This is a genomic window from Aromatoleum toluvorans, from assembly GCF_012910905.1.
GTDB classification, from domain to species: Bacteria; Pseudomonadota; Gammaproteobacteria; order Burkholderiales; family Rhodocyclaceae; genus Aromatoleum; species Aromatoleum toluvorans.
In genome coordinates, this window is the sequence record NZ_WTVN01000013.1 from 1 (window position 1) to 55576 (window position 55576).

At 68.6% G+C, this 55576-nt stretch carries 56 protein-coding genes; 12 read left to right on the forward strand and 44 right to left on the reverse strand.

Translation table 11 applies throughout. The annotated features are described in order from the left end of the window. Positions 1-153: 153 nt before the first annotated feature. The 5 genes from GPA22_RS10090 to GPA22_RS10110 all read right to left on the reverse strand — a co-directional run bounded on the left by GPA22_RS10090 (position 154) and on the right by GPA22_RS10110 (position 5121). Entirely contained in the window at positions 154-1029 is an 876-nt protein-coding gene (locus tag GPA22_RS10090) for a phosphoribulokinase (protein WP_169255946.1), read from the reverse strand. 25 nt (positions 1030-1054) lie between these two features. Further along, the gene (locus GPA22_RS10095; RefSeq protein ID WP_169255947.1) at positions 1055-2128 is read right to left on the reverse strand and encodes a class 1 fructose-bisphosphatase; all 1074 of its coding nucleotides are present in this window, start codon (positions 2126-2128) and stop codon (positions 1055-1057) included. A gap of 17 nt (positions 2129-2145) precedes the next feature. After that, positions 2146-3132: a CbbX protein gene (gene cbbX, locus GPA22_RS10100; RefSeq protein WP_246264240.1), complete on the reverse strand. Its 987-nt coding sequence runs from the start codon at positions 3130-3132 to the stop codon at positions 2146-2148. Between the two features lie 62 nt (positions 3133-3194). Next, positions 3195-3620, reverse strand: a complete 426-nt coding sequence (locus GPA22_RS10105) for a ribulose bisphosphate carboxylase small subunit (RefSeq protein WP_169255948.1) — start codon at positions 3618-3620, stop codon at positions 3195-3197. Between the two features lie 34 nt (positions 3621-3654). Further along, positions 3655-5121, reverse strand: coding sequence for a form I ribulose bisphosphate carboxylase large subunit (locus tag GPA22_RS10110; RefSeq protein ID WP_169255949.1), 1467 nt, complete (start codon positions 5119-5121; stop codon positions 3655-3657). Between the two features lie 109 nt (positions 5122-5230). On the opposite strand from GPA22_RS10110, the gene GPA22_RS10115 reads away from it, so the two are divergent. Beyond that, positions 5231-6151 (forward strand): LysR family transcriptional regulator, encoded by a 921-nt coding sequence (locus GPA22_RS10115; protein ID WP_169255950.1) that lies wholly within the window; start codon positions 5231-5233, stop codon positions 6149-6151. 64 nt (positions 6152-6215) lie between these two features. Here the strand turns inward: GPA22_RS10115 and folE are convergent, their stop codons facing one another. From folE to GPA22_RS10160, 9 genes are all read right to left on the reverse strand, one after another. Next, positions 6216-6953 (reverse strand): GTP cyclohydrolase I FolE, encoded by a 738-nt coding sequence (folE, locus tag GPA22_RS10120; protein WP_169255951.1) that lies wholly within the window; start codon positions 6951-6953, stop codon positions 6216-6218. A gap of 16 nt (positions 6954-6969) precedes the next feature. After that, on the reverse strand, positions 6970-8214 hold the full coding sequence (locus GPA22_RS10125) for an alanine racemase (protein ID WP_169255952.1): 1245 nt from the start codon (positions 8212-8214) through the stop codon (positions 6970-6972). 36 nt (positions 8215-8250) lie between these two features. After that, a complete protein-coding gene (locus GPA22_RS10130; protein WP_169255953.1) occupies positions 8251-8958 on the reverse strand; it encodes an HAD family hydrolase in 708 nt (235 codons plus the stop codon). Then, the gene (pabB, locus tag GPA22_RS10135) at positions 8955-10325 is read right to left on the reverse strand and encodes an aminodeoxychorismate synthase component I (RefSeq protein ID WP_169255954.1); all 1371 of its coding nucleotides are present in this window, start codon (positions 10323-10325) and stop codon (positions 8955-8957) included. Before pabB ends, GPA22_RS10130 begins: the two co-directional genes overlap by 4 nt. A 138-nt stretch (positions 10326-10463) precedes the next feature. Then, positions 10464-10994, reverse strand: coding sequence for a formaldehyde-activating enzyme (fae, locus tag GPA22_RS10140; protein ID WP_169255955.1), 531 nt, complete (start codon positions 10992-10994; stop codon positions 10464-10466). A 106-nt stretch (positions 10995-11100) separates the two neighbouring features. Then, complete coding sequence (locus GPA22_RS10145; protein WP_169255956.1) at positions 11101-11940, reverse strand: formylmethanofuran dehydrogenase subunit C; 840 nt, start codon at positions 11938-11940, stop codon at positions 11101-11103. After that, positions 11937-12875 (reverse strand): formylmethanofuran--tetrahydromethanopterin N-formyltransferase, encoded by a 939-nt coding sequence (fhcD, locus tag GPA22_RS10150; RefSeq protein ID WP_169255957.1) that lies wholly within the window; start codon positions 12873-12875, stop codon positions 11937-11939. The genes GPA22_RS10145 and fhcD overlap by 4 nt, the downstream gene beginning before the upstream one ends. Beyond that, a complete protein-coding gene (locus tag GPA22_RS10155; RefSeq protein WP_169255958.1) occupies positions 12872-14548 on the reverse strand; it encodes a formylmethanofuran dehydrogenase subunit A in 1677 nt (558 codons plus the stop codon). Before GPA22_RS10155 ends, fhcD begins: the two co-directional genes overlap by 4 nt. Next, positions 14545-15831, reverse strand: a complete 1287-nt coding sequence (locus GPA22_RS10160; protein ID WP_169255959.1) for a molybdopterin-binding domain-containing protein — start codon at positions 15829-15831, stop codon at positions 14545-14547. The genes GPA22_RS10155 and GPA22_RS10160 overlap by 4 nt, the downstream gene beginning before the upstream one ends. Positions 15832-16280: 449 nt before the next feature. On the opposite strand from GPA22_RS10160, the gene GPA22_RS10165 reads away from it, so the two are divergent. Together GPA22_RS10165 and GPA22_RS10170 are read left to right on the forward strand one after the other, a co-directional pair. Then, entirely contained in the window at positions 16281-16802 is a 522-nt protein-coding gene (locus GPA22_RS10165; RefSeq protein WP_169255960.1) for an SRPBCC family protein, read from the forward strand. A gap of 227 nt (positions 16803-17029) precedes the next feature. Beyond that, positions 17030-17326, forward strand: coding sequence for a hypothetical protein (locus tag GPA22_RS10170; protein WP_169255961.1), 297 nt, complete (start codon positions 17030-17032; stop codon positions 17324-17326). A 69-nt stretch (positions 17327-17395) separates the two neighbouring features. On the opposite strand, the gene GPA22_RS10175 is transcribed toward GPA22_RS10170, so the two are convergent. The 9 genes from GPA22_RS10175 to GPA22_RS10215 all read right to left on the reverse strand — a co-directional run bounded on the left by GPA22_RS10175 (position 17396) and on the right by GPA22_RS10215 (position 25624). Next, a complete protein-coding gene (locus GPA22_RS10175) occupies positions 17396-18340 on the reverse strand; it encodes an MBL fold metallo-hydrolase (RefSeq protein ID WP_169255962.1) in 945 nt (314 codons plus the stop codon). Further along, positions 18341-19156: a quinoprotein dehydrogenase-associated SoxYZ-like carrier gene (locus GPA22_RS10180; RefSeq protein ID WP_169255963.1), complete on the reverse strand. Its 816-nt coding sequence runs from the start codon at positions 19154-19156 to the stop codon at positions 18341-18343. 5 nt (positions 19157-19161) lie between these two features. After that, positions 19162-20115 carry a quinoprotein relay system zinc metallohydrolase 2 gene (locus tag GPA22_RS10185; RefSeq protein ID WP_343036004.1) on the reverse strand — a complete coding sequence of 318 codons (954 nt, stop codon included), beginning with the start codon at positions 20113-20115 and terminating at the stop codon, positions 19162-19164. Then, positions 20100-20450 carry a hypothetical protein gene (locus GPA22_RS10190; protein ID WP_169255964.1) on the reverse strand — a complete coding sequence of 117 codons (351 nt, stop codon included), beginning with the start codon at positions 20448-20450 and terminating at the stop codon, positions 20100-20102. The genes GPA22_RS10185 and GPA22_RS10190 overlap by 16 nt, the downstream gene beginning before the upstream one ends. A gap of 2 nt (positions 20451-20452) precedes the next feature. Next, complete coding sequence (locus GPA22_RS10195; RefSeq protein ID WP_246264242.1) at positions 20453-21160, reverse strand: hypothetical protein; 708 nt, start codon at positions 21158-21160, stop codon at positions 20453-20455. Positions 21161-21224: 64 nt separating this feature from the next. Beyond that, entirely contained in the window at positions 21225-22103 is an 879-nt protein-coding gene (locus GPA22_RS10200; protein ID WP_211169049.1) for a quinoprotein dehydrogenase-associated putative ABC transporter substrate-binding protein, read from the reverse strand. A gap of 4 nt (positions 22104-22107) precedes the next feature. Further along, positions 22108-22503 carry a c-type cytochrome gene (locus tag GPA22_RS10205; protein ID WP_246264244.1) on the reverse strand — a complete coding sequence of 132 codons (396 nt, stop codon included), beginning with the start codon at positions 22501-22503 and terminating at the stop codon, positions 22108-22110. Between the two features lie 153 nt (positions 22504-22656). Next, entirely contained in the window at positions 22657-24459 is a 1803-nt protein-coding gene (locus tag GPA22_RS10210; RefSeq protein ID WP_169255965.1) for a methanol/ethanol family PQQ-dependent dehydrogenase, read from the reverse strand. A gap of 457 nt (positions 24460-24916) precedes the next feature. Next, a complete protein-coding gene (locus GPA22_RS10215; protein ID WP_169255966.1) occupies positions 24917-25624 on the reverse strand; it encodes a HisA/HisF-related TIM barrel protein in 708 nt (235 codons plus the stop codon). Between the two features lie 19 nt (positions 25625-25643). Here GPA22_RS10215 and GPA22_RS10220 point away from each other — a divergent pair, with 19 nt between their 5' ends. The 3 genes from GPA22_RS10220 to GPA22_RS10230 are packed head-to-tail and all read left to right on the forward strand — an operon-like array spanning position 25644 to position 28310. Further along, the gene (locus tag GPA22_RS10220) at positions 25644-26648 is read left to right on the forward strand and encodes an ATP-grasp domain-containing protein (protein WP_343036006.1); all 1005 of its coding nucleotides are present in this window, start codon (positions 25644-25646) and stop codon (positions 26646-26648) included. Beyond that, a complete protein-coding gene (locus GPA22_RS10225; protein ID WP_169255968.1) occupies positions 26635-27717 on the forward strand; it encodes a hydantoinase/oxoprolinase family protein in 1083 nt (360 codons plus the stop codon). Before GPA22_RS10220 ends, GPA22_RS10225 begins: the two co-directional genes overlap by 14 nt. After that, positions 27708-28310 (forward strand): amino acid kinase family protein, encoded by a 603-nt coding sequence (locus GPA22_RS10230; protein WP_169255969.1) that lies wholly within the window; start codon positions 27708-27710, stop codon positions 28308-28310. The genes GPA22_RS10225 and GPA22_RS10230 overlap by 10 nt, the downstream gene beginning before the upstream one ends. A 46-nt stretch (positions 28311-28356) precedes the next feature. Here the strand turns inward: GPA22_RS10230 and GPA22_RS10235 are convergent, their stop codons facing one another. Beyond that, entirely contained in the window at positions 28357-29283 is a 927-nt protein-coding gene (locus GPA22_RS10235; protein ID WP_169255970.1) for a DMT family transporter, read from the reverse strand. A gap of 120 nt (positions 29284-29403) precedes the next feature. On the opposite strand from GPA22_RS10235, the gene GPA22_RS10240 reads away from it, so the two are divergent. From GPA22_RS10240 to GPA22_RS10255, 4 genes are all read left to right on the forward strand, one after another. Beyond that, complete coding sequence (locus tag GPA22_RS10240) at positions 29404-30192, forward strand: AraC family transcriptional regulator (RefSeq protein WP_169255971.1); 789 nt, start codon at positions 29404-29406, stop codon at positions 30190-30192. Positions 30193-30319: 127 nt separating this feature from the next. Continuing rightward, a complete protein-coding gene (locus tag GPA22_RS10245; protein ID WP_169255972.1) occupies positions 30320-31123 on the forward strand; it encodes an amino acid ABC transporter substrate-binding protein in 804 nt (267 codons plus the stop codon). Positions 31124-31204: 81 nt separating this feature from the next. Further along, the gene (locus tag GPA22_RS10250) at positions 31205-31858 is read left to right on the forward strand and encodes an amino acid ABC transporter permease (RefSeq protein ID WP_169255973.1); all 654 of its coding nucleotides are present in this window, start codon (positions 31205-31207) and stop codon (positions 31856-31858) included. 4 nt (positions 31859-31862) lie between these two features. Continuing rightward, a complete protein-coding gene (locus GPA22_RS10255) occupies positions 31863-32615 on the forward strand; it encodes an amino acid ABC transporter ATP-binding protein (RefSeq protein WP_169255974.1) in 753 nt (250 codons plus the stop codon). Positions 32616-32629: 14 nt separating this feature from the next. Here the strand turns inward: GPA22_RS10255 and GPA22_RS10260 are convergent, their stop codons facing one another. Genes GPA22_RS10260 through GPA22_RS10280 form a run of 5 tightly spaced genes read right to left on the reverse strand, consistent with a single transcriptional unit; the run spans position 32630 to position 37954 of the window. Beyond that, positions 32630-33376: a (5-formylfuran-3-yl)methyl phosphate synthase gene (locus GPA22_RS10260; RefSeq protein WP_211169050.1), complete on the reverse strand. Its 747-nt coding sequence runs from the start codon at positions 33374-33376 to the stop codon at positions 32630-32632. Next, complete coding sequence (locus GPA22_RS10265) at positions 33373-33942, reverse strand: DUF447 domain-containing protein (RefSeq protein ID WP_169255975.1); 570 nt, start codon at positions 33940-33942, stop codon at positions 33373-33375. The genes GPA22_RS10260 and GPA22_RS10265 overlap by 4 nt, the downstream gene beginning before the upstream one ends. Continuing rightward, the gene (locus GPA22_RS10270) at positions 33939-35375 is read right to left on the reverse strand and encodes a DUF6513 domain-containing protein (RefSeq protein WP_169255976.1); all 1437 of its coding nucleotides are present in this window, start codon (positions 35373-35375) and stop codon (positions 33939-33941) included. Before GPA22_RS10270 ends, GPA22_RS10265 begins: the two co-directional genes overlap by 4 nt. Before the next feature lie 31 nt (positions 35376-35406). After that, positions 35407-35994, reverse strand: coding sequence for a flavoprotein (locus tag GPA22_RS10275; RefSeq protein WP_343036007.1), 588 nt, complete (start codon positions 35992-35994; stop codon positions 35407-35409). A 28-nt stretch (positions 35995-36022) separates the two neighbouring features. Continuing rightward, positions 36023-37954 carry a sigma-54-dependent Fis family transcriptional regulator gene (locus GPA22_RS10280; RefSeq protein WP_343036008.1) on the reverse strand — a complete coding sequence of 644 codons (1932 nt, stop codon included), beginning with the start codon at positions 37952-37954 and terminating at the stop codon, positions 36023-36025. 435 nt (positions 37955-38389) lie between these two features. Here GPA22_RS10280 and GPA22_RS10285 point away from each other — a divergent pair, with 435 nt between their 5' ends. Then, entirely contained in the window at positions 38390-38896 is a 507-nt protein-coding gene (locus tag GPA22_RS10285; protein ID WP_211169051.1) for a dihydroneopterin aldolase, read from the forward strand. 90 nt (positions 38897-38986) lie between these two features. On the opposite strand, the gene fae (GPA22_RS10290) is transcribed toward GPA22_RS10285, so the two are convergent. The 15 genes from fae (GPA22_RS10290) to GPA22_RS10360 form a co-directional block, all read right to left on the reverse strand. Beyond that, a complete protein-coding gene (gene fae / locus GPA22_RS10290; protein ID WP_169255979.1) occupies positions 38987-39499 on the reverse strand; it encodes a formaldehyde-activating enzyme in 513 nt (170 codons plus the stop codon). Between the two features lie 98 nt (positions 39500-39597). Next, positions 39598-40515 (reverse strand): triphosphoribosyl-dephospho-CoA synthase, encoded by a 918-nt coding sequence (locus tag GPA22_RS10295; protein WP_169255980.1) that lies wholly within the window; start codon positions 40513-40515, stop codon positions 39598-39600. A gap of 5 nt (positions 40516-40520) precedes the next feature. Continuing rightward, positions 40521-41504 (reverse strand): ATP-grasp domain-containing protein, encoded by a 984-nt coding sequence (locus GPA22_RS10300; protein WP_169255981.1) that lies wholly within the window; start codon positions 41502-41504, stop codon positions 40521-40523. Further along, positions 41501-42517: a methenyltetrahydromethanopterin cyclohydrolase gene (gene mch, locus GPA22_RS10305; RefSeq protein ID WP_169255982.1), complete on the reverse strand. Its 1017-nt coding sequence runs from the start codon at positions 42515-42517 to the stop codon at positions 41501-41503. Before mch ends, GPA22_RS10300 begins: the two co-directional genes overlap by 4 nt. Further along, entirely contained in the window at positions 42468-43646 is a 1179-nt protein-coding gene (locus GPA22_RS10310) for an ATP-grasp domain-containing protein (protein ID WP_169255983.1), read from the reverse strand. The genes mch and GPA22_RS10310 overlap by 50 nt, the downstream gene beginning before the upstream one ends. Positions 43647-43660: 14 nt before the next feature. Then, on the reverse strand, positions 43661-44572 hold the full coding sequence (locus GPA22_RS10315) for an NAD(P)-dependent methylenetetrahydromethanopterin dehydrogenase (protein WP_169255984.1): 912 nt from the start codon (positions 44570-44572) through the stop codon (positions 43661-43663). Between the two features lie 55 nt (positions 44573-44627). Then, positions 44628-45671: a beta-ribofuranosylaminobenzene 5'-phosphate synthase family protein gene (locus GPA22_RS10320; RefSeq protein WP_169255985.1), complete on the reverse strand. Its 1044-nt coding sequence runs from the start codon at positions 45669-45671 to the stop codon at positions 44628-44630. Positions 45672-45834: 163 nt separating this feature from the next. Further along, positions 45835-46857: a threonine-phosphate decarboxylase CobD gene (gene cobD, locus GPA22_RS10325; RefSeq protein WP_169255986.1), complete on the reverse strand. Its 1023-nt coding sequence runs from the start codon at positions 46855-46857 to the stop codon at positions 45835-45837. A 17-nt stretch (positions 46858-46874) separates the two neighbouring features. Further along, positions 46875-47165 carry a hypothetical protein gene (locus GPA22_RS10330; protein WP_169255987.1) on the reverse strand — a complete coding sequence of 97 codons (291 nt, stop codon included), beginning with the start codon at positions 47163-47165 and terminating at the stop codon, positions 46875-46877. Positions 47166-47356: 191 nt separating this feature from the next. After that, on the reverse strand, positions 47357-47749 hold the full coding sequence (locus GPA22_RS10335; protein ID WP_169255988.1) for a dihydroneopterin aldolase: 393 nt from the start codon (positions 47747-47749) through the stop codon (positions 47357-47359). A 168-nt stretch (positions 47750-47917) separates the two neighbouring features. Then, positions 47918-48997, reverse strand: a complete 1080-nt coding sequence (locus tag GPA22_RS10340) for a rhodanese-like domain-containing protein (RefSeq protein WP_169255989.1) — start codon at positions 48995-48997, stop codon at positions 47918-47920. 188 nt (positions 48998-49185) lie between these two features. Next, positions 49186-49980, reverse strand: coding sequence for a MetQ/NlpA family ABC transporter substrate-binding protein (locus GPA22_RS10345; protein WP_169255990.1), 795 nt, complete (start codon positions 49978-49980; stop codon positions 49186-49188). A gap of 37 nt (positions 49981-50017) precedes the next feature. After that, positions 50018-50677, reverse strand: coding sequence for a methionine ABC transporter permease (locus tag GPA22_RS10350; protein WP_343036012.1), 660 nt, complete (start codon positions 50675-50677; stop codon positions 50018-50020). Beyond that, positions 50677-51702, reverse strand: a complete 1026-nt coding sequence (locus GPA22_RS10355) for an ATP-binding cassette domain-containing protein (RefSeq protein WP_169255992.1) — start codon at positions 51700-51702, stop codon at positions 50677-50679. Before GPA22_RS10355 ends, GPA22_RS10350 begins: the two co-directional genes overlap by 1 nt. 368 nt (positions 51703-52070) lie before the next feature. Further along, positions 52071-52649: a P-loop NTPase family protein gene (locus GPA22_RS10360; protein ID WP_169255993.1), complete on the reverse strand. Its 579-nt coding sequence runs from the start codon at positions 52647-52649 to the stop codon at positions 52071-52073. 262 nt (positions 52650-52911) lie between these two features. Between GPA22_RS10360 and GPA22_RS10365 the strand changes: the two genes are divergently transcribed. Next, positions 52912-55518: an AAA family ATPase gene (locus GPA22_RS10365; protein ID WP_169255994.1), complete on the forward strand. Its 2607-nt coding sequence runs from the start codon at positions 52912-52914 to the stop codon at positions 55516-55518. Positions 55519-55576 lie beyond the last annotated feature (58 nt).

Here is a 55576-nt window from a genome sequence, read left to right on the forward strand (position 1 = left end):
GGATGGGGGTCGGACGGGTTCACAGAGCCGCCGATCAGCGCCCACGGAAACCCATCCCCCTCCCAACCTCCCCCTTGAAGGGGGAGGAGCATCCGTGCCCCAGCCGAGGAAATCGCCTCCGCAAGCTGCTGGATTCCTCTAATGTTCCCGCCCTCACAGCACCTTCCTCCTGCGCTCCACCAGCCTCCAGATGAACGGCGTGAAAATCAGCTGCATCGCGAGCTCCATCTTTCCGCCCGGCACGACGATGGTGTTCGCGCGGCTCATGAAGCTGCCGTGGATCATGTTCAGCAGGTACGCGAAATCGATCCCCTTCGGATCGGCGAAGCGAATCACCACCATGCTCTCGTCGGCCGTCGGCACCGCGCGCGCGATGAACGGGTTCGACGTATCCACCATCGGCACACGCTGGAAATTCACATGCGTGCGCGCGAACTGCGGGCAGATGTAATGCACATAGTCATGCATCCGGCGCAGGATCGTGTCCGTGACCGCCTCGGTCGAATAACCGCGCGTGCTCTTGTCGCGATGCAGCTTCTGGATCCACTCCAGGTTGATCACCGGCACCACGCCGATCAGCAGATCCGGAAAACGTGCGACATCCACCTTGTCGGTGACCACCGCGCCGTGCAGCCCCTCGTAGAACAGCAGGTCGCTGCCCGCCGGAATCTCCTCCCACGCGGTGAAGGTGCCCGCGGGCTGGCTGTAGGGCTCGGCCTCCTCGGCGCTGTGCAGATACTTCCGCCGCATGCCGCGGCCGGATTCGGCATAGCTGCGGAACAGCTGCTCCAGCTCGGCGAACAGGTTCGCCTCCTCGCCGAAGTGGCTGAAATGGTTGTTCGGCACGCCCTCGAGCTCGGCGAGGCGCTTGCGCATCTCCAGGCGGTCGAAAGCGTGGAAACTGTCGCCCTCGACCACGGCGGCGGTGACCTTCTCGCGGCGGAAGATCTCCTCGAAGGTGCGCTGCACGGTGCTGGTTCCGGCCCCTGACGAGCCGGTGATGGCGACGATTGGGTGGCGTTCGGACATGATGTCCCCCTTGGCGTTTGAGAAATCAGTTCTGCCGGAACAGGCTGCGCGCGTGGAACAGCGGCAGGTCGCTGTCGGGCTGCGGCGCGGGTTCGCGGTGGTAGCGCTCGATGCGCTCGACCTCCTCGCGCGAGCCGAACACGAAGCCGATGCGCTGGTGCAGGCTCGTCGGCTCGACATCGAGCACCGGCCGCTCGCCGGTCGAGGCGCGCCCGCCGGCCTGTTCGACGATCATGCCAATCGGGTTGCACTCATAGAGCAGGCGCAGCCGGCCGGGCTTGGCCGGATCCTTGCGGTCGCGGGGGTACAGGAACACGCCGCCGCGCATCAGGATGCGATGCGTCTCGGCCACCAGCGACGCCACCCAGCGCATGTTGAAATCGGATTCGCGCGGGCCGCTGCGGCCGGCGAGGCATTCGTCGACGTAGCGGCGCACCGGCGGCTCCCAGAAGCGCGAGTTGGCCGCGTTGATCGCGAACTCGCGCGTCGTCGTCGGGATGCCGATCTCCGGGTGCGTGAGGAAGAATTCGCCGAGGATCGGGTCGAAGGTGAAGCCCGCGACGCCATCGCCGACGGTCAGCACCAGCATCGTCGACGGCCCGTAGATCGCGTAGCCGGCCGCCACCTGGCGCGTGCCCGGCTGCAGGAAATCCTCGGGTTGCGCGTCCTCGCCCGGCGTCGGCGCACGCAGCACCGAGAAGATCGAACCGACCGCGACGTTCACGTCGATGTTCGACGAACCGTCGAGCGGATCGAAGACCAACAGGTACTTGCCCCGCGAGCCGTCGGCCGGCAGCGGGATCGGCGCTTCGTTCTCCTCCGACACCATGCCGGCGAGGTCGTCGCCCCAGTGCGTCGCGCGCAGGAAGATGCGGTCGGCGAGCACGTCGAGCTTCTTCTGCGTCTCGCCCTGCACGTTCTCGCTGTCGAGCGATCCGAGCACGCCCGCGAGCGCGCCCTGCGCGACGGCGCGCGAGATCGCCTTGCAGGCCTGCGCGACCTGCAGGATCAGCGCGTTGAACTCGCCGGTCGCACCCGGGTGCAGGCGGCGCTGGGCGATCAGGTATTCGGTCAGTGTCGTGCGTTCGATGTCGAACATGGCGGCGTTCCCCTGGGTCAGAATTGGGTGCGTTCGGCGGTGCATTCGGCGATGCGTTCGGCGGGCCGGAAATGCCGGCTGCTGCGCACGTCGGCGTCGGTCAGCGTCGTCAGCGCCGCGGCATCGACGGTCGCGCCCGCCTCGAAGAGGCGCAGCGCCTGGCGCAGCCGCATGCGGTCGAGCGCGTTGCGCACGCTCCGGGCGTTGGCGAAGTGCGGCTGGCGGCGGCGCAGCACGATGTATTCGTCGAAGGCGCGGCGTGCGGCGTCGTCGAAGCGGTAGTTCCACTGCGCGAGCATCTTTCCGGCGATGTCGCCGAGCTCGCCGTCGGAGTAGTCGGGGAAGTCGATGTGGTGCGCGATGCGCGATTTCAGGCCGGGGTTCGATTCGAAGAAGCGCTCCATGCGGTCACCGTAGCCGGCGAGCACCACGACGAGGTCGTCGCGCTGGTTCTCCATGACCTGCAGCAGGATCTCGATCGCCTCCTGGCCGTAGTCCTTTTCGTTCTCGGGGCGGTACAGGTAGTAGGCCTCGTCGATGAAGAGCACCCCGCCCATCGCGCGCTTCAGCACTTCCTTGGTCTTGGGCGCGGTGTGGCCGATGTACTGGCCGACGAGGTCGTCGCGCGTCACCGCGACGACGTGCCCGCGGCGCACGTAGCCGAGCCGCTGCAGGATCTGCGCGATGCGCAGCGCGACGGTGGTCTTGCCGGTGCCGGGGTTGCCGGTGAAGCTCATGTGCAGCGACGGCGCCTCGGTCGCGAGGCCGATCTTGCGGCGCGCGCGGTCGACCAGCAGCAGCGCGGCGATCTCGCGCACGCGGCGCTTCACCGGCACGAGGCCGACCAGCTCGCGGTCGAGCTCGTCGAGCACCTCGCCGACGCCCGCCTCGCGGTACTCGGCCGCAAGGTCGACGGTGCCGGACGGGGCGTCCGTCTCGGCGCGGAGCGCGGTGTCGGGCGATGCGGAAGGCAGGCCCGCGGCCTGCCGATCGGCGGCGTTCATCGTGGTGTCTCCTCGTGGGCGGGGGTGCGGCGCGCCGTCGATGCGGCGCGTTCCTGCAGGCGTCAGGCGGTGTAGCGTTCTCCTTCGGGCGCGCGCACGACGGCGTAGCTTTCGAGCGTGTAGCGCACGACGCGCCCCTCGCCTTCCTGGCGCACGAGGCGGAAGCCGGGCTCGTGCGCCGGGCGATTGACGAGGAACGACATGCGCATCGTTTCCCAGCCGTGCATGGAGTCGAACGCGTTGATGCGGATGTAGCGGTCGGGCCAGGTCGCGCGGCATTCGGCGAGCTCGCTCATGACGCCGGCGGGATCGACGAGGTCGAACATCGGATGGCCCCACATCGACCAGTAGGTGTTGCGCGGGTGCGGGTCGTCGGTGTATTCGATGCTGACCGCCCAGCCCTGCACGAGGCAGTACTCGACCTGCGCGGCGATCTGCGCGTCGGTCAGGTCGGGCAGGAAGGAAAAGGCGCCTTGGGTGATTCTCATGTCATCTCTCCTGGATCTGGGGTCGGGGGCGGAATCAGGCGGCGGTCGGCGTCGCGACGAAGTCGGACGTGTCGGTCGAGGTGTAGTTGAAGGTGACCTCGCCCCAGGTATCGAGCGCGGCACGCAGCGGCGTGCAGTGGCGCGCGGCGTCCTTGAGGATCTCGGGGCCCTCGTTGGCGATGTCGCGCCCCTCGTTGCGCGCGAGCACCATCGCTTCGAGCGCGACGCGGTTCGCGGTGGCGCCCGCCTGGATGCCCATCGGATGGCCGATCGTGCCGCCGCCGAACTGCAGCACGACGTCGTCGCCGAACAGCGAGATCAGCTGGTGCATCTGGCCGGCGTGGATGCCGCCCGAGGCGACCGGCATCACGCGGCGGATGCTCGCCCAGTCCTGCTCGAAGAAGATCCCGCGCGCGAGGTCGACCTCGTTCTTCATCTCGCGGCACACGTTGTAGTAGCCCTGCACCGTCATCGGGTCGCCTTCGAGCTTGCCGACCGCGGTGCCCGCGTGCAGGTGATCGACGCCGGCCAGCCGCAGCCACTTCGCGATCACGCGGAAGGAGATGCCGTGGTTCTTCTGGCGCGTGTAGGTGCCGTGGCCCGCGCGGTGCATGTGCAGGATCATGTCGTTCGCGCGTGCCCAGTTGCTCATCGACTGGATCGCGGTCCAGCCGATGATCAGGTCGACCATGATGATCGTCGAGCCGAGCTCCTTCGCGAACTCGGCGCGCTCGTACATCGCCTCCATCGTGCCGGCGGTGACGTTGAGGTAGTGGCCCTTGATCTCGCCGGTGCCGGCGGCGGCGCGCTGGACACCTTCCATCACGTACAGGAAGCGGTCGCGCCAATGCATGAAGGGCTGCGAGTTGATGTTCTCGTCGTCCTTGGTGAAGTCGAGGCCGCCGAGCAGCGCCTCATACACTACGCGGCCATAGTTCTTGCCCGAGAGGCCCAGCTTGGGCTTGGTCGTCGCGCCGAGCAGCGGCCGGCCGAAGCAGTTGAGCCGCTCGCGCTCGACCACGATGCCGGTCGGCGGGCCGCGGAAGGTCTTCACGTACGCGACCGGCAGGCGCATGTCTTCGAGGCGCGCGGCCTTGATCGGCTTGAAGCTGAAGACGTTGCCGATGATCGACGCGGTGAGGTTGGCGATCGAGCCTTCCTCGAAGAGATCCAGCTCGTAGGCGACGTAGCAGAAGTACTGGCCGGGCTGCCCAGGCACCGGGTCGACGCGGTAGGCCTTGGCGCGGTAGCGGTCGCAGGCGGTCAGGCGGTCGGTCCACACGACGGTCCAGGTGGCGGTCGACGATTCGCCGGCCACCGCCGCGGCGGCCTCGATCGGATCGACGCCTTCCTGCGGCGTGATGCGGAACAGCGCCAGCACGTCGGTCTCCTTCGGCTGGTAGTCGCCGTCCCAGTAGCCCATCTGTGCGTACTTCAGCACGCCCGCCCGATAACGCTTCTTCGGATCGATGATGGCTTCGGCGGTTTCCGGTGCACCCATGTCGTCGTCTCCTTGTCGTGTCTGTTTCCGTTGCCGGTGTATGGACAATACGGATTACGACGAATAAGCTCCAATCGAATAATCAGTGAGTTTGAGATAAGGATTGCTGATGCGACTCGTTCAACGCCTGAGCATGCGCCAGCTGCGCGCGCTGGTCGCCGTCGCCGACTCCGGCAGCTTCACCGCCGCCGCGCACCTGCTGCACGTGACGCAGCCGGCGGTGTCGATGCAGCTGAAGGAACTCGAGGAGATCACCGGCGAGGTGCTCGTCGACGGCCGGCGCCAGATCCACCTGACCGCCGCCGGCGAGATCCTCGTGCGCCAGGCGCGCGTCGCGCTCGAAGCCATCGAACTGGCCGAGCTGCAGCTGAAGGCGCAGCGCGACATGCCGGCGGGCACGATCGAGGTCGCGGCGATCACCACCTCCGAGTATTTCGTGCCCTACCTCTTGGCCGAATTCGGCCGGCGCTACCCCGACGTCGGCTTCCGCCTGACGGTCGCGAACCGCGAGGTCGTGCACCGGCTGCTGCGCGACCAGCGCGCCGACCTCGCGATCACCGGCGAGCCGCCGAGCGGCCTGCCGCTGCGCCGCATTCCGTTCGCGCCGCATCCGCTGTCCTTCGTCGCGGCGCCCGATCACCCGCTCGCCGGCCGCGAACGCATCCCGCCCAGCGCACTCGCCGGCGAGCGGCTGCTGCTGCGTGAACAGGGCTCGGGTACGCGCGCGAACCTCGAACGTTTCCTGCGCGCGGCGCACGTCAAGGCGGTGCGCGCCGACGAGCTGGGCAGCAACGAGACGCTCAAGCAGGCGGCGATGGCGGGCATGGGGATCGCGTTCCTGTCGCACCAGTGCTTCGCGATGGAACTCGCCGCCGGCCGCATCGTGCGGCTCCCGGTGCTCGGCACGCCGGTGATGCGCGAGTGGAACGTGCTCGTGCCCGAAGGCCGCGCGCCGACGCCGGCAATGGTGGCGCTGCTCGACTATTTCCAGGCGGAAGGCGCCGAGCGGCTGCGCGCACTGGCGGCCTGAGCCTTCGTCGGCGCGGCGCAGCAGCGCGCGGCGCTCCGGCCGCCCGCCGCGTGCGCCGCCCGGATCAGCCATGGGTGGGCGCCTGCGCCCCGCCACCGCCGACGAGCGCGAAGAACTCGCGGCGCGTCGTCGCATCGTCGCGGAAGGCGCCGAGCATCCGGCTGGTGACCATCGCCACCCCCGGCTTGTGCACACCGCGCGTCGTCATGCACTGGTGCGCCGCCTCGATGACGACCGCGACCCCTTTCGGCTGCAGCACCGCCTGCAGCGTGTCGGCGATCTGCACCGTCATCTTCTCCTGGATCTGCAGCCGCTTCGCATAGGCATCGACGAGGCGCGCGAGCTTGGAGATGCCGACGACGCGGTGGCGCGGGAGGTAGGCGACGTGCGCGCGGCCGATGATCGGCACCATGTGATGCTCGCAATAGCTCTCGAAACGGATGTCGCGCAGCACGATCATCTCGTCGTAGCCCTCGACCTCCTCGAAAGTGCGGGCGAGCAGTTCCGCCGGGTCGGTGCGGTAGCCGGCGAAGAACTCCTCGTACGCGCGCACGACGCGCGCCGGCGTGTCGCGCAGCCCTTCACGCGCAGGATCGTCGCCGGCCCAGCGCAGCAGCGTGCGCACGGCGGCTTCCGCCTCCTTGCGGGTCGGCCGGTCGGCGGCGTCGCGCGACCTGGCGGAGCCGGTCGACGCCTCCGCCTTCACGGCCTTCGAAGTCTTCCGTGCGCGCGGTTTCGCCCGCTCAGCGCCGGTGGATCGGTTCTGCGCCCAGGCGCCGTCGCGGTCGTGCTCATCAAGCATGTTCGGTCTCCTGCAGCTACGTGTTGGGGAGCGGTTCGGGTAGCCCTGCTGCCCGGTCGATGACAAGCTCGGCGGCCGGCGGCCGGCCGAGAAAGGCTTGCGGGCTCGCGCTCGCGCCGTAGGCGCCGGACTGGAACACCGCGACGAGGTCGCCCGGTCCGGCCACGGGCAGCTCGATGTCTTCCGCCCAGGTGTCGTGCGGGGCGCACAGCGGGCCGACGAGCGTCACGCGCTCGGTCGCGTGCCGCCCTGCCCCGACCACGGTGATCGGGAAATGCAGGTGACGGCGCCCTTCCAGCGCGCCGGTCGCGTGCCAGTGGTGGTGTGCACCGCCGTCGACGATCAGGAAGGTGCGGCCGCGCGAGGTCTTGCGTTCGACCACGCGCGTCAGGTACAGCCCGGCCTCGCCGACCAGATAGCGGCCGAGTTCGAGCGTGAGGCGGGCAGCGGGAAGCCGGCGCGCCGCCTCCTTCGACAAGGCGCGCAGCGCATCGCCGACGACCGCCAGATCGAGTGCCGTCTCGCCGGGGAAGCACGGAATGCCGAGCCCGCCGCCGAGGTTCAGCACGCGCACGGGCGCTGGCGCGAAGGGCGCGAGCTCGCACGCCAGTTTCAAGGTCGCGCGCTGCGCTTCGGCGATCGCGAGCGCGTCGAGGCAGCGCGAGCCGGCATAGACGTGAAAACCTTCGAAGGCGAGCGGCAGGCGGCCGAGTTCGCCGAGCACCGCCGGCGCGTCCTCGCTGTCGACACCGAATTTGCGCGGCCCGCCGCCCATCTGTGCGTCGGCAGCGAGACTGAACGGCGGATTCACGCGCAGCGCGACGCGCGGGCGGCGGCCGTTCGCGAGCGCCGCGAGGCGCCGCGCTTCGGCGAGCGATTCGACGACGACGAGTGCTTCCGCGGCGACCGCTGCGGCGAGGTCCTCGTCGCGCTTGCCGGGACCGGCGACGCTGAGCGTCTCGCCGGCGACGCCCGCCGCACGCGCGAGCGCGATCTCCGCCGCGGACGTCACGTCGCAGCCATCGACGAGCGGCGCTATGCGCGCGACGACCGCCGGCAGCGGGTTCGCCTTCACGGCGTACAGCAGCGCAAGCCCGGCAGGCAGCTCGGCGCGCAGTTCGCCGATCCTGCGCTCGATGAGCGGCGCCGAGTACAGGTACAGCGGCGTGCCGTGGCGCCGTGCGAAGTCCTGGAGTGCCGCCGCGCCCTGCCCGTCGGGGAGCTGCCAGCGGCGCAGCAGCGTCGTGAGGAGATCGGTCATCGTCCCGCCCCGTCGCGCTCGGCCGGGTCCTGCCCGTTAGCGCTCATCGGCCAGCACCTCGACGATGCGCCAGCCGCGCTTTTCAGCCTCGGCGCGCAAGCGCGGATCCGGGCGAACCACGACGGCTTCGGCGACGCGTTCGAGCAGCGGCAGGTCGCTCGCCGAATCCGAATAGAACACCGAGTGCGCAAGCCCCGCCCAGGCGAGCCCGTTCTCGGCGAGCCACCGTTCGACACGCGCGACTTTCGCGGCGCCGTGGCACAGCTCGCCCTCGACCCCGCCGGTGTAACGGCCGTCCCGGACCTCGGCGCGGCTCGACAGCAGCTGGTCCAGCCCGAACTCGCGCGCGAACGGCGTTGCGACGAAATCGTTGGTCGCGGTCACCAGGGCGCACAGGTCGCCCCGCTCCCGATGCGCTGCGACGAGCGCGCGCGCCGCCTGCGGAATCGTTGCCGCAATCTGCGCATGAAACGCGGCGCCCAGCGCGTCGCGCTCGGTCGCCGCAAAGCGCGCCAGCGGCGCCATCGCAATCGCGTGCAGCCGCGCCACCGGCAGCTCGCCGCGCACGTAGCGATGGCAGGCGTCGAGGTAGCGCTCGGTAACGTCGGCCTCGAGCACGCCACGGTCGACGAGAAAACGCAGGAAGGCCATCCCGCTGTCGTAGGGGATGAGCGTCAGGTCGAGGTCGAACAGCGCAACGCGGCGCGGGGCCGCTGCACGCGCCGGTGCGGCCATCGGTGTCATGCCCCGCCCGCCGCGCTGCGCGGTATCGTGTCCGCGCGCGCACGCAGCGCCGCCGGTGCGTACCGCTCGGCCTGCGCCGCGATGTCCGCGGGCGCGCATGCCTCGTGCGGCGGCACCGCGTCGTCGGCGACGAGCCCGGTCAGGAAACGCGCCTTCAACGCACATTCCTCGAATTCGTCGGCCGCGGTGCTGTCGATGACGATCCCCGCGCCGACCCCCATCCGGCCGCGCTGCAGCTTGCCGTGCGCGGCGTCGAGCGTCAGCGTGCGGATCGCGACCGACAGGCAGAAGTCGCCGCACGCCGCCCCCGGCCGCCCCGATCCCGGCGCGTCGATCCAGCCGATGCTGCCGGTGTAGAGGCCGCGCGGGGTGCTCTCGAGCTCGCCGATCAGCTGCATCGTGCGGTGCTTCGGCGCGCCGGTGATCGAGCCGCAGGGAAAGAGCGCGCGCAGGATGGCCGGAAAGCCGACTTCATCGGGCAGGTCCGCCTCCACCGTCGAGGTCATCTGGAACACCGTCGAATACGGCTCGATCGAGAACAGCGCCGGCACGCGGACGCTGCCGACCTTCGCGATGCGGCCGAGGTCGTTGCGCAGCAGGTCGACGATCATCAGGTTCTCGGCGCGGTTCTTGACGTCCCCTGCGAGCATGCGCGCGAGCTCGCTGTCGCCCTCGACGTCCGGTGCGCGCCGCGACGTGCCCTTCATCGGCCGCGTGACGAGGCGCCCGTCGTGATGGCGCAGGAAGAGCTCCGGCGAGCACGACAGCACGTGGCTCGGCCCCGGCCCCGGCCCCGGCGGCAGCGCGATGAACGCGCCGTAGGCCACCGGCTGCCGCTCGCGCAGGCGCCGGTACAGCGACACCGGCGAACCGAACACGTCGAAATCGAGCCGGTAGGTGTAATTGACCTGGTAGGTTTCGCCCTCGCCGATCGCGTGGTGGATGCGCGCGATCGCGTCGTCGAAGGCCTTGTGGTCGACGCTCGCGCGCGGCGCGAGGATAGCCGCGGGGGCGCGATGCGTGCCGTCGTACGGGTAACCGGCGCGCTCGTCGGCGTCCTGGGCGAGCAGCCAGGCTTCGACCTCGTCGGCCGACAGGTGCGCGAGCCGCGCGAAGATCAGCACGCGCAGCGCCCCGCCGTCCGCGGCGGCGCGCGCGTCGATCCCGTGCAGGCGCGCGCCCCATTCGTAGTCGGCGAGCACGACCGCATGGCCGCCCGCGCGCAGATCGCGCTCGACACCGCTCCAGACGGCATCGAGCGTCGCGGGGTCGTCGCAGCGGTGCTCGCGCACGAAGCCGGTGTAGAGCCGGCTCGTCGGATACGCGGCGGTGGCGTTGCAGTCGTCGAGCAAGGCAAAGCAGGCCATGGGGGTCCTCCTGCGCGGGTTGTGTCGAAGACGACTTTGCCAGCGAGGGCGACATTCGGCGTTATCAGGGCCGACGCTCTCGTGCCTCGCTGCGCTCGAAGCCGACCGGCCGGATCGGCGGGCGGCCGGCGCCGGGCGTCAGCTCCAGTCGTCCATGTCGTGGCGGATCGTGTGGCGATTGGCGATCAGCTCGTCGACCGTCGGCTCGTTCGCCAGCGCGCGGCGGATCGCGAGCTTCGTCGCCTCGTAGTTCGTGCGGTACATGTCCTTCTTGTCGAGCTCGGCGTGCGTCGCGCAGCGCGGGTCGATCCACACCAGGCTGATGATGCACAGGCGGTTGGCCTCGGTCTTCGGGATCACGCCTTCGATCAGGCAGTCGACCACGGCATCGGCGGTCGCCGACTGCACGACGCCGCCGAACAGCTCGATGTTGGCGCTGTCCTTCAAGGTGACTTTCGGCACGAGCATCGTCGCCGGCCGCACCAGCTGGTTGCACGCGCGGATCGCGAACATCGCGGTGTGGCCCTTGCTCTGCGCCATCAGGTTCGCGAAGGCCTGGCCGACCGGGCCGTCGGTGCGGCCGATCAGGATCTCCGGCATCGCGTCGGTGTATTGGCCGTCGGCCGCCAGTACGGTCGCCTCGCCGGCGTGAAAGGTGTAGTCGCTCATGAGTGCTCCAGGGATGGGATGAGGTTGGGTATGAGATCGGGGTTGGGGGGGCGGCCGGCCGCCGTGGCGACCGGCTCGGTATGCGGGAGACCTCACCGCGGCCGGCTCAGGCCGGCAGCAGCCATTCCCCCTTGCCGTCGGCGGCGAGATCGCCGACGAAGCGCCGCGGGCGAGCGGCCGCGAGCGCGGCGAACGGGCCGCCGTGCACCGCCAGGCTCCGCGCGAGCAGCGTCCAGATCACCTGCACGTCGTGGCCCGTCGGCACGAAGGTCGGGGGCGGCTCGGGCTGCGGACCGGCGAAGATCAGCGTGCCGCGGCGCATGCCGTAGCCGCAATGCGCGCCCACCGCGCCCGCAACGGCGATCGTGCCGGCAACCAGCCGCGACGCGAGAAAGTCGCCCGCGTCGCCGAACACGACCGCGGTGCCGCGCCGCATGCGGTCGCCAAAGCGCGCGCCGGCCTTGCCGCGCACGATGAAGAGGCCGCCGCGCATGCCGTCCATGTCGCCGGGCAACGCGCTGGCCGCGTAGTCGCCGACGTCGCCGCCGACCTCCAGCCGCCCGCCCGCCATCTCGCACGCGGCGAGCAGGCCGGCGCTGCCGGTCACGACGATCTCGCCGGCGCGCATCCCGGAGCCGACGTAGTCCCCGACATCGCCTTCGACACGGATGCGCCCGCCGTCGAGCCCGCGGCCGAGCCCGTCGCAGCGCGACAGGTCGCCTTCGAAGACCAGCTCGGGGCCATCGGCAGCCATCGCTTCGACATCGAAGAATTCGCCGATCGGCACCTGCTCGTTGCCGTGCCACAGGGCTCTGCGTGCGACCCCCGATGGCGTCTCGCCGCCCAGTGCCTGCGGCACGAAGCCCGCCAGATCCAGCCGCAGCGCGGGCTGCGCGCGGAGCCGCAGGCGGAAGGCGTTCGCGTCACGATCGTTCGCCGGACTCATGCCCCCTCCTTGCCCAGCAGCGCGTGCAGGCGGTACAAGTAGGGTCCGAGCTTGCCGCCATAGTTGCCGGCGGAGATGCGCCGCACACCGGCGGCCGCACCGCGTGCGACGACCGCTTCCATGCCGACGCGCATCGCCGCGGCGACGTCGCCGTCGGTGAGCCCGTCGATGACGATTTCCATCACGCAGCCGACCTCCGCGCTCAGTTCGGTCCGCTTCGCGAGCGGCGTCAGCGCCGGGCAGAACGCGTCGTTGCTCGATGCCGGCAGCGACGCGTACTTGCTGCCGATTTTCGAGCCCGAGCGCACCACCCCGCCGGGGAAAGGCAGGATCACGTTCGGCAACGCGCGCATCGCCACGACCGCCGCTTCCGCGGCGCCGAGCGCGGCCTCGGTGTCGTGCGCGAGGATCAGCAGGTTGCCGCCGCCGACGGCCTTGACCACCGGCGTCGTCTCTTCGGCGACGAACTCGCCGTCCATCACCGGCACGCGCCAGTAGCGCCGGCCGTCGATGACTTTCGAGATCTGCCAGCCGTCGCCGAAGAAGCGCAGGTTCTTGCCGAGCGCGGTCCGGTCCGCGTCCGGCGGGCCATCCAGTCCGGTATAGACCGCGGTCGTCGGGCAGGTCAGCACGCACTGGCCGACCCGCCGCTCGATCTGCTTCGCGAGATCCTTCCCGGACATCGAAAAGATCAGCACCGCCACGCCCGGCCGCCCGTCCGGCGTCTCGCCCGGCTCCAGCACCCGCTCGATGCCCGCTTCGCAGCCGCAGGCGATCACCGAGGTCGCGAAACCGGTCAGCGCGACCGCGGCGTGGTTCGCCCAGGTCGCGTTGTGCGCCGTGATGACGAGGCGCGTGGCCTTCATCGGGAAGGCCTCGGCGAAGGTGTCGTCGATCACGACGCCGTTGATCTCCAGCATCGCCGCGGCGCTCATTTGCGCCCCCCGCGCCCGTGCAGCGGGCACGCCAGCAGGCGCCCGCCGTTCGCGCACGCGCACAGCTCGTCGCGGCCGATGGCGGCGTGGCGCCAGGCGGTCGCCAGATGCTCGTCGGCGTACTTCGCGAGCATGCGCTCGATCGCCGGATCGAACTCCGGCTCGAGGAAATGCGTGCCGCCGACCGGCGTCGCGACGAGCCGGCCCCGTTGCACGACGAGCTCGCCGTCCTTGAACACGTATTCCGGCGTCGTGAACATCGCCTCGCGATCGGGGTCCTCGCGATACACCGCGATGTCGGCCGCGGCGCCCTCGCCGAGCTGGCCGCGGTCGGCAAGGCCGAGCAGCCGCGCGGGGGCGGCGCGCGTCATGATCGCGATCTCGTTCAGGCTGAGCTCGCGGCCGATCCCGCGCAGCAGCGCGTTAACGGCGACCTCGGGATGCAGCTTCGCGAGCTGCTCGTCACGGAAGGACTTGTCCATCAGCAGGCGGATCAGGTGCGGATAACTCGTGAAGGGGCCGCCGTTCGGGTGGTCGGTCGTCAGCACGACGCGCCACGGGTCGTCGACCAGCAGGAAGAGCTCGAGACCGATCGCCCACTGCAGCGCATTGACGAAGCTCTCCTCGCGATAGCGGAAAGGCACGATGCCGCAGCCGGCGTCGCACTCGATGTCGGCGCCGATCCACTTGCGCGGGCTGCCGAGATCCGCGTTCGCGTGCTGGCGCATCGTGTCGCCGGACGCGGTGACGGTCTGCCCGAAAGTGATCTGGCCGACGTCGATGCTCACGTTCGGGTTCGCATTGACCGCCTCGGCCAGTTCGCGCGCCGCCGACGAGAACTTGCGCGCGCCCTCGGTGCCGTACGCGTGGAACTGTACGTGCGTCAGGTGCCCGCGCAGCCCTTCGAGCGCGGCGATCGTCGCGAGCGTCGAGCCGATGTTGCCCGGCACGCCGAGGTTGCTCGCGTGGATGTGCAGCGGATGCGGGATGCCGAGCTCGGTGAGCGCGCGCGCGAGCGTTTGCACGACCTGGCGCGGCGTGATGCGCCAGTGCGTGTGGTCCTCGTCGACGTCGAGCTTGCGCTGGTTGAACTTGAACGCCGAGATGCCGCCGGGATTGACGACCTTGACGCCCATCGCGCGCGTCGCGTGGATCGTCCAGCCGACGTAATCGCGGATGCGCTCGAAATCCTGGCCCTCGGCGAGCATGCGCAGCATCAGCTCGTCGTTGCCGAGCATCACGTAGGCGCCGTGGTCGAGGATCGGCGTGTCGCCCATCTCCATGTGCGCGTGGCGCGCGTTCGACGGCGCCATCGCCGGCTCGAAGGCCGCCGTGTAGCCCATCTCGGCGTAGCGGTAGCCGGTCGCGAGCGTGCCCGGCGTGCAGCAGCCGGCGGACGCGAGCTCGAGCGGGTTATCCGGCGCGCGGTTGGCGCGGTGGTCCTCGGGCAGCAGCATGCGCGCGAGGTTCACCTTGCCGCCGCCAATATGCGTGTGCATGTCGATGCCGCCGGCCATCACGACCATGCCGGAGACGTCGAACTCGCGGTCGACCTTCTCGGCCGGATGCAGCGCGACGATGCGGCCGTCGCGCACGCCGATGTCGCGGACCTCGCCGTCGATGCCGTTGGCCGGATCGATGATGCGGCCGCCTTTGAGACGCAGCGTGCTCATCGCGCTCCTCCTTCGGCACGCGCCGCAGCGATGTTTGCGGCGATGTCCGCCGCGACCTCCGCGACGCCCGGCAGCGTGTCCGCGTAGATCGGCACGAGCGGCAGCACGACGCCGCCATCGGCGCGGAAGAGATGCCCGGCGGAGCCGATGCCCGGCGTCGACACCGGGATGAACACCGAATTCGCCCGAGCCGCGGCCTCTTCGAGCCCCGGGTGACCGAGCACGACGAGCGGCAGCCCGGTGTCGGGCGGCGCGAGCTCGGGCGAGAACGCGGACACCCACAACAGGGCATCCACGGCGCGCTGCGCGAGGAGCCGCGCGGTCGCGTAGCGCTGCGGCTCATGCACGAGCCCGCGCATGTGCACGCCGGTGCGCAGCGGCAATCCCGACAGCCAGGTCATCACCTGGTTAGCCGTGTAGCCGCCATCCCCGCCGCCAAGGCAGAACGCCGCCGCGCGCGTCGTGCGGTTGAGCGTATTGACGATGCGCTGGATCGCTTCGGCGACGAGCGCGCCCTGGGCCGGCAGGCTGGACGATTCCCACACGACTACCGTGTAGCGCGCCGCCTGCATGCGCACGATGAGCGCGTCGAGCGCGGGATCGCTCGCGGCCGTGCGGCGCCCGGCCAGCCGCGCAGCGATGAGCGCGACGGTGTCGAAGACGTCGCCGGCGAAGCCGATCTCCTCCGTCGTGCAGGCCTCCAGCCCGGGCACGGACGCTGCCATGCACGCGCCGACGAAGACGACATGCCGCGCGGGCGCATCCGCGGCCGGCGCCGTGCGGCGGAAGAACTCCGGATAGTGGTCGGTCGCGTTCGTGCCGAGGCAGACGACGAGGTCGGCGCGGTTACGGATCTCGGCCAGCGTCGTGTAGAAGACGCCGCGGTCCTGCAGCGCGCGGGTCGACACCATCAGCGCGTCGCCATTGGCGTGATCGAGGATCGCGCCGCAGCCGTTCGCGAGGCGGTACAGCGCGCGCATGCCGGCGACGTCGGTCGCGAGCCCCGCGAAGAGCGGCTGGGCGCTCGCACCGAGGATCGCGGCCGCCGCCGCGACGGCGCTGCGATGATCGACGGCGCGTCCGTCGACCCGGGCCGTCGCCGACGCCGGCGCGGCGCCGAAGTGGGACAACGCGGCGGCCGCGCGCCCGCAGTCGCTGCCGATCAGCGTCGGCCGTGGTGCCGCCGCGAGCGAAAAGCCGTCGCAGCACAGCGGGCAGAACGGGCAGGTCCAGGGCCGGCCCGTCGCCGCGGCGGGAGGTGGAGAGGCAGGATTGGCAGTCATGGCCACTCCAAGGCAAGCGACATGCCACCTCGCCGCGCCCCTGCCACGCAAGCCCTTCGCCGCCGAACGGGCACCCTACGGCGCTGCCCGGCTCAACAGTGTGTCAGCGCCGCCCGCCGCGGCACGGGACACACTGTCACGAAGCCCCCCGCAGTTCAGGGCACGGGGCGGGCCGTTGGCGCACAACTCCCGCTTCGGCCGTGCGGATCCCGGCATCTGGCACGAATCCTGAAAGAAGCGGAAACCGGCCCGAACCGCCCCGTTTGCCATGTCCATCCGCCACTTTCCGCCTGCCTCGAACGCCGCACCGCCACGGGCCGTGGCGTGCCCAACCCTATCTCCCCCTCGGCGACCGGACCGCAGCCGCGGAACGGCTACGCCGACCCCTGCCCGCCCCCCCCTTTTTTCGGGCAGGGGATCGTTTATTCCCCCCACTGGAGCCGACCACGATGCGCAAGACCCTGATCGCCGCGACCCTGCTGTGCGCCGCCACTGCCGCCTGGGCGCACGGCCCGATGCGCCAGAAAGTCACCGAAACGGTCACGATCGCCGCGCCACCGGAGGCGGTCTGGAACCGCGTCAAGGATTTCGCCGCGCTGCAGAGCTGGCACCCGGCCATCGAGTCGTCGCAGGCGACCGCGGGCAACGACGTCGGCTCGGTGCGCACGCTCAATCTCAAGGGCGGCGGCAGGATCGTCGAGGAATTGACGCGCTACTCCGTGGAGGAGCACCGCCTGGCGTACAAGATGACCGACCCCGGCCCGGTTCCGGTCACGAACTACACGTCGATACTCAGCGTGCTGCCGGGCGACGGCGGCACCACCCTCGTCGAATGGAAAGCCGGCTTCTATCGCGGCGAGCCGAACAACAATCCGCCGCCGGAACGCAACGACGAGGCGGCGATCGCGGCGGTGACCGGCATCTACAAGACCGGGCTGGACAACCTGAAGAAACTCGCGGAAGGAAAATGATGAGGCATCGGGGCTGCATCATGCGGCGCACCAAATATGACGCAGCCCCGGAGCCGCATCTGCCGGACCAGCCGCTCAGCGGCTTAGCAGGTCGTATTTCAACATCAGCAATTTGAATTTGCTGCAGCGCCGCATTTCCCGTATAAGGAAGCTCGAAGCGGGGATAACAAGTGTGCCCACGGCATACCGTAACCCTACCCAGTTTCTTTTTACGGGAAGGACCCACGATGAAGCCGCTGTTCGCATACGCCCTCGCAGGCACCGTCATGCTTTGCGCCGCCTTCGGCGCGCAGGCCGCCGGCGAAGACCCCGCCCCCTACGGCAACTACCTGACCTCCAGCGAGGTTCCGCAATCCCGCCCCGGCTCGTTCGACGTGTACATCGATCCGCCGACCGGCTTCGCGTTCGTCCACACGCCTTCCGGCTGGACCTTCACCCGCAAGGTACCGGACGACTCGCTGGTGCTCGCGGAACTGCGGGCAAGGTACAACGCCGAATTGCTGGCGAGCGCCGCGCAGCAATAAGACAAAGGGCCGCAATCGCGGCCCTTGCGTTTCCGGCGTCCGGTTTTCCTGCGCCGCCTTTCAGCTCACTTACCGGCCGGGCGTTCCTGCGGCATCGAAATCCTCTCGCTCGACCGCGAGATAGCGGTAATGCACGTTCTGCCGGTGAAGCTCGGGGTAGCCCACCCACGCCGCGTACGCCGGGAGCCGCGCTTCGGCCACCGCCTCGGGCAGACTCGCCCCGCTTGCGTACAGGCGCCGCACCTCGGCCTCGAGTTCGAGCAGATACGCGCGCAGTTGCGCAACCGCGTCGAGCGTGACCACCGGCCCGTGCCCGGGCACGACGCGCTGCACCGGCAGCCGTGCGATCCGGCCGAGCGCAGCGATCCAGCCGTCGAAATCCGCATCCCGCAACATCGGCACACGGCCGGCGAGCACGACGCCGCCCGCGTAAAGCGTGCCGCTCGCCCGGTCGAACACCCCCACGCTGCCGGGCGTGCTCGCCCAGCCGAAATCGAGCACCTCGACCCGGCGTCCGCCGAGATCGAGCTGCCAGTCCCCCGCTCCACTGCTTTCAAGCACCGGCACGCGCGTTTGGGCCATCGCCTCCGCACCGTACAGGCCGATCGCGCGATCGAGACAGATCTGGCAGCGCTGCGCGACAAGCCTGGCGCAGTCGGGATGGGCGACGACGCGGAGCCCCGCGTCCTGCAAGGCCGCGGCGCCGAACAGGAACTCCGGCAGCGCGTGCGACACCAGCGCGAGCCGCGGCGGCTGGCCGGTCGCGCGCCGCAGTGCGGCGAGGACTTCGCGCCCCTGGCGGTACGACGCCCCGGTGTCGATGACCAGCGCGGCGGCATCACCGACGAGCAGGCCGACGTTGCCGGTTTCCGCGGGTGCGCCCTGCGCGGCCAGCGCCTCGGCCGACAGCAGGTAGGCGCCGGGCGCGACCGGCTCGAACTCCGCTGCGCAGCGGGCCGCCGTCGGCACCAGCAGCGCCGCAGCCAGGAGCCATCGGCCGATGGCCGCGCGCATTCAGCCTCCGTCGGCGCGGGCGGCGACCGGGACCCTGGTCTGGAACGTCCGGTCCTCGGTATCGACGACCACGGCCTCCAGCTCGCCCTCGCCGTCGCCGCGGAACAGGAAGCGGAAGCTGGGGTTCTCGCTGATCGAGAAATCGACCTCCGCGACGAGCACCGGCTGGCCGCGGTAACGCACCGTCACCTGGCGCACGAAATGCGGCTTCGGGTACAGCCGCGTGAGCTGGTCCATCGCGAGCCCGGAGGTGTTCGGGTGGCTGATCATCAGCTGCGCCCGCCGCAAGGCGCCGCCCATATCCTCCACCTTCAGCCGCATGCGGCCGAGGTTCGCCGCCGCCGCGGCCGGATCCTTGCCGGCCGGCGCGGAACAACCGCCGGACGCCTTCACGAAGCGCGTCGCCATGTGGAGCGAGCCGTCGTCGAGCTCGGCGATCGCGCGCACGAAACCGTACTGCTCGATGCGCAGGCGCGTCTCGACATCCGCCCGCCCGCTCGCGGGGCCGAAGTGCAGGGTCGCGGCGACCGGCGACGGATTGCCGTCGACGATCAGCCACACGGTCTGCACGCGCCGCGCCGCCGTCGGATCGAGGCGGCTGCGTACGGCGATCGGCACGATGGCAGCGTCCTCGGCGCGGGCGGGCGCCTCGAGCACGAGTGTATCGGCATCCGCCGCGGCGATCGCCCGTTCGCCGAACAGGCCCGTCCGCAGCTGCCGCCACACCGCGTTCGCTTCGGCGTCGTCCGGCGCCGCGAACACCGCGCCACTGCCGGCGACGCAGCAGGCGAGGAGCCACTGCAGGAGATGGCGCATGGCCGCTACTCCCATTCGAGTTCCGCATACGCGGCGGTGACGTTGCGCCGATGATAGGCGTCGGCGAGGAGCCATCCGTCGGCGTCGGCCGGATTGGCGGCGTCGACGGTTTCGCGCAGCGTCTTGCCCGCCGCGAGCGCCGCACGCACGCTCGCGGCGACTTGCTGCAGATAGCGCGACTGCGCGTCCAGGGCGGCCGGCCACGGCGGCGCGATGCGGCCGTGGCCGGGGATGACCCGCGACACCGCCTGCTCGCGCAGGCGCGCGCCGACAGCGATCCATCCCTTGATGCTGCCGTCGACGGAAGGGATGCGCTCGTCGAACAGCAGATCGCCGAGCCACAGCGTGCCGCTCGCCTCGTCGAACACCGTCAGGTCGTTGTTCGTGTGCGCCGTCGGCCAGCGTTGCAGGACCAGCGCGCGGCCGCCGAGATCGAGCCGCAGGCGGTCGTCGACCAGCAGGTCCGGCGCGACGATGCGGCTGCCCGCCGCCGCGTCGCCGAGCGCTTCGGCAAGCCCTGCCTCGTAATGTGCGGCGCGCGCGGCGAGCGCTTCGGGGAGGCTCGCCGCGCCGACGAAGCGGGCAGCTCCGCCGGCGAACGCGGCGTTGCCGAACACGTGGTCCGGGTGCATGTGCGTGTTGATGACGTAGCACACCGGCCGATCGGTGGCCCGGCGCACCGCCGCGGCCAGCGCCTGGCCGATGGCGAGGCTCCCGCCCGTGTCGATGACCGCGACGCAGCGCTCGCCGACGATGAAACCGACGTTCGCGATGTCGCCGCGGTTCGCCTGCGACGTCTCCTCGTGCCGGCCGGTGTGCACGAAAAGGCCGGGCGCCGCCTCGACCACGTCGAACGGCAGCGCCACACCGCCCCACGCCGGCCCGAGGGCAGCGAAGGCGGCGCACGCCATCAGGCGGCGCCCCGCCCGTACGGCGCGGCGTATCAGCCCATCAGGCACGCCTTGCGCGCCTCGGCCTGGATGGCGCGGAACTTCGAGGCCATTTCCTTGCCGGCCCCGTAGGCACGCATCGTCTCGCCGCGCTCGCCGCCGATGCTGAGTGCGTTGGCGGCGGTCGAGTACTCGACGTACTTGTCGTAGCTCAGGCGTTTGGCGATCGCGTCGATCATGCACGAGCACTTGTAGATCGCCTCCTGCGCCGGCCCATGGGCATCGCGCGCGCAGCCGAGCACGTATTCGACGCGCTCGACCGTCGGAAAATCGTTCGCGGCGAGGGTCGCCGGTGCCCAGGCTGCGATCCCGCAGGCGAGCAGGCAAAGCAGTTTCTTCTTCATCGCTATTTCCCCTCCGTCATGTAACCCGGCCCTTGCCGGGGTGCGTCGCCGCCGCCCTCGCCGCGAAGCGTCACGACCTCTTCAAGGAGCGGCTGGCCGCCGGTGGGCGCGGCAACGTGCGTGCTCAACTCATACACGCCGCCCGGCACCTGTCGCGACAGCGTGAACCGATAAGTCTTGTTCCCCATTCCTCGCAGCCGCGCCTGCTGCTCGTCGGCGGCATACGGACGGATCTCGACGCGCGTGGCCTGCACGGCCTTGCCCTCGTGACTCACCACGACGTCCGACAGCTTCGCGCCCTCGGCGAGCGCGAGGCGGATGCGGCGGCGAAAGTAGTTCTCCTGCCCGCCCAGGCGGCGATGCATGTCGCGCACGTCGGCCTCGAGGAAGTACAGGATCAGCGGGTTGCTGGTCGGGTCCGCCACGTCCGGCAGGGCGAGATGCCGCTCGCCGTGCAGGTAGTCGACGTGCACGACCCGCTCCTTGCCCTCTTCGGGACGCGCGGTCAGCACCACCTCGTCATCGACCTCCGCCTGCCCGGTCTCGCTGCGACGGTAGCGATAGTGCAGACTGGCCGTGGCCGGCAGGTTGTCGAGATGCGCGTCATCGAACACCAGCCGCTCGGCCTCCGAGGCGGGCGCGGCGGCCTCGGCCGCGGCTGCCGGCGTCACCGCGAGCAGCGCGGCCAGCAGCGGGAGCGGCAACAGCATGCGTCGGATCATTCGTTCGGCCTCTCTCGTCGCGTCCGGCTTCGTCCTCCGCAATGTGCGCACCTCAATGCGACGCCGTCGCGTGCTGCCCCGGTCCGGGTACGAGCGGCACCCCGTACTCCTCGAGGATCTTCGCGATCTCGGCCTGATTCTCGTCGATCAGCGCCTCGATCTGCTGCTTCCAGGCCTTCTCGCCGAAGCGCACGCCCATCGCCATCTCGTAGTCGAACTTGACCCCCCGTTCGGACGAAAGCGGCACCACGCGCAGCACCGCGTCGCTCGCCTTGCGCTGGGTGTAACTGCCGATCGGTCCCCAGATCACCGCGACGTCGATCGCGCCGCTTGCGAGATCGCGTGCGATGAGGTCGCCGGCCACCTCGTCGGGATTCGGGTTCATGATCTTGTACGGGACACCGCGCTCGACCAGATCGTGATGCGCCAGCCATGCCGAGCCGGGCGAGCGGTCGAATACGCCGATCTTCAGGCTGGCGAGCCTGTCCGCAGGCAGCGCGAGGAACTCGTCTTCCGTGCGCACGCCGTCGAGCCCCCTGCCGGACGCGAGCACGAGCACGTAGGTCGAACGGTAATAAGGTTTGGTCGGAAGCAGCTGGCCGAAGTCGGCCGGCACGCCCATGACGATGTCACAGGGGTAGTCCTTGCCCGGAAGCTTGTAGCGCAGCGTGTTGCGCACGAAACCGAGACGTTGCGGGAAGGTGTAGTTTTCGACCGGCAGGCCGAGCTTGGCCGCAAAGAGGGCGGCGATCCGGTCCTCGAAGCCCTCGCCGCGCGCATCGGTGAATGGGGGGTTGTGGGGGTCCTTGCAGACGCGGAAGGCCTTGCGCGGCGGGGCGTCCTCGGCGGACGCCTGCATCGCCGTGCCGCCAAGCGCGAATGCGAGGACAACGAGGCTGCCACGCAGCCATGACAGCGGGCGGTTCATCATGTCGTTACTCGATCTCGACGACCTTGGCACGCGTGATCGCCCCGTCCGAGCGCCCCTTGAGGTACGCGTAAAGCTGGTCGATGTGTTCGACAACCTTGGGGTTCTCGCCGAAGCTCGGCATCCCCTTCGCGAGACGTCCGCCGAGCACCGTCGTCTTGAATTCCTCGGGGGTCAGGACTTTCAGCCGCTCGATCAGCGAGGGGCCGACCAGGCCTTCCTGATTCGGACCGTGGCAGCGGTCGCATGCGGCCGAACGCCAGGTGCGGAAGCCCTGCATCGTGTTGGGGTCAACCTTGTAGCCATCGACGACGGTGTATAGCGGGTCGCTCAACGCCGTGGCGGGCACCGCGACGCTCGTCATCAGGACCGCCAGGGAACAAATGAGTGCTCGTTTCTTCATCGACTGTCTCCTCCGGTATCGAAGTCGTTGCGCCCTATCCTGCCCCGAAGGGACGGCGGACGGGCGTCTGATTGCCGGTACATGGCAGGGTGTTGGGGGAAGCCGCACCGGCGGCGGGTTCGCGACGCCGCCGGCCGGTTTCCTGGTGCTGCCTCAGTCGGGCAGCGCGAACACCGTGAGCGAGCCGCCCAGCGCGGTGTGCTTCTGCAGGTCGCGATAGCCGCCGACGGCACCCAGGCCTTCGGCGTCCTTCTCGAGACCCGCGGCCATGCCGATGCCGGCCCATCCGCCGATGCCCGAATACACACCGACGTACTGCTTGCCTTCATACATGTACGTGAAGACGTTGCCGATGATCCCGGACGGGGTCTTGAACTTCCACAGCTCCTTGCCGTCCTTCAGGCTCACGGCCTTCAGGTAGCCTTCGAGCGTGCCGTAGAAGAGCACGTCGCCCGCGGTCGTCAGCGCGCCGCTCCACACCGAGAACTTCTCGGGCTTGGACCACACGATCTTGCCCTTGCCGGCATCCCACGCGATGAAGTTGCCCATGCCGCCGTGGCTCTTCGGCGCCGGATACATCGACAGCGTCGCCCCGACATACGGTTGACCAGCGGTATATTGGATTTCAAACGGCTCGTAATCCATGCAGACGTGGTTGGTCGGCACGTAGAAGAGCCCGGTCTTGGGATGGAAGGACGCCGGCTGCTGGTCTTTCGAGCCGAGCGCCGCGGGGCAGATCCCCTTCGTGTTGACGTCGGGTCCGTTCTGCTGCGTGCTGTACTTCGCGACGACCTCCGGACGGCCGGTCTTCATGTCGACGTGGGTGGCCCAGTTGACCGCCGGGTCGTACTTCTCGGCGACGAGCAGCGCGCCGGTCGTGCGATCGAGCGTGTAGCCGAAGCCGTTGCGGTCGAAGTGCACCAGCGCCTTGGTCTTCTTGCCCTTGACGTCGATGTCCGCGAGGATCATCTCGTTGACGCCGTCGAAGTCCCACTCGTCGTGCGGCGTCATCTGGTACACCCACTTCACCTTGCCGGTGTTGAGGTCACGCGCCCAGATGCTCATCGACCACTTGTTGTCGCCGGGCCGCTGCGAGGGGTTCCAGGTACTCGGGTTGCCGCTGCCGTAATAGACGAGGTTCAGGTCCTTGTCGTAGCTGTACCAGCCCCACGTCGTTCCGCCGCCGGTCTTCCACTGGTCGTCCTTCCAGGACTTCAGCGACGAGTCCTTGCCGACCGGCACGAGCTTGCCGTCGCTCCAGGTCACCGTCTTTTCCGGATCGATCAGCATCTCGTCGTCCGGGCCCGTGCTGTAGCCGCGCCACACCTGCTTGCCGGTCTTGACGTCGTACGCGGTCAGGTGGCCGCGCACGCCCCATTCGCCGCCCGAGATGCCCGTGATGACCTTGTCGCCGAAGACATGCGGCGCATTGGTGGCCACGGCACCGAGCTTCGGATCGCCGTTCTTGACCGACCACACGACCTTGCCGGTCTTGGCGTCGAGGGCGTCGAGCACGCTGTCGGCGCGTTGCAGGAAGATCTTCCCGTCAGCGAACGCCAGGCCGCGGTTGACGGTGTCGCAGCACATCTGCGCGATCACCGCCGAATCCTGCTTCGGCTCGTATTTCCACAGGATCTCCTGGGTCTTCAGGTCCACCGCGAAGACGTTGTTGGGGAAGGGGGTGTGGATGTACATGACGCCGCCAATGACGAGCGGCGAACCTTCATGACCGCGCAGCACGCCGGTCGAAAAGGTCCACGCCGCCTGCAGTTTCTTGACGTTGCCGGCGTTGATCTGCTTGAGCGCGCTGTAGCGCTGGTTGTAGTTGTCGCCCGCCTGCACGGCCCAGTTGGCCGGGTCCTGCATGGCGCGGTCGAGTTGCCCGTCGGCGTGCGCGAGCCCCGCGCACGTGAAAACGACCCCGGCAATCAGTGGATGCTTCAAGGCCATACTCATTGATGTCTCCTCTTGTTTTCGAGCGTTTCATTGCCGGGTTCATCGAGCACCACCGGCCGGTCACAATCGATGCCAAGTTGCCGTCCCTGGGCACCCCGTCGGACGGGCGGGAGGTCGGGCGGCCGGGACAGTTTCCTCCCTGTCCCGTCGAGGTAGAACGCAAGCGACGTGCCATGACGCGCCGAAAATGCGAATCGCGACACGCCTGACCCGTCACGCGCACCGGAACGGGCAGTGCACGGCGTTTCCCGACCCGGAGCCGCTTGCCGCAGTGCCTGCGCATACGGGGACGATTACAAAATGTCCCGTTACACAGTGGTCCCGTTGCCGCACAGTCGGCGACCGCAACGCAATGCCGCGCACGGCACGCGCGAGCCCCACGGCAGGCTGCGCCTTGGCATGGATCGTGATTTAGACAAGGAAGCGAACGGCAGGTGCGGCCGATCGCGTCGCCGGATCAGCGGGGTACGGCGTGAGGCGCGAGCCGGCGATCGTGCAGCGCCGACGCGACGAGCCAGGCATCGGCGCCGGCGGCCACCGCGCCGTCGAGGTCGGCTGCGTCGCGGATGCCGCCGGCACCGATGAGCATCGCGCCGGGCGCGCGGCGGCGGATCGACGCGAGGAGTTCGAGCTCGGGCCCGGCGAAAGCACCGACGCGCTCGAGCGTCATGACGATGACGCGGGCGGGCCAGAGCGAGGCATCGGTCCAGCAGCCTGCAGGGTCGAGGATCTGGTCGCCGCGCCGGTCGAGCGAGAGGATCGCGCCGGGGTGGTGTAAGAAGGCATCGCGGGCGGCCTGCGGGGAGGCGAGCGATTCGCTGGCGAACACCGGCGCGACGCGGTTGCCATCGGCGCCGAGCTGCCGGACGAGCGCGGCGAACGCCGATGCGTCGCGGAAGCCGCCGTCGAGCCAGATCGTGGTCGCGGGTAGCGCGGCGAGCAAGGCGGCCAGCACACCGGCCTGCGGCACGCCGCCGGTCAGCGCGTCGAGGTCGGCGATGTAGAGGATGCTGGAGCCGGTGTAATCGAGCAGCGCGCGGGCCACCGCCAGCGGCTCGCAGCCGGAACAGAGTGCGGAATGGATCGGGCGGTAGGTGCTGCGCTCGCCGCGGACGGCGCGCACCACCTCGCCTGCGAGCAGATCGATGACGGGGACGACTTGCATGGATGAGCGAAGGAAGAGAGTGCTGGTCTACGAATGTATCAGCGGCGGAGGCCTCGCGTCTCCCGGCGGCGAGCCGCCCGACCCCGGCCTGCTCGCGCAGGGGCTGGCGATGCGTGACGCGCTGGCTGCCGATCTGCAGCGGGTCGACAGCGTCAAGCTCACTTGCGTCGTGAGCCGGCATGCCCCCCTGCCCGCCGCGCTCGCGGGCATTCGCTGCGTCGACGGGGGCGACGGCAGACGGGCCGCGGCCGATTTCCTCATCGGCGAAATTCCTGCCTACGACCGCGTGTGGGTCGTCGCGCCCGAGAGCGATGACCTGCTCGCGCAGCTTTCGGCCTGCGTCGGCGCCGAGCGCTGGGTCGGCTGCACGACGCCTGCGATCCGCGTTGCCGCGTCGAAATCGGCGACGCGGCGCTGCCTGGCCGCCAACGGTATCGACGTGCCGGCCACGTGGCAGCCGGGCGAGCCCGAACCCGCAGGGGGTGACGGCTGGATCGTCAAGCCCGACGACGGCGCGGGCAGCGTCGACACGCAACGCCATGCACACTTCGCGGCGGCACGCGACGACCTGCTGGCGCGGCTCGATCGCGGCGCCGCGAGCACCCTCGAAGCGTGGATCGAGGGCGTTCCGCTGAGCCTGTCGCTGCTGTGCCGTGCGGGACGGGCCGAGCTCCTCGCCATCAACCGTCAGCGCATCGTGTCATCGCCGGGCGGCGCGGTCCTCTATCAGGGGGTCGATGTCGGCATCGCGCCGATCCACGGGGCCGCCGGCAGGCGCCTCGCCGCGCTCGCACAGCACATCGCCGCGGCCTTGCCGGGCCTCGCCGGTTACATCGGCGTCGACGTCGTCTGGCCCGCGCCGTCGCTGTCCGACGCGGCAGCCGCAGCCGCAAGGCCGGTCGTGATCGAGATCAACCCGCGGGTGACCTGCGCCTACGTCGGCTTGTCCGCGGCCCTCGACCGCAACCTCGCCCGCGAGATCCTCGACATCGACGCTGCGGAGGTCGCGCATGGCCCGCACTGACTCGCAGCTCGACCACCCGGCCGTAGTCGGCTGGGACATCGGCGGCGCCCACGTCAAGGCGAGCCTCGTCGTCGATGGCCGCGTGCACGACGTGGCGCAGTGGGCGGCCCCCCTGTGGCAGGGACTGGCGCACCTCGACGCGGCCATCGACGCCGCGATCGAGCGCTGGCCCGGCTTCGGGCAGGCACGCCACGCCGTGACGATGACCGCGGAGATGACCGACCTTTTTCCCGACCGCGAGGCGGGCGTGCATGCGCTCGTCCTGCGGCTCGCGCAGCGTCTCGGCGAGGCGACGCGCTTTTTCGCCGGACGCGCCGGCTGGGCGGGCGCGGTGGACGGGCCGGCACGCTGGCGCGACGTCGCCTCGGCGAACTGGCTCGCGACCGCGTTCCAGGTCGCCGCCCGCCATCCCGAGGCCCTGCTCGTCGACATCGGCAGCACGACGACCGACCTGATCCCGATCCGCGGCGGCGCCCCTGCCCCGCACGGCCGCAGCGACGCCGAACGGCTCGCGAGCGGCGAGCTCGTCTATGTCGGGGTCGTGCGCACCCCGCTATGCGCGCTGGCGCGCCGGATGTCGTTCGGTAGCGAGCGCTACAACGTGATGAACGAGTTCTTCGCCACGACCGCCGACGTGTTCCGCCTCACCGGCGAGCTCGACCCCGAGCACGACCAGCATCCCGCCGCCGACGGCGGCGACAAGAGCCTGGCGGCGAGCTGCCGCCGCATCGCGCGCATGATCGGCATGGACGCGCGCGACGCCGACGTCGCGGCCTGGGTAGCGCTCGCCGAGCGCTGGCGCGCCGCGATGCTCGTCGAGATCACCGCCAATCTCGCGCGCGTGGCGGCGCAGGCGGGGCTGCCGCCGGACGCGCCGATCGTCGGCGCCGGCTGCGGCCTGTTCCTCGCGCGCGAGCTCTCACGCCACGGCAGCCACCCGTTCCTCGCCTTCCATTCCGTCGCCGGCCTGGATGCCGCCGCCACCGACCCCGTCCATCGGTGGGCGGACACCTGCGCGCCGAGCGTCGCCGTCGCCCTCCTCCTCGACCGGAGTTCATCATGTGGGTAATCAAGATCGGCGGCAGCCTGGCCAAGGATCCCTTGCTGGTCGACTGGCTCGAGCACCTGCACGACCTCGGCGGCGGGCGGGTCGTCATCGTCCCCGGCGGCGGCCCGTACGCGGACGGCGCACGGCTCGCGCAGGCCGAGTGGCATCTCGACGACGTCGTCGCGCACAACATGGCGATCCTCGCGATGGGCCAGTTCGCGTTCATGCTGCAGGGGTTGTGCCCCGGCCTCGTGCTCGCGGCCGACGAGCGCGAGCTCGAGCGCACCGTCCATAGCGGGCGCGTCGCCCTGTGGATGCCGCTGCAGCTCCTGCGCCGCCAGGCCGACGAGCTGACGAGCTGGGACGTGACCGCCGACAGCCTCGCGCTGTGGCTCGCAAACCGGCTCAACGCCGAGCGCGCGATCCTCGTCAAATCCTGCCCGATCGCGGTGACGACGCCGGCGCCCGACGACTGGGGCACGCTCGCGGACGAAGGCATCGTCGACCGGCGCTTTCCGGCATTCGCCGCAGAGGCGGCCTATCCCATCCACCTGCTGGAGCGCACCGGGATCGCGCGGCTCAAGGAGTTGCTGCTCGCCCCGACCGTAGCGTGAGCCCCCGCGGTCCGGCGTGGCGAAGCGGCCCTCAGCGCGGGGCCGTTCAGCGCGCTCCCCGCATCGTTGCGAATGCCGCGCCGATCCGGGCATGGGCGCTGACGACCAGGATGCCCAGCAGCACGAGCGCCGTCCCCGCGACGAATCGTGGTTCGAGCGTCTCGCCCAGCAGCACAGCCCCGAGCGCGACCCCGAACACCGGGGTCAGGAACGAGAACACCCCCAGGCGCGACGCGAGGTAGGTGCGCAGCAGCCAGAACCACGCGAGAAAGCTCGCGAACGACACGATGAGCGACTGGAATGCGAGGCTCGCGACGGCGCGCGGCGTGGCGACGAACGCGTTCTGGTCGGTGGCGAATGCACCCGCGAGCAACAACACCGCGGCGCCAATCAGCTGGTACAGCAGCGTCTGCGCCGCAGGCGCGGTCGACAGGCGCGACATGCGGATCGTCACCGTCGTCGCGCCCATCGCGAGTCCGCCGAGCAGCGCGAGCAGGTCGCCCCAGAGCGACAGCGGACGCACGGCGGCCTCGGCATCGCCCTTCCCGAGGAAGGTCACGGCGACGCCGCCGAAAGCGAGCGCAATGCCCAGCCATTGCAGCCGCGACAGCCGCTCGGTGGGCACTTTCCAGTGCAGGCCCAGCGCCGCGAAGATCGGCGCGGTATAGAGCAGCACGACCGTGTGGCCGGCGCTCGTCAGGAGCAGCGCCTGGCCGACGAAGAGGTATTCGAGGGCGAACAGCAGGCCCGCGACCATCCCCGGCCGCCACGTATCCCAGGCCAGCCGCTCCCGCCGCCAGAACAGGACGCCCCCGACGAGCACCGCCGCGATACCGGAGCGAAGGCCGATCTGCAGCACGGGGGCGATGTCATTGGCGACCGCCTTCAGCACCACCTGCTGCATACCCCACACGAGGCACAGCAAGGTCATCAGGCCGGCGGCGCGCGTATCGAGGGCGAGGCGGGGGTCCATCGGAGATCTCCAGCGAATCGGGTGATGGCTGAAGTGTGAAGATGGCGGTATTGACTGATATAGTCAGAATCCGTCAATCGCTAGCACCGATCCGCCAATCCCGCACCGCCTCGCAAAAACATGAAGCACTCCCGCCACATGCGCCGCATGGAACCGCAGGGCGAGCAGCTGCCCGCGCCGATCCACTTCCGCGCCACGGCCCTGCCCGCGAACACCCTCTTCCCGATGCACAAGCATGCCGGTGGCGAATTCGTGTATTCGTTCAGGGGAGTGATGGAAATCCAGGTCGAACGCGAACATTTCCTCGCCCCGCCCCAGTACGGCGTGTGGCTGCCGCCCGGCGTCGCCCACGTCGGCCTCAACCGCAACGAGGCGGGATACTGCTCGCTGTACGTCGCCGCGCCGCTGTGCGATCGCCTGCCCCGTAGCCCCTGCGCGCTCGCCGTCAGCCCGCTCATCGTCGCGCTCCTCGACCACCTGCGCCTGCAGGCGCCGGACGCGCTTCGCGATGCCGAAAACACCCGCCTCCTGCAGGTGCTCGTCGACCAGCTCGCACACGCCCCCTGCGCCGGCAGCTACCTCCCCTCCTCGTCCGATCCGGCGCTCGGCGCCGTGCTCCGGTTCCTCGACACCCATCCCGACGACAACCGCACGATGGCCGAGCTCGCGCGGCTCGCCAACAGCACCGAGCGCACGCTGTTGCGCCGCGCCCAGCGCGACCTCGGCATGCCCCTCTCGGAATGGCGCCAGCGCCTGCGCATCCTCAAGGCCATGCCGCTCCTCGCCGCCGGGCGCACCGTCGAAGCCGTCGCGCTCGAACTCGGCTACGCCAGCGCCTCGGCCTTCATCACGATGTTCCGTCGCCTGATGCAGCAGACGCCGGCGGAGTTCCGCAAGGAACGGGGGTAAGAGCCGTCATTCGCGAGGGATCGCGCAGGCTCGTGGATGATTCCATTGAAGTTGTATAATCCGCGGTTTTTGGCTTCCCGCTGCTCCTGTCATACGGGAAGTTCATGATCTTCAGGAAGAACTGTCCATGAACGCTCCCCGCACCCTGCTCGTCGCCGCACTCCTGTCCTCTTTCATGCTCACCGCCTGCGGCAAGAAGGAAGCGCCGTCGGCCGCCGCCGCCCCGGCGCCGACGCCGGCCGCCCCGACGAAGATCGTCGTCGGCCTTGACGACAATTTCCCGCCGATGGGCTTCCGCGACGAGAAGGGCGCGCTCGTGGGCTTCGACATCGACCTCGCCCGCGAAGCCGCGAAGCGTCTCGGCGCCGAAGTCGAGTTCAAGCCGATCGACTGGAACGCCAAGGAAGCCGAACTCTCCGGCCAGCGCGTCGACGTGCTGTGGAACGGCCTGACGATCACCGAGCCGCGCAAGGAGAAGATCGCGTTCACGACGCCCTACCTGGAGAACCGCCAGATCGTCGTCGTCACCGCCGCGTCGCCGATCAAGGCCAAGGCCGACCTGGCCGGCAAGGTCGTCGGCGTGCAGGAAGGCAGCAGCGCGGTCGAGGCCGTCGAGAAGGATGCGGCCGCGAAGTCGCTGAAAGAGCTGAAGAAGTTCGGCGACAACGTGACCGCGCTGATGGACCTCTCCGCCGGCCGCCTCGACGCGCTGGTCGTCGATGAAGTGGTCGGCCGCTACTACACGACGAAGAAGCCGGGCGAGTATGCCGTGCTCGACGAGCACTTCGGCACCGAGGAATACGGCGTCGGCGTGCGCAAGGACGACACGGCGCTGCTCGGCAAGCTGCAGCAGGCGATGGACGACATGAAGAAGGATGGTGCCGCCGCCCGCATCTCGACGCAGTGGTTCGGCAAGGACATCGTCAAGTAAGCGTCGAATAAGCGTCCAGTAAATCCCCTGCTGGCCACCGTCGGCGGCGGCGCGCTCGCCTGCCGCTGACCGGACCGTTCCATGGAATACATCCTCAACATCCTCGGCCCGTTGCTCGAGGGTACCGTCGTCACGCTGCAGGTCTTCGCCGCGACGCTGGTGCTGGCCGTGCCGCTCGGGCTGGCGCTGGCGCTGGTCCGCGTGTCGCGCTTCCGCACGGCGAGCACGGCGGTGAGCGGCTACATCTGGCTGATGCGCGGCACGCCGCTGATGCTGCAGATGCTGTTCATCTACTTCGCGCTGCCCTTCGTGCCCTACGTCGGCATCCGCCTGCCCGATTTCCCGGCCGCGATCGTCGCCTTCGTGCTCAATTACGCGGCCTACTTCGCCGAGATCTTCCGCGCCGGCATCCAGTCGATCGGGCGTGGCCAGTACGAAGCGGGCCAGGTGCTCGGTCTGAGCCGTGCGCAGACGATGCGCCGCATCGTGCTGCCGCAGATGATCAAGCGCATCCTGCCGCCGATGAGCAACGAGACGATCACGCTGGTCAAGGACACCTCGCTGATCTACGTCCTGGCCATGAACGACCTGCTGCGCGCCGCACGCGGCATCGTCCAGCGCGATTTCACGACCATGCCCTTCGTCGTCGCCGCTGCCTTCTACCTGGCGATGACGCTGGTCCTGACCTGGGGCTTCCTGCGTCTCGAGAAGAAATATGCCGTCTACGACGAATGAGCCGATGATCGTCGCCCGCGACCTGCACAAGCGCTTCGGCGACCACGAAGTGCTGCGCGGCGTGTCGCTCACCGTCGGCAAGGGCGAAGTGGTGGCGGTGATCGGCCCCTCGGGTTCGGGCAAGAGCACGCTGCTGCGGTGCCTCAATCACCTGGAGACGATCGACCGCGGCGAGGTGGTCATCGAAGGCGACACGCTGGTCGCCACCGACGCCGCCGGCCACTGCCGCTACGTGCCGGAAGCCGAGGCGCGCCGCATCTGCCGCCGCATGGGCATGGTCTTCCAGCACTTCAACCTGTTCCCGCACCTGACCGTGCTGCAGAACCTGATCGAGGCGCCGATAACCGTCAAGGGCCTGGCGCGCGATGCGATCGTGCCGGTCGCCGACGAGCTGCTGCGCAAGGTGGGCCTCTTCGACAAGCGCGACAGCTACCCGTCGCGCCTCTCCGGCGGCCAGAAGCAGCGCGTCGCCATTGCCCGCGCGCTGGCCATGGCGCCGGACATCATGCTCTTCGACGAACCCACCTCGGCGCTCGACCCGGAACTCACCGGCGAGGTGCTGCGCAGCATGCGCGAGCTGGCCGAGGAACACATGACCATGCTGGTCGTCACGCACGAGATGGCGTTCGCCCGCGACGTGTCGACGCGGGTCATCTTCATGGACGGCGGCGACATCGTCGAGGCCGGCGAACCGGCCGCGCTGTTCGGCAACCCGTCTCACCCGCGCACCCGCGCGTTCCTGCAGCGCCTGTCCTGAACCGCACGGCCCTGTCAGAACAACGACGGGGCAATCCGGCGAGCGCCCTCGTCAATGCAGGGTGAATGGCGGGCGGACAGGCGATGCAGCGCCCGGCGCACCGACCGCAGTGCATCGGGATCGAGCACGCCGGTACGCGGGCCGTGGCACAGCGCCCCGCGAAAACCCGCGAAGTCCGGCGCCAGCAACGCGAGGCGGGGCAGATGGTGCTCGCGCAGCGCCCCCGACAGCCCGACGAGCTTTCCCGCGCCGCGCACGCGTTCGACGAACGCGGCAAGCGCGGCCTCGCTCACGCAGTCGAACAGGCTCCCCGCCCGCTTGTCCTCGGTGTCGGCCATCAGCGCGGGAAACGGCAGCTCGCAGGCGGCTTCGACGAGGGCCGGGTCGAGCCCGCGGTCGGCAATGAACACCGGCACGACCGCCCACGGCGAGTCCGCGAGCCGCGCGAGGAGCGCGCGCTGCGCCCGCGTGTCGCCGCCGGCGACGCCGACCTTGACGTAATCGACGCCGCACGCGCCGACCGCATCCACGCGCGCGTCGATCTCGTCGGCCGCGTCGGCCGGGTGGTCGCCGATGGTCGCGCTCAGCGGCAGCGCAGGATGCGCGTCGCGCAGCGCGGCGACGATCTCGCGGATGCGCGCGGGCGGCAGGCCGCCGAGCGCGCCGTCACTCGGTTCCTTGAGGTCGATGAAATCGGCGCCTCCCGACGCGGCGGCGAGCGCCTCGCCGCGGTCGCGCACGCTTGCGAGGAGGCGGATCATGCCGCGGCCCGGTCCGCGCCACGGTGCGCGGCGACCGCCTCGGTGAGCCACCCCCACGCCTCGCGCTCGGCCGGCCCGGCCGTCTTGTCGATCGCGATCTGCAGATAGGCCATCTCGCTGTCGACCTTCTCGGCCGGCAGCATGCGCAGCCGGCTCACGAGCACGGCCCCTTCGACGACGGCCGCCTGGGCGCGGTTGAAGCCGGGGAACGGCGCGTGCGTGCGTTCGCACACGCGGGAGAAATGCAGCACCGGCCGCTGCGGGTCCTCGTCGCAGGCGTCGAGCCGGAGTTCGACGTGCGCCAGCGCACCGGCGAGGCGGTGCCCGGCGATGCGCTCGGCGGGCAGCGTCGGCCACTCGCGTCGGCCCGTGACGCAGCCGGCGAACACGCGCACGTCGGTCGTGAGGTTCATCACCGCGACGCCGCTCGCGAGGATGTTGTCGAGCGTCGCCGACGGCCGGAACGGCATCAGCACGACCTGGTCGCCGGCGTAGCGCGCGCCCATCGGCGCGCAGTGCGGGCGCCCGCCGGCATCGACGGTGGTGACGATGGTCTCGAAGATCATGGGTGCGGTGCGACCTCGGGCGCGTGATTCGATCGGGATTGGGATTGGGTGGCGGGTACCTGCTTCGTCGGCCCCGGCGCGCACTGGTGCAGGAGGTCGTCCGCACGGCGCTCGGTCGCGCAGCCCCAGTCGAGCGGCTGGTCCTGCACGTAGCGCTTGCCGAGCGACCACGCGATCTCGGCCCGCGCGAGCTCCACGCCGAGGTAGAACGCGTGGCCGGTGTCGCCGTCGAGCTTGAGCCGCGGATAGAGCGCGAACGGATCGGTATCCACGTGGTGGCCGTCGCGGTTGTAGATGTGCAGGCCGCGCTCGGAGACCTGCACGCGGAAGCTCGGGTCGCGGATCGCGGCGGCGGTGGCGGCTATCTCTTCGGGCGTGTCCGGGAACGGACGCTTCGCGTGCACCGTCATCAGCGCATCGGTCATTCCCTTGGGCAGCGAGCTGCTCTCGCGCGCCTCGTACATCACGCGCCGGGCGACGTCGGCCTCGCGCACCGCGCGGCGCGCATGCGAGCTGACCTGAGTCGTCAGCACCGCGCCGGCGCGCAGTTCGGCGGCGATGCCGAAGAGGATCGCGTTGATGCCGCTGGTGTCGGCCTCGGTGAGTTCGGTGACGTTGCCGATGCCCATCATGATCGCGACGTCGGGGAAGCGCTCGCGCAGCCGCTGGTAGCGGCACAGCGAACCGAGCAGCCCGAACGGGATCGGGTCGAGGATCGCGTCGGCAAGGAAGGCCCGCCCCCGGCGCGCGAGCGTCTCGATCGCCACGTACAGCGAGGCCTCGTCGCCCGGTTCGCGCGGGATCAGCACCGGCGTGGCGGCGACCTCGTCGGCGACCCACAGCGTGTCGGCGGTCAGGCTCAGCAGGTAGTCCGCGCCGGCCCGTCCGCCGCGCAGCAGCTCGTCGCTGTCCTGCGAATCGACGCTGACGCGGAAGCCTTCCGCCTTCAGTGCGCCGACCGCGTCTTCGAGTTGCGGGAAGGGAGTCGCCGGCAGGCAGCCGAGGTCGATGACGTTCGCGCCGTCCGCGGCGAAGCGCCGCGCGCGCTCGACGATCGCCGCGACGTCCAGGCGGGGCGCGTCGACGATCTCCGCGAAGATGTCGATATCGTAGGTATCGAGGCGCCCCGCGGAGGGGCTGCGATTGAAGTACTGCGGAATGTCCTTGAGCTCGTCGGGCCCGCGTTCGACCGGCACGCCGTAGTGGGCCGACAGCGCGTCGAGATCGCCGCGGCAGCGCCCCGGCACGAGCACGCGGTTGGCGGCGACCGGCGCCGGGACGCGCCGGCGGATCATGTCGGCCGTCATCAGGCCGGCGACCTGCAGGCCGATCTCGCGCACTTCCCACGTGAAGGGCGCGGGTGCCATGCCGGTGAGCACGCGTTCGAGGGCGGGCTGCGCAAGGCGTCCCGTGAGCAGGACAATGTGTTCCATCAGGCCTCCCGCCGGGCTCGTGGGGGCAGATTCATTTCAGCGAAAGCTCCGCAAGACGTGCATTCAGGGCCTGCTCCAGCGTGGCGACCGATTCGACGACCCGGCAGTGGTCGATGCGGCGCAGCCGCTCCACGTTCTCGAGGTCGATGTTGCGCGGACGCAGCTCCACCCACTCGCGCGGGCTCTTCGTGACCACCACCGGTTCGGTGTCACACGCAAATACGATGCCGGGGATGCCGAGCTTGCCCGCCTGCGCGAACATGTTCGTCGGCAAGGTATCGGAGATGCCGACGGCGCATTTCGCGACGGTGTTGCTGGTGGCCGGCGCGATCACGACGGTGTGATAGACGTCGTCGTACAGCATGCCGACGGGCACCGAGCTCGCGCTCTTGTCGCGGAACACGCGGAAGCGCTCCTTCATCGCGTCGATGCGGTGGCCGTACAGGGGCAGCACCTCCTCCGCCGCGGCCGACAGGAAGAAATCGACGTTCGGCAGGCGGAACGCGAGCTCCAGCGCTTCGTCGAGGTAATGTCCCGACCCGGTCAGCGCCCACGCCCAGCGGTCGCGCTGCGCGGCATCGCCCGCGGTGCCGCCGGTGGGGACATGCTCCTCCGGCACATGCGGCGGAGCAGCCCCCGGAACATCCTCACTGGACCGGGAAGTCGCTGTGGGAGAGCGGGATGCGGAGTCGATGCAATCGGCGATACAGGGTGTTTCGACTGATGTCGAGGGCTTTGGCGACATTACTCACATTCCAGCGTTGTTGTTCGAGCAGGCCGAGCAACACCGCGCGCTCGCTGGCCTGAACCGGATTGAGCGCCGCCAATTCGTCGTCTCCGGAATCGCCACCGAGCTCGCTCCCCGCAACCGCTTCCGGCTCGCGCAGCGCCGCAGGCGGCACGGCCATCGGCTCCGGGCGCGCTGCAATGCGTTGCCGCAGGGCCGGCGGCAGGTCCTCGAGCCGCAACCGGTCGCCCGCCGCGAGCACGACCGCGGTCCGCAGCACGTGGCGCAGCTGGCGAAGATTGCCCGGCCACGGGTGACTCATCAGCAAGGCCTCGGCATCCGGATCGATCGTCATGCGCTGCCCCGCAGCCTCCTCCTGCAGGACCCGATACAGCAGCTCGCGCTTGTCGGCGCGCTCGCGCAAGGGCGGCAGCGACACCTCCAGGCCGGACAGGCGGTAATACAGATCCTCGCGGAACACCCCGTCGGCGACGAGCTTCGGCAGGTTGCGGTGACTTGCGCTGACGAGCTGGAAGTCGACGGGGATCGTCTCCTCGGTGCCGAGCGGCGAAATCTGGCGCTCATCGAGTACACGCAAGAGCCGGGCCTGCAGCGTCAGCGGCATGTCGCCGATCTCGTCGAGGAACAGGGTGCCGCGGTCGGCCTGCAGGATCTTGCCGCGCCGCCCGGTGCGCTGCGCCCCGGTGAAGGCCCCGGCGCGGTAGCCGAACAGCTCGCTCTCGATCAGGCTTTCGGGCAGCGACGCACAGTTCACCGCGACAAAGGCGCCCGATGCGAACGGGCTGCCCTTGTGCAGGGCGCGCGCGAATACTTCCTTGCCCGCACCGGTCTCGCCATGCAGCAGCACCGGGATCTGCCTGGCGATGACGCGCGCGGCCACGTTCAGCTGCGACAGGATGCGATCGTCGCCGAACGCGCATTCCGGCCCGCGGACAGGGGGCAGGCTGGCAACAACCTGCCTCGTGCCCGCGCGCTCGACGCTCGGCACGGACAGCGTCGCCGGCTCCTGCGCGACGACGAAGAAACGGTTCGAGCGCTGCGTGCAGAAGGTCGGCACCGGATGGAAGGAGCTGCGGGCGCTGCGCTGCAGGATGTCCGCCAGGGTCGTCTGGAACACCTCGTCGATCTTCTTGCCGCGGATCGCATGCACCGACGGGTAACCGAGCTGGAACAGCGCGCTGCGGTTGGCCGCGCGGATGCTGCCGTCGTCGGCGACGACCAGCTTGCCCTCGTGCAGCGTATAGACGAACTCCGGGCGGCTGTGGAAATGGACCGGGCACGCTTCGCGAAAACGCAGGTCGATGAGCCGGTTCTCGATCATCTGGGCGGTCATGCCGAGCAGCACCAGCGAGTGCTGCTGCATCAGCTGCGAGCGGCTGGTGACGTCGAGCACCGCGACGAGGGCGCCATCGGGGTCGAAAATCGGCACGGCCGAGCAGGTCAACGTCGTATAGACGCCGAAGAAATGGTCCTGCTGCCGCACCGCGACCGGCTCGCCCACGACGAGGCAGGTGCCCATGCCGTTGGTGCCGACCGTCGACTCGCTCCACACCGCGCCCGGGCAGAAGCCGACCTTGCCCATCTCGCGCGCGAACTCGGGCGCGGCGACCATGTGCAGGATGGTGCCTTCGGTATCCACCAGCACCACGGCCGACTCGCGGTCGCCGAGCTGCTGGTACAGGGTGGTCATTTCGAGTTTCGCGCAGTCGATGACATCGGCGGAGCGCTTTCTCCGCTCCTCGAGCGCACGCTCGGCGAGCACCGTCGGTTGCAGGGGCTTGTCGGGGTCGAGGTGGTAATCCTTGAGGCAGCGGGCCCAGGAACTCGTCACCAGGTCGGTGGTTCCGCTTCCACGGCCTTCAACCACCTCATGGACCCGGTGCGCGTGGCCCCGGGGCTCAAGCATCGACGACATCACAACGGTCTCCTCCTCCAAAAGCCTACGTCTCGTCCGCTGCCGGCGCAGGGTGTCTGACGCACCCCATCGACCTTCGCGGCCACCGTTTTCCCCGCCGAGTACCCGGGGACGCCCAGCGGGCGGCGATTTATTTTTGGGCAAATTACCCCATGAAGCATTTGGAGTATAAGCCGAGTTCGGCCGTGGCGAGGACGCAAAAGCGGATTCTTATATTCCGCACCGCAGCATCCTGCGCCGCTTTGTGACATGGCGCGAATCTCGCTTTGACCCGATCGGGTGACACAGGTTTTTCCCGTCGCATGTGGCACCCCCACTTCCCCCCCGAAAACCCTTCGCCGGAGCGCCATCTTGCACGCCACCCATCCCCTGCTGCGGCTGCCGACAGGCGCCGTGTCGTCCCCCGCCGGCGCACCCGCCGCCATGGACGTGATCTTCATCGACGGTTTCCGCGGCAACACGGTCATCGGCATCTGCGACAACGAATTGCACGAGCCGCAGCCGGTTCGCATCGATCTGGCCGCCGGCATACCGCGCGCGCTTGCGTGCAGCACCGACCGGATCGGCGACACGATCGACTACGGCGAGGTGCGCGCGGCGCTGCGCGAGCTGTTGCAGACGCATCGCTTCCAGCTCCTCGAAGCCTTCGCCGAGGCGATCTCGAACCTGCTCCTGACGCGCTTCGGCGCCCACTGGCTGCGGGTGGCGGTGACGAAGCCGGGCAAGTTCGACGACGTCGATGGTGTCGGCGTGGTCATCGAACGGACGCGCGCAGTGGCGGATCAGCTGCCGCGTCGCACCGCCGAAGTCCTGCACCTGCTCGGCACCGGGCTCGTGCCGCACCCGCGCACCGACTGAACGGCCGTCGCACGCAGCAAAAAAGCCGAAGGACGCCTTCGGCTTTTTTGCGTGGGCTTGGCCGCGCACCTCGCGGCCTGCCGCCATCGCTTACACGTGTGCAGCGAACGGGTGCGCCATCGAGGATTTCTTCGCGACCACTTCCGCCGCACTCGGCTGGCCCGCCACGGCCCGCTGGATCGACTCGCGCGTCGCCTGGTAGTTGTAGTCCTGGATCTTCTTGTCATCCTCGGCGAGCCAGTGGATGAAGACGCCGACGCAGAGGAACAGGTTGTCCGCCTCGTCCGCCGGAATCGTCCCGTCCTCGACGCTGTCGGCGACCGCCATCGCGACCCCGCGCTGTGCCGGCCCGAACATCTGCACGGCCTGCTTGGCGCCCTTGATCGTGACCTTGTTGAACATCACCGTCGGCGGTTTCGTCATCAGGTTGGGCGCGACCACCGCGAGCAGCGAGGTGAAGCCGTCCTTGTTGTTCGTCAGCGCGTGGCTGAACGCCGATTCCGCGGGGCTGCCGCGCGGCCCGATGATGAGGTCGATATGCGCAACCTCGTTGCCGTCTCCCACCAGCGACTCACCTACCAGCATGCGATCGATTTTTGCCATTGCATGTTTCTCCTTTGAGTGTTTCATCCGATGTCCCTCATCGGGGGGACACCGAAGTTCCGGACGTCGGAATGAACCCGATGTCGGAGCAGGTGAACTCACGTTTTATGCCAACTTTCGGCCACGCGCAGGCCAATTGCGTCCGGCCGCAGCAATGCACCCGCAAAAAGCGTGCAGACGGTCAGGTCCGCGCTCGTTCCGGGGTTGATTCCCGTGCTTTTCAGGCGCTCGTCCCACGCGGCGAACCCGGCCGACTCCCCGACGCCATGTTCACGGTGGAAGCGGCCGAGCCACGCGGCGGCCTCGGCGGTGACAGTCTGCGCCGCGGCAGGACCGAGTTTTCGCACAATGTGTGTATCGGGCCAGGTCGCGAGAAACGTGAGAAAAACCGATTGCACCGCGCGCGCGAGATGCTCGCCCGTCAGCGCTTCGGCGCCCAGCGCGGCGAGGCCGTGATCGAACACGTCGGCATAGCCGTTGGCATACTGGCGGGCGATGCTGTCGCGCCCGGCGGCGAGCGTCATGGCGGCGCGCAGATCGATCGTCGGCTCGTCCGCGACGTCCTGCTCGCCCGACTGCCCGAGCCCGCCGGGGTTCGCGAGGGCGATCGCGCGATAGGCGGCGCGCGCGTCGTCGAGATCGAGGTCCGCGAGCACCGTCTGCAGCGCGCCGCGCAAGGCGGCGGAATCGATGCACCGCGAAGCGTCCCGGCTCGCGACGGCCTCGAGCGCCGCCGCGATCGGCGCACACAGCAGCAGGATGCCCAGGTTGGTGTTGCAGCCGACTGCTGCGCGCGTCGCCGCGACCGCCGCCTCGATGCGCTCGCCGACGGGCACCCCGCGCGCGAACAGCGGCCCGGCGGACACCTCCGCGCTCGCGAGAAAGGCCTGCGCCTGCATGCCGTGGCCGCCCGAGTGGCGGCTGACGTTGCCGGGTTTGCGCACCGCGACGTCGAGCCCGCAGGCCCACAGGAACGCGGCCCGCCCGTGGGCGAGCCGTTCGTCGATCGCGTCCATCGCCGCTACCCCGCGCGCTCGAGCGCGTCGGCCGGCGACAGGGCGACGCCCAGGCGACGGCCGAGGAGATCGTCCACCATCGCCTGCGCGATGTCGAAACCCGTCACCGACTGCAGCCCCCGCCACGCCGCGACACCATTCACTTCGAGCACCTGTGCGCCGTGCGGCGCGCTTGCGTCGGGCACGAGATCGACCCCGGCGTAATCCATGCCGAGTGCGGTGGCGGCGCCTTCCGCAAGCGTCGCGAGCGTGGGCGTGACCTGCGCCGCCTGGCAGCGTGCCCCTTGCGCGACGTTCCTGACCCAGTGCGCGCTCACGCGCCGCATCGCCGCGACCGCCCGTCCGCCGACCACGAGCACGCGCCAGTCGAAACCCGGCGCGCCCGGCCCCTCGGGTTGCGGCACGAAGCGCTGCAGATAGGCGAGCCGGCCGTAGTCCGCGAGATCGGGCAGCGGCACCGGGCGGCCGTCGACGCAGCCGACGCGCTGCAGGCCCTTGCCCTGCGATCCGAACAGCGGTTTCAGCACGAGGCAGCGGCCGGCCGCCGTCTCGGCCATCACCAGCCGCCGCGCCTCGGCCTCCGACTCCAGTGCCCACGACGGCGGCGACGCGATGTCGGCGCGGTGCAGCAGGAAACTCGTCATCGACTTGTCGACGCTGCGCTCGATTGCCCGCGCATCGTTATAGACCGGCACGCCGAGCTCGCGCAGCGCGTGCAGGATGCCGAGCCGCTTCGTGACCTGTTCGAGGCTGCCGCCGGCGATGCCGCGCACGATCGCGGCCACCGGCAGCGTGCGCCCGAAGCCGGGGATCACGATGCCGGGGCCGGCCCGGGAGGTGTCGAAGCGGCAATCCTCGAGGTCCGCGCAGCGGCCTTCGTAACCGCGGCGCGCCAGCGCCCGGCGCAAACGGGTGGTATGCCAGCCCGTCTCGTCGGTCAGGATCGCCACGCGGGGGCGCCCGGGCGCCGAGAGGTCGAGGGGCGTCATGCCTCGTCCAGCCACAGACGCCGCAGCAAGCCCATGTCGAGCTTGCCGGCGTGCCACGTGCGCCCGCTCACAAGGCTGCTGACCCAGACCTCGGCCGGCGCGAACAGCGCCCCGTCGATGCGGTAGAAGTCGTATTCGTAGTCGCGGAAGATGTCGGCGAACGAGCGCCCGTAGTCGCGCGAAGTCGATGACGGCAGCTTGTGCGCGAGCTCGCGCGCCGCCTCGTCGTCGCCGGCGACCGTCAGGTGAACCTGGCCGCCGTAGAGGATCGCGTCGTTCGTGCGCCCCATCGCGACGCCCGCGTCCGGGCTCGGCGCCGGCAGCGGCGCGCGGGCGCTGCCGTCGACGATGTCGCCCAGCGCAAAACCCAGTTCATGCGCCTTGTGCAGCGCGACTTCGAGCACGCGCGCGACGACCTGTGTCGAGCCGGCGAGGCTCGTCGTCGGCGTCAGCACCAGCGTGAGCTGCGACGGTTCGAGGCCGCAGTCGCGCAGGATCTTGTCGATCACGACCGGCGGCGGCGCGCGGTCGACCTCGAGCACCAGCACGGCCGGGCCGACGCGGTCGCGGTAGCCGAGTTCCTCGAACAAGGGTTCCCGGCACGCGAGCGCGCGCGCCGGACCGGAGCCGAGCGAGAAGAACTTCCGGCCCCCGCCCTCCTCCTTGCTCGCCGAGAGGCTCCAGCCCGCGTACTGGCTCGCGAGGCACGCGAGCACCGGCTGCGAACTGGCGACTTCGACCCACGTCGGCCAGCTGCCTTCGCTACCGCCCTCGCCGCCCGACGCGAGGCGCACGCGGCCGAGCCCGCCCATGCAGATCTCGCCGACCGCGAGCCCCGCGGCGACGCTGCCGCGCGTGTTGATCCCGGCATCGACGATCGTGACGCCCGCATCCGTCCGCTGCACGTCGAGCCGCCACTCGTCCGCGCGGCCGATCAGCCGCGTGACGAGCGGTGCCGCGAGTTCATTGACACTCGAGCGCTCGGCCGCGAGCACTTTCGCTGCTTCGTTCATTCGCCTGCTCCATGAGGAAGGGTATCTGCCGGCGCCGCCGCGACAGCAGCGCCTCGACTTCGTCTGCATTGCCGCCGGCGGCTGAGACCGTGCACAGCGGCTCGCCGCGCCCGATGCTCGTGTCGCTCACCGGCAGGTCGTGGCACCACGTCTGCTGCGCAAGCACCGCCGATTCCGGCGCGCCGACGCTCCAGGCGCGCTGCGCGAACACGGTCTCGAAGCCGCGCATGTCCGCGGCGGCATGCCGTTCGGGCGCCGGCAAGCGGCCGTCGAGGCTCGCCTCGACGTGGGCCCGCAGCAATCCCTCCGGCAACGCGTCGGGATACAGCGCGATGCTCGCCGGCGGGCGGGGGTTGAGTTCGATCACGCGGATCTCGTCGTCGTCGAGCAGGAAGTCGAGCCCGTTCAAGCCGCGCAGGCCGAAATCGGCAACCAGCGCGTCGAGCATCGCCTCCAGCGCGCAACGGACGGACGGCGCGACGCCGACCGGCCCGATACAGCCGTGGAACACGAAGGGACGCCCGCAGAACGGCCGCACGATCTGCATATTGACGCCGACGAGCCGGCTGCGGCGGCCGTCGGCCACGAAGAGCGCCGACATCGGCGCGCCCGCGGCGATGCGCTGGTAATAGATCGAAGATTCCGCGTCGGCATCGTCCGGACGCGCCGCACGGACGTCCCAGCCGCCGCTGCTCGCCGCGTTCTTGCGCAGCCAGCCACGCGGCGACGGTGGACGCTCGCAGCGGGTCTGCGGGTGGGGGATGCCCAGCGCCGCGAGGCGCCCGTAGAACTGCGCCGGATCGCGCACGCGCGCGGCGACCTCGGGTGGATTGCCCGCGAGCGGCAGCACCGCCTGCCCTGCCGCGAGGAGTTCCGGATGTCCGTCGAAGCCGCTCCCCGCCACCCACGCCTGCGCCCCCGCGGTGCGGGCACGGCCCAGGGCGTCGACCAGCGCGTCGCCGTCGATCACGAGACTCGCCGCGTCCCCGATCGGCAGGCACACTTCCGCTACGCGGCGCGTGTCGCGATCCGCGAAGAGATCCAGCGCGATCACCCGATAGCCGCTGGCGCGCGCCGCCTCGGCCAGCATGCGCGCCGAGAGTCCGGCGACGGCGAGCAACGGGGGCACGCGCGGCTCCGCCATCACTGGCCGTCTTTCTCGGCGATGACCTCGCGTGCCATCGCGAAGGCTTCGCGGAAACCGAGATAGACCGCTTTGTCGCCTTCGCGCATCGAGCGCAGCAGCCGGTGCTCCACCTGATACTTGACGTTGCCGATCGCGAGCGCGCCGATGCCCACGCCCCGTCCTTCGGGCAGCTGCTTGCCGTCGTCCATGACGCCGACCCCGGCGATCCCCTCGGGCGGCACCGCATTGACGTCCGCCGCGACGAGCAGCTGGGCGGCGGCCGCGCGTTCCGCTTCCGAGACGACCTGGACGCCGGCCACCGACGCCGCCAGCACGATGTCGGCCCCCGCGAGTGCCGCGCGGCGTGCCTCCGGCGTGCTCGCATCGGCACCGGCCAGCACGCAGCCGAAGCGCTGACCGGTCTCCGCGGCAGCGGCCTCGGCCGACGCCAGCTTCGCGTGATGGCCGAGCGACACCTCCGCACCGAGCCCCGCGGCGAGGACGCCGGCGATGCGCCCGACCGTGCCGGTACCGCCGAGCACGAGCACCCTCTTCCCGGCGAAGCTCGTGTCATGCGCACGCTGCAGCTGCCGCTCGACGCAGGCAACCAGAGCCGCCGCGGTCGTGTAGGAGCCGCTCGGATCGGCCATCACCGACACTTCGAAAGGCGGCACCATCGCGGCACGCGCCGTCTCCAGCATGTCGGACGCGAGCATCACGTTGCGCCCGCCGATGAAGATGCCGGTGGCCTTCACGCCCTTCGGTCCGCGCGAGAAGATCGCGTCCTGCGTAAGGCCGCGGATCTCCGCGGCGCTCACGTCGCAATAGGGCACGACCACGTCGTAGCCCGCGTCGACCGCCATGTTGATGTCGAACGGGCTCATCTGGGCGGAAGGGGTGAACATGTGGAGGATGTATCGGGCTGGCATGGGGTCCGTCCGTGGCGAAGGAAAATCGATAAAAAGGGAACGGCCGGAAGCGCGATCAGGCGCTGCCGCGGCCGTCCCGAGGAGCAGAAGGTCGGTCGTCGAGCCGCGCACCGTGGTTGCGCCCGGCCACGACGACCAGCCGCAGCGCCGGATCGACGACGCCGGCCGCGCGCGCGGCGGCGACGGCCTCGGCGCAGCGCTCCGCCGACGGCAGGATCGCGAAGCCGGTCGGCCCCCACGAGCTCTGCCCGATGCCGGCGCAATAGCGCGGGCGGATCCACTCAAGCACGCGTTCGACGGCCGGGCTGGTGTACATCGAGCCCCCCTGCGCCGGCGCGAAGTAGTCGCCGATGATCCGCTGCAGCGTCGACACGCCCTCGGCGAACGGCTCGAAGTCCGCCTCCATCGTGCCGGGCAGCACGCGCATCACGACCTGATGGCAGAGCTCGGCAGCCAGCTCGCGCGGGAAAGGCGCAAGGCGGTCCATCGCGACGCGCTCGTCGGTGCCGTGCAGGCCGTCGCAACGCTCGTCGAGCACCAGCAGCACCCGCCAGGCTTGCGGGAAGGCGATGCGGGCAAGCAGCGGCGGCGTCGCGCCTGCAGCCCCCGGCCCACCGTCGAGCAGCAGCCCTCCCCGGTCGAAGCCGGCGATGCCGACACCGGATCGACCGCCCCGCGCCAGCAAGGCGGCGATGCGCCGGGTGTCGAGGTCGAGCCCGTGACAAGCGCCGAACGCGCGCCCCAGCGCGAGCGCGAGCTGCGTCCCGGAGCCGAAGCCGGCGTGTGCGGGCGGGCCGCCATGCAGCACCACGCGCACGGGCGTGTCCGCCCCGGTCTCGGACCGCAGCGTCGCCAGATGCCGCGCGATGCGCTCACGGACGTCGTCGGCGCAACCGGCAGGCACCACGATGGCGTCGTGCGCCGCAGCCGACACGCTCACGCGCGTGCTCATTCCGTCGATGACGAGGCCGAGGCTCGCGAAGCGGCGGCCGAGCGAGGCGTTCGGGTCGAGGAATCCGAGATGCAGCCGCGCCGGCGCGTCTACCAGGGCTACGGCGGGGGCGGCGGAGATCGACGATGCGCATGAGGCAAAGGTCATCGGTATTCCCTGTGTCGCGGTGGGTTCCCTGCCGGAAAGCAAGGTCTACGCGATCCACAGCAAACTCCGGGCCACAGCCCCGCCGCCTCCGAATCGGGGGCTGCACGCCGCTGCGGTGTTGCCGACGGGACACTTTGTCACGCGGCTGACACCGGGCCTGCGCCTACATGCGGCGATCCCGCGCTTCGGCCAACGCGGCCGCGAGCCTCTCCCACGAGGTCTCCGAGTCGGGAAGTCCGAACCGGATCAGCGCGTGGTCCCTGAAATACCGGGTCAGGATCCCGGCCCCGGCCAGGACGTCGTGGACTTCGCCCGCGCGCGGTGAAGAGACCGTTGCGAACAGCGGCGTCGCGCCCATCACGCCCATCGGTTCGAGCATCTGCACCAGGCGCTGCCCGGCTTCGCGCAGCTGCCGGCGCATGTCGCCTTGCCATGAACGATCGGACAACGCCAGCCGTGCGACCTCGCGCGAGGGGCCCGCAATCGTCCACGGCCCGAGCCGGAATGCCAGGCGCGCGCGCAAGTCCGCCGACGCGAACAGGAAGCCGACCCGCGCGCCGGCCAGACCGAAGAACTTGCCCAGCGAGCGCAGCACGATCAGGTTCGGCGCCGCATCCGAACCGGCGACGGCGGCCAGGCTTTCCTCCGGATTCACATCGATGAAGGCTTCATCGACGACCAGGACGCCGCCGCGCGCCCTGAGCGCCGCGGCCGCCTCCAGCAGTTCGGCGCCGCCGTAGCGTTGCCCCGTGGGATTGTTGGGATTGCAGAGCACGATATGCGGCGTGCCGGCGGCCAGTGCGCCGCGCAGGTCGCCGGCAGGGTGCAGGCGAACCGCGTGCCCCTGCGCCCTCCATGCATGAGGGTGTTCGTTGTAGAGCGGCGACAGGCAGGTCACCGAACCGTGCGGGAAAAGCTGCGGAAGCGCCTGTATCGCGGCCTGCGATCCGGCCACGGCGAGCCCGTTCCGGCTCTCGTAGTAGCTAGCGGCGGCGGCCTCGAGGCCGTCGTCCTCTTCGGGCAAACGCGCCCACGAGCGGGCGGAAAGCGGTGGCACCGGCCAACCGTAAGGGCTCACTCCGGTCGACAGGTCGAGCCAATCGGACAGGGGAATGCCGTAATGGGCTGCAGCCGCCCGCAGCCTGCCCCCGTGCTCGGGAGCCTTGGTGCCCGGGTCGTTCGCCATGCCCTCGCCTTCCCTGCTCATGCCGCGGCGGAACAGCGCATCGCCGCGAGCTGACGGCTCAGCTGCGCCAGGCGGGCATGGATGCCCGGATCGCTGACCTTCAACACAAGATCCGCACAGCGGTGGAGGTCCTCGTCATCGGGCGCGACCCCGCAGCTGATGGCAGTTTCCAGCCGCTTCAACGACAACCGCCGGTGCCCGAGATCGAGACTGTGCCGCAGCAGGGCCACGGCGGCCGCCTTGCGTTGCGCCTCGTCCTGCGCGCCGGCGAAAGCCTCCTTCAGCTTCTTTGCGGCATCCCTGGTCACCGTGTTCTCCTGGAGGTCATGCTGCCGGGAATAAAAAGGAAAGACGCCGCACGCGAGGGAAAGTGGGGTTGAGAGGGAGAGTGACCTTCGCGTGCTTCCTGGCATCTTTCCATAAACGGAATTCATTCTTGTCGGGGCCGTGATCGGCCCGGGGATATGGGGTCGGGGGCTGATCGGTTTTTGAATGGGAATCAGGCCGCCTGCTGCAGCGGGAAAGGCGCCTGGGCGACGTATTCGTCGTACTGGCGTTCGATCATCACGCCGACGCGCCCCACTCCTTCGAGCACCTGGGGCTTGTGCACCGACAGGCTGATCCAGCTCGGACGGAACTCCTCGAAGATCACGCCCGCGAGCGAGTCGGCAAGGTGTTCCAGCAATGCGAAACGACGCTCCGCGAGGTACCCGCGCAGTCGCCCGACCAGTTCCGCGTAGTCGATCGTGTCCTCGATGCGGTCGCTGCGCGCCGCCCGTCCGCCGATGCCCAGGCGCAAGGTGATCGACACGGGCTGCGAACCGACCAGCTCGTGCGGATAGATGCCGACCTGCGCGTCTGCGTGAATATCGTCGATGAAGATCTGGTTCATGTCGGTTCCCGGTGGGTGTTACGAAAACCGACGATAAATCAGCGCTGGGGCCTTAACTTGTCGGAATACGACAGGTGCGATCAATCGCGCGACGTGACCCGACCCGGAAATGTAAATCGCCGGGGGCACAACTCATCACGAGTTTGCACAGGCTGCATTAGGCTTGTATTAGCCAAACTCCGCGGGCAGCGCCATCTGTTGCCACAAGAGCATGCCACCGTGGAGGTTGGCGACCTTTGCGAGGCCCGCCTCGCGCAAGATCACGGTCGCTTGCCCCGAACGCATGCCCGAGTGGCACACGGCGATCACCGGCCGGTCGCGGGGGACTTCGTCGATCCGCCTGGTGAGTTCACCGAGTGGAATCGAACGAGCACCGGGGATCTTCCCGAGCTGACCGTCGATTTCTTCACGTTGGCGTACATCGAGCACGCAAAGTACATCGAGGTGCTGCGCCACCCACTCCGGATCGATTTCGAGCAGGCCGGCATAAGTCTTACGGACCGGCCCCCAGTCGGCCGGGGGAGACACCTTGCCGTCCTCAGGCATCCCACAGCGCAAATTGGCTGGTACTGCGACGGCGATCTGTTTGGGATGCGGCAGGTTCATGTTCTGCATGAACCCGACAAAATCCCGTTCGTCCGCTTGGCCGCCGATACGCGGGTTGTGCGCCTTTTCCTCGCCGACCGAGCTGACGGTGCGGCCGCTGTAGTCGTGAGCAGGGTAGATCAGGCAATCGTCGGGCAGAGTGAAAATCTGCTCCGTGATCGAGTGGAACATCCGGCTGGCGTTGCCCTGCTGAAAATCGCAACGCCCGGCAGCGCGGATAAGCAGGCAGTCGCCGGTGAAGGCCAGGCAGCGGTCGTCGGTGACGAAGGTCAGGCAGCCGTCGGTATGCCCCGGTGTAGCCCGAACTTCGAGATGGCGATGACCGAAATCGACACGGTCGCCGTGTTCGAGCACCAGATTGGCCTCCGATACGGAGGCTCCATAGCGCTTCGAGATGCCGATCAGACAGCCGGTGGCATGCTGCATCAGCCAACTACCCGTCACGTGATCGGCATGGCAATGGGTATCGAGAGAAGCAACCAGCGTCAGCCCGAGTTCCTGGATCAGTGCCAAGTCACGGAGATGCTGTTCGAACACGGTATCGATGATGACTGCGTGGCGGGTCGTCAAGTCCCCCAGAAGGTAGGTGTAGGTGGACGACACCGCGTCGAACAGCTGCCGAAAAATAAGGTTGCCGTACATCGATGAAGATCTTCCAGGAACGCGACGAGGCCGTTGATGGAACGACGTGAACATGCCCGTTCAACCATAGCTTGCGCGCAACCCGATTTTCAAGCAGCGCGAGCGTTTCCGCTGGAGTTGCTCGGCGGCCTGGTTTCCAGCACGTTCCTTGGGCAGCACGGGCCCCACACGGGGCCCGGCCCGAGCCGTCAGAATGCCGGCACCACCGCGCCCTGGTACTTTTCGGCGAGGAACTTCTTCACTTCGGGGGACGTGAGCGCCGCGGCCAGCTTCTTCATCGCCGGGCTGTTGGCATTGTCTTCCCGCGCGACCAGCAGGTTGGCGTAGGGCGAGCTGGCGTCTTCGATGAACAGCGAATCCTTCACCGGGTTCAGCTTGGCCTGGATCGCGTAGTTGGTGTTGATCAGGGCGAGGTCGACCTGGTTCAGCACGCGCGGCAGCGTGGCTGCCTCGAGTTCGCGGAACTTCAGCTTCTTCGGGTTGGCGACGATGTCTTTGGTGGTCGCGATGATGTTGTTCGGATCCTTCAGCGTGATCACGCCCTGTTTCGCCAGCAGCAGCAGTGCGCGGCCCGAGTTGGACGGGTCGTTCGGCAGCGCCACGGTGCCGCCTTCGGGCAGCGCGGCGAGCGACTTGTGCTTGAGCGAATAGCCGGCGAACGGCTCGACATGGACCTTCGTCACGACGGTCTGGATGTCGTTCTTCTGCTTCTTCTTGAACTCGTCCAGGTAGGGCTTGTGCAGGAAGAAGTTGCCGTCCACCCGCTTCTCGTTCGTCTGCATCGAAGGCTGCACGTAGTCGGTGAAGACCTTGACTTCCAGTTCCACGCCCTCCTTCGCCAGCATCGGCTTGACGAACTCCAGCAGCTCGGCGTGGGGCACGGGGGTGGCGGCGATCACCAGCTTGTCGGCAGCGTGGGTCGTCGCGGCGAAAGCGAAGGTGCCGATGGCGGCGCACAGCAGTTTGCGGATGGTCAGGGTCATTAAAGGCTCCTCGTAGGAAAGGTCAATGTCGCAAAGATCATTTGCGACTGAAACGCAGCACGAGCCGGTCGCCCGCGAGCTGGATGAATTGCACCAGCAGCACCAGCAGCGCGACGGTGATCACCATCACTTCTGTCTGGAAACGCTGGTAGCCGAAACGGATGGCGAGATCGCCCAGGCCGCCGCCGCCGATCACGCCCGACATCGCCGCATACGACATCAGCGTGATCGCGGTGACGGTGGTGGCTGCGATCAATCCGGGCATCGCCTCGGGCAGCAGTGCGCCGAAGATGATGCGGTGCGTCGGAATGCCCATCGCCTGGCAGGCCTCGATCACGCCGCGATCGACCTCGCGCAGCACGTTCTCGACCAGCCGGGCGAACAGCGGCGAGGTCCCCACCACCAGCGGCGGGATCGCGCCTTCGACGCCGAGCGAGGTGCCGATCAGCAGCACCGTGACCGGAATCATCACGATCAGCAGGATCAGGAAAGGCACCGAGCGCAGCACATTCACGATGAAGGACAGCACGCGGTACAGCCCGCGCTGCTCCAACAGCTGGCCGCTCGCGGTCACGAACAGCAGGATGCCCAGCGGCAGGCCGAGCAGGATGGTGAACAGCAGCGACACGCCGGTCATCACCAGCGTTTCCCAGGTCGCGAACGCGATGTCGCCCCATTCGATCATCGACAGGTCGATCATTGCAGCACCTCGTGGTGGATCTCGAAGCGGTCCAGTTCTGCGAACACCTTGGAGATGTCGTCCTCGCTGCCCTCGAACTCCAGCAGCAACTGGCCGAACGGCAGGTCCTTGATGCTCGATACCTCGCCCTGCAGGATTGTGAAGCGCGCCGGCGTGGCCGCCGCGAGGTGGCTCAGGATGGGCTGGTAGGTGACGTCGCCGAGATAGGTCAGGCGTACCAGCGTGCCGCGCAGCTTGTCCTTCGCGAAGGCGTGCCCGGGGTCCAGCATCGCTGCGGTCAGCGGGTCGCTCTGCGCCACCATGCCGCGCGTAACCGCGTGCCGGGGATGCAGAAACACGTCCACCACCTTGCCGCTCTCGACAATGCGGCCGCCATCGATCACCGCGACGCGGTCGCACAGCGTGCGGATGACCTGCATCTCGTGCGTGATGAGCACGATGGTGAGGCCGAACTGGCGGTTGATGTCGAGCAGCAGACGCAGGATCGACTGGGTGGTCTCGGGATCGAGTGCCGAGGTGGCCTCGTCGCACAGCAGCAGTTGCGGCCGATTGGCCAGCGCACGCGCAATGCCCACGCGCTGCTTCTGTCCGCCCGAAAGCTGCGTGGGATACTTGTTCGCATGCTCCGTGAGGCCGACCAGTGCCAGCAGCTCGGCCACGCGCTCGGCGCGCTGCGCGGCATCGAGACTGCCGGTACATTTCAGCGGCCAGTCGATGTTGCCGGCCACGGTCTTCGCGTTGAGCAGGTTGAAGTGCTGGAAGATCATGCCGATGCGCTGGCGCAGGGCATGCAGGCGGCGGCTGTCGAAGCGGGTGATGTCTTCGCCGTCGATCAGCACGCGGCCTGAGGTTGGACGTTCGAGCAGGTTGAGGCTGCGCAGCAGCGTGCTCTTGCCGGCACCGGAACGACCGATGATGCCGAACACTTCGCCCTTGCCGATTTCCAGGTTGACGTCAGTCAGCGCACTGACTTCGCGTCCGTCGACGCGATAGGTCTTGTTGAGTTGTTCGATTCTGATCACGTGAAAAGCCGCCACGGCAGCGCCGGGCGCAAAGACCGGCAGTGTACCAATCCAGCCGCGGCGGCACCACCGGACCTGGGGCCGCAGGCCGCCACGCCAAGCGACCGGCAGAAATTACTGCACTACGGAACCCGGAGTCGTCAGAAAGCTGTCGTCCAGGCTCTTCAGGGCTCCGTCCGTGCCCGCCCCTGAGCGGATGTACGTCTCTTCAGCTGCCCGACGACGGTTTACTGAGCGCTGCGGCCACTCAGCACGACATCCCACGGGCAGTCCATCGGCCGGAGTTGCCGGCCAGCCTACGCCGATTGAGCGGCGGCAGTGCTGCCGACGGCTGCCGCACGGCGCTCGGCACCGTCGCGATCTACACGTTACTCGAAGCGGTGAATGATGCGGCCGTCCGCAAGTTCAGCCCCGTCCGGAGAGTCGTGCATGACGCCCTTGTACCAGATGTATTCCGGCGGCCAGTAGCAGTGCTCGGTGGCGAGCTTCAACACGTCCTCGACGCTCGCAGGCAACTCGAGATTCGTATAGCGGAAGAAGACGTAATTCATCAGCCCGTCGAACAACCACTCTTGGAGGTCTTCCTTGTAGGTCGGGTCATTCGGGTCGATGTCGTCGTCCCCGTCCGCCTCACGCACGCGCATGTAGATATCGTTGGCGCAGAGGGAGAAGGCAAGATCGTCCTCGATGAACCGTCCTGATGGGTCGTGAAAGTCCTGAGCGTCCTTGATGTCGAGAGCGATGACTACACCGAAGTGGAAGGCGTGCTCGGTCGGCGCGAACGCCTTGGCCGACTCGGCGACATGATGCCAGTGGTCGAAGCCGGCCGCCTTGGCAGCTTCGTCCAGTGCCTTGTTATAAGTGATTCCGCTCGCCTTCTTGAGCTTGCGAGCGCGCTGCTTGAGTTTTTCGACTTCGGCGGCGGTAATGAGGATGGTATGGCGCATTTGTGGAACTCCGACCCAATCGCGAACCTTCGGTGCCCACTGCCGAAACCCGCTGGATTAGGGATTTCTCAAATGCGAAACAGGTAATGATCGTCCCGTCCGGGTGCGCCGAGGTGGGCAGCAGGCTTCGATCCAGCCAACCGGTAGCATAGCAGGGCTAGGCGGCGCTGTGTTGGTGCGGAGCGATCGTTGAGGCTTCTGATAGACCACCGTTGTGTTGCCAGATATTATCCGGAAATCATTCTCAAAATATGGAGTCGGGATGATGGAGGGCGTTGAGGAGATCGGCCGGGACGAGTTCGAGCAATGGTTGGATGATCGCCCGCAGTGGGTCCAAACAGCGGCTTCACGGCTGATTTCCGCTGTGAGGAGACCGACGCCGGAAGAAATCTCAGCGCTCGCTAGCATTTGCATTGCCGAGGCGACGGGCAGGCCGGACGTCGTCCTTGAACGGATGCCGACAGGCGCCCTCGGGTCGACTGCCGCTGGCCTCACCATGAAGTTGCTCAAGGTGGATGAGGTTCAGGGGGTAAATGCCATCAAGGCTGGTGCCGCCCTCGAATTCGGAGACTCAAATCTTGTCGTCGTTTACGGGATGAATGGTGCAGGGAAGTCAGGCTTCTCTCGTTTGATCAAGAGCGTGTGCGGTACTCGCAGCACCCCCGACATTCATCCGAACGTATTTTCGGACGTTGCTGCACCTGCCTCCGCCGTAATCACTGCCTCGCTCGATGAAGCGGTGTCGGTCTTGCCGTGGTCGGTGGAACAAGGGGCAATCCCAAAGCTACGGAATGTTCAGGTCTTCGACAGCTTGACTGCGAATAGCTACGTGCAGTCGAAGAGCGAGGCTTCCTATGAGCCTCGCCGAATGCGGTTTCTTTCGACCCTCATCCGCGTTGTTGACGAGGTTGCGGCAGAGATTGGTCGTCGAAAGGCAGTGTTGCCGTCTCTTCTTCCTGTGGCGCCACCTGCTCATGTTGGCACCACGGCCGCTGCGTTTCTGAAATCCGTTCGTCACGCGACAAAGCAACCCGAAGTCGACGCGGCTTGCGCGTGGACGGCTCAAGACGACCAGAGACGGCTTGAGATTGAGACGACACTAAAACAAGTGGATGTTCCGGCGCGGCAAAAGGTATTGAACGCTGACAAGAGCCGCTTGGTTCTCCTCAAGAACCGTACAACGTCTCTAAAGGACGGACTGTCACAGCTCAAGGCCGCAGAGCTGGTTGCAGCGAGAATGGATGCGCGAGCGAAGCGAAAGGCGGCTTCCGAGGACGCGGAGAAGGTGTTCGTTAACTCCGCCTTGGACGGCGTTGGAAAGGATTCGTGGCGGCTCCTGTGGGAGCAGGCACGGGTGTATTCCGAAACATTCGCATATCCCGAGGAGCCATTCCCTGTTGCCGATGAGCCTGCTCGCTGCGTCCTTTGCCATCAGCAGCTCGATGAGGGGGCAAGAACCCGGATGAAGGACTTCGAGGCGTTTGTGAAGGGTGGCCTTGAAACGGTGGCAAAAGAAGCCGAGCAAACGCTGCAGAAGCTGATGGGCGAACTTCCAGCGTTCCCGCCGGCAGAGCAATGGAAGGTTGATGTTGAGTTCCTGCGAGTAGATCCGCAAGTCGGTGAAGGAGTCCTCAAGGCAATTGCATTGCGACTTGAAGCGATGAATGTCGCTGCTTCTATTGCCGGGGTTCCGCCCGTTGACTGGAGTGTCCTTGAGACCGCCATCACCAGGCTCGAAGAACTGATCGCAAAGGAGGAACAGGCGCTCGCCGACCTTCAGAAGGATGGCAAACGTCAGGAGCTCGAACAGGAATTCAAGGAACTCAAGGCGAGGGCGTGGCTGTCGGAGCAGAAGGCGCTGGTCGAGGGCGAGATCATCCGGCTGAAATCGATGCGAGACCTCGATGCGGCAGAGAAGCTTGCGAGGACCAATGCTCTAACGCAGAAGAAGAACGACCTAGCGCGGGATGAACTCGCGAATGGCTATCGCGATCGTTTTGCCGCCGAACTTGAACTACTTGGCGGCAAGCGCATTCCGGTCGTACCCGAACCGATACCCGAGGGCAAAGGCAAGGTCAACTTTCAGTTGACGCTGAAGGGCGCTAAGCGAAAGGTGCATGCCTCATCTATCCTCAGCGAGGGCGAAGGTCGCATTGTGGCGCTTGCTGCTTTCATTGCGGACATGCTCGGCTCGGGTCACTCAACGCCATTCGTATTCGACGATCCGGTCTCATCGTTGGATCAGGAGTTCGAAGAGCGGGTGGTTGGTCGTCTTGTCGCGCTTTCGAAGACTCGGCAGGTGATCGTTTTCACTCACAGACTATCTCTGCTGGCCCTTCTCGAAGATGCTGTCAAAAAGCATAACGAGTTTGCTGCGGTGCATGGGCAAGAGATCGCAGAGCCGACGGTCATCTCGGTTCGTAGGCTCGGGAGCGTTGTAGGGGTCACGGAAGACCTCAGTGCTCGAAATAGGAAGCCTGCGCCGGGCTTCAAGGCGCTGAGGGATCAGCGCCTTCCTATGGTCAAGAAGTTCCATGAAGGCGGTCTGACGGCCGAATACGATTTTGCGATGAAGGCCGCGTGCTCTGACTTCCGCATACTCGTTGAGCGAAGTATCGAGTACACATTGCTCTGCGACGTTGTTGGCCGTTTCAGACGGTCCGTGAAGACTCTCCTGCTTAGGGACTTGGCGAAGATTCGCGCCGAGGACTGCGCCTTCCTCGATGAACTGATGACGCGATATTCGCGCTTCGAGCATTCACAGTCGGACGAGATCGCTACAGAGCTGCCAGATCCAGATGAACTGAAAAAGGATCTTGAGAATGCGATTGCGTGGTGTGAGGAATTTTCTAAGCGGAAGTCGACGTGACTGAAGGGATAAGGACTGCCTTGCGTAACTGATGAAAGCGTGATCTATAGACTAACCA

Bases quoted from the DNA above. Each gene is read 5' to 3' on its own strand.
- GPA22_RS10165 (WP_169255960.1), top strand. From the start codon at position 16,281: ATGCGCAAGACCCTGATCGCCGCGACCCTGCTGTGCGCCGCCACTGCC.
- GPA22_RS10130 (WP_169255953.1), bottom strand. From the start codon at position 8,958: ATGACACCGATGGCCGCACCGGCGCGTGCAGCGGCCCCGCGCCGCGTT.
- GPA22_RS10270 (WP_169255976.1), bottom strand. From the start codon at position 35,375: ATGGAACACATTGTCCTGCTCACGGGACGCCTTGCGCAGCCCGCCCTC.
- GPA22_RS10320 (WP_169255985.1), bottom strand. From the start codon at position 45,671: ATGACCTTTGCCTCATGCGCATCGTCGATCTCCGCCGCCCCCGCCGTA.
- cobD (WP_169255986.1), bottom strand. From the start codon at position 46,857: ATGGCGAACGACCCGGGCACCAAGGCTCCCGAGCACGGGGGCAGGCTG.
- GPA22_RS10090 (WP_169255946.1), bottom strand. From the start codon at position 1,029: ATGTCCGAACGCCACCCAATCGTCGCCATCACCGGCTCGTCAGGGGCC.
- GPA22_RS10105 (WP_169255948.1), bottom strand. From the start codon at position 3,620: ATGAGAATCACCCAAGGCGCCTTTTCCTTCCTGCCCGACCTGACCGAC.
- pabB (WP_169255954.1), bottom strand. From the start codon at position 10,325: ATGGCCTGCTTTGCCTTGCTCGACGACTGCAACGCCACCGCCGCGTAT.
- fae (WP_169255979.1), bottom strand. From the start codon at position 39,499: ATGGCAAAAATCGATCGCATGCTGGTAGGTGAGTCGCTGGTGGGAGAC.
- GPA22_RS10180 (WP_169255963.1), bottom strand. From the start codon at position 19,156: ATGCGCCATCTCCTGCAGTGGCTCCTCGCCTGCTGCGTCGCCGGCAGT.
- GPA22_RS10260 (WP_211169050.1), bottom strand. From the start codon at position 33,376: ATGATCCGCCTCCTCGCAAGCGTGCGCGACCGCGGCGAGGCGCTCGCC.
- GPA22_RS10235 (WP_169255970.1), bottom strand. From the start codon at position 29,283: ATGGACCCCCGCCTCGCCCTCGATACGCGCGCCGCCGGCCTGATGACC.
- cbbX (WP_246264240.1), bottom strand. From the start codon at position 3,132: ATGAACGCCGCCGATCGGCAGGCCGCGGGCCTGCCTTCCGCATCGCCC.
- GPA22_RS10345 (WP_169255990.1), bottom strand. From the start codon at position 49,980: ATGACCCTGACCATCCGCAAACTGCTGTGCGCCGCCATCGGCACCTTC.
- GPA22_RS10110 (WP_169255949.1), bottom strand. From the start codon at position 5,121: ATGGGTGCACCGGAAACCGCCGAAGCCATCATCGATCCGAAGAAGCGT.
- GPA22_RS10250 (WP_169255973.1), top strand. From the start codon at position 31,205: ATGGAATACATCCTCAACATCCTCGGCCCGTTGCTCGAGGGTACCGTC.
- GPA22_RS10240 (WP_169255971.1), top strand. From the start codon at position 29,404: ATGAAGCACTCCCGCCACATGCGCCGCATGGAACCGCAGGGCGAGCAG.
- GPA22_RS10125 (WP_169255952.1), bottom strand. From the start codon at position 8,214: ATGACCGATCTCCTCACGACGCTGCTGCGCCGCTGGCAGCTCCCCGAC.
- GPA22_RS10265 (WP_169255975.1), bottom strand. From the start codon at position 33,942: ATGATCTTCGAGACCATCGTCACCACCGTCGATGCCGGCGGGCGCCCG.
- GPA22_RS10215 (WP_169255966.1), bottom strand. From the start codon at position 25,624: ATGCAAGTCGTCCCCGTCATCGATCTGCTCGCAGGCGAGGTGGTGCGC.
- GPA22_RS10295 (WP_169255980.1), bottom strand. From the start codon at position 40,515: ATGGACGCGATCGACGAACGGCTCGCCCACGGGCGGGCCGCGTTCCTG.
- GPA22_RS10255 (WP_169255974.1), top strand. From the start codon at position 31,863: ATGATCGTCGCCCGCGACCTGCACAAGCGCTTCGGCGACCACGAAGTG.
- GPA22_RS10210 (WP_169255965.1), bottom strand. From the start codon at position 24,459: ATGAGTATGGCCTTGAAGCATCCACTGATTGCCGGGGTCGTTTTCACG.
- GPA22_RS10190 (WP_169255964.1), bottom strand. From the start codon at position 20,450: ATGAAGAAGAAACTGCTTTGCCTGCTCGCCTGCGGGATCGCAGCCTGG.
- GPA22_RS10340 (WP_169255989.1), bottom strand. From the start codon at position 48,997: ATGTACGGCAACCTTATTTTTCGGCAGCTGTTCGACGCGGTGTCGTCC.
- fae (WP_169255955.1), bottom strand. From the start codon at position 10,994: ATGAGCGACTACACCTTTCACGCCGGCGAGGCGACCGTACTGGCGGCC.
- folE (WP_169255951.1), bottom strand. From the start codon at position 6,953: ATGCTTGATGAGCACGACCGCGACGGCGCCTGGGCGCAGAACCGATCC.
- GPA22_RS10245 (WP_169255972.1), top strand. From the start codon at position 30,320: ATGAACGCTCCCCGCACCCTGCTCGTCGCCGCACTCCTGTCCTCTTTC.
- GPA22_RS10300 (WP_169255981.1), bottom strand. From the start codon at position 41,504: ATGACGCCCCTCGACCTCTCGGCGCCCGGGCGCCCCCGCGTGGCGATC.
- GPA22_RS10160 (WP_169255959.1), bottom strand. From the start codon at position 15,831: ATGACTGCCAATCCTGCCTCTCCACCTCCCGCCGCGGCGACGGGCCGG.
- GPA22_RS10230 (WP_169255969.1), top strand. From the start codon at position 27,708: ATGTGGGTAATCAAGATCGGCGGCAGCCTGGCCAAGGATCCCTTGCTG.
- GPA22_RS10360 (WP_169255993.1), bottom strand. From the start codon at position 52,649: ATGCGCCATACCATCCTCATTACCGCCGCCGAAGTCGAAAAACTCAAG.
- GPA22_RS10225 (WP_169255968.1), top strand. From the start codon at position 26,635: ATGGCCCGCACTGACTCGCAGCTCGACCACCCGGCCGTAGTCGGCTGG.
- GPA22_RS10205 (WP_246264244.1), bottom strand. From the start codon at position 22,503: ATGAAGAAACGAGCACTCATTTGTTCCCTGGCGGTCCTGATGACGAGC.
- GPA22_RS10145 (WP_169255956.1), bottom strand. From the start codon at position 11,940: ATGAGTCCGGCGAACGATCGTGACGCGAACGCCTTCCGCCTGCGGCTC.
- mch (WP_169255982.1), bottom strand. From the start codon at position 42,517: ATGAACGAAGCAGCGAAAGTGCTCGCGGCCGAGCGCTCGAGTGTCAAT.
- GPA22_RS10155 (WP_169255958.1), bottom strand. From the start codon at position 14,548: ATGAGCACGCTGCGTCTCAAAGGCGGCCGCATCATCGATCCGGCCAAC.
- GPA22_RS10095 (WP_169255947.1), bottom strand. From the start codon at position 2,128: ATGTTCGACATCGAACGCACGACACTGACCGAATACCTGATCGCCCAG.
- GPA22_RS10175 (WP_169255962.1), bottom strand. From the start codon at position 18,340: ATGCGCGCGGCCATCGGCCGATGGCTCCTGGCTGCGGCGCTGCTGGTG.
- GPA22_RS10315 (WP_169255984.1), bottom strand. From the start codon at position 44,572: ATGCCAGCCCGATACATCCTCCACATGTTCACCCCTTCCGCCCAGATG.
- fhcD (WP_169255957.1), bottom strand. From the start codon at position 12,875: ATGAGCGCCGCGGCGATGCTGGAGATCAACGGCGTCGTGATCGACGAC.
- GPA22_RS10365 (WP_169255994.1), top strand. From the start codon at position 52,912: ATGATGGAGGGCGTTGAGGAGATCGGCCGGGACGAGTTCGAGCAATGG.
- GPA22_RS10200 (WP_211169049.1), bottom strand. From the start codon at position 22,103: ATGATGAACCGCCCGCTGTCATGGCTGCGTGGCAGCCTCGTTGTCCTC.
- GPA22_RS10115 (WP_169255950.1), top strand. From the start codon at position 5,231: ATGCGACTCGTTCAACGCCTGAGCATGCGCCAGCTGCGCGCGCTGGTC.
- GPA22_RS10170 (WP_169255961.1), top strand. From the start codon at position 17,030: ATGAAGCCGCTGTTCGCATACGCCCTCGCAGGCACCGTCATGCTTTGC.
- GPA22_RS10335 (WP_169255988.1), bottom strand. From the start codon at position 47,749: ATGAACCAGATCTTCATCGACGATATTCACGCAGACGCGCAGGTCGGC.
- GPA22_RS10195 (WP_246264242.1), bottom strand. From the start codon at position 21,160: ATGCTGTTGCCGCTCCCGCTGCTGGCCGCGCTGCTCGCGGTGACGCCG.